The organism is Kitasatospora sp. NPDC048662 (genome assembly GCF_055587065.1).
On sequence record NZ_JBVJHA010000014.1, the window covers coordinates 111,093 to 166,807 of the forward strand.

Annotated in this window: 38 protein-coding genes (1 of these 38 only partly in view); 9 read left to right on the plus strand and 29 right to left on the minus strand. The window is 72.7% G+C overall.

Going from position 1 to position 55,715, the window contains the following annotated elements:
- Positions 1-559, plus strand: the 3' end of a protein-coding gene (locus tag ACZ6R9_RS29175; RefSeq protein ID WP_465541424.1) for a hypothetical protein. It extends 3,989 nt beyond the left edge of the window; only the last 559 of its 4,548 coding nucleotides appear in the window; its start codon lies beyond the left edge, outside the window; it ends in the stop codon at positions 557-559.
- A gap of 180 nt (positions 560-739) precedes the next feature.
- Here the strand turns inward: ACZ6R9_RS29175 and ACZ6R9_RS29180 are convergent, their stop codons facing one another.
- The 4 genes from ACZ6R9_RS29180 to ACZ6R9_RS29195 all read right to left on the minus strand — a co-directional run bounded on the left by ACZ6R9_RS29180 (position 740) and on the right by ACZ6R9_RS29195 (position 6,618).
- Entirely contained in the window at positions 740-1,342 is a 603-nt protein-coding gene (locus ACZ6R9_RS29180) for a hypothetical protein (protein WP_465541426.1), read from the minus strand.
- Between the two features lie 101 nt (positions 1,343-1,443).
- Positions 1,444-4,275 (minus strand): acyltransferase family protein, encoded by a 2,832-nt coding sequence (locus tag ACZ6R9_RS29185; RefSeq protein ID WP_465541428.1) that lies wholly within the window; start codon positions 4,273-4,275, stop codon positions 1,444-1,446.
- Positions 4,276-4,289: 14 nt separating this feature from the next.
- Positions 4,290-5,954, minus strand: coding sequence for a glycosyltransferase family 2 protein (locus ACZ6R9_RS29190; RefSeq protein WP_465541430.1), 1,665 nt, complete (start codon positions 5,952-5,954; stop codon positions 4,290-4,292).
- Positions 5,955-6,255: 301 nt separating this feature from the next.
- Positions 6,256-6,618: an ArsR/SmtB family transcription factor gene (locus ACZ6R9_RS29195; RefSeq protein WP_380484912.1), complete on the minus strand. Its 363-nt coding sequence runs from the start codon at positions 6,616-6,618 to the stop codon at positions 6,256-6,258.
- A 108-nt stretch (positions 6,619-6,726) separates the two neighbouring features.
- Between ACZ6R9_RS29195 and ACZ6R9_RS29200 the strand changes: the two genes are divergently transcribed.
- Positions 6,727-7,821, plus strand: a complete 1,095-nt coding sequence (locus ACZ6R9_RS29200; RefSeq protein ID WP_380484910.1) for an NADH:flavin oxidoreductase/NADH oxidase — start codon at positions 6,727-6,729, stop codon at positions 7,819-7,821.
- Positions 7,822-8,514: 693 nt separating this feature from the next.
- Here ACZ6R9_RS29200 and ACZ6R9_RS29205 read toward each other — a convergent pair.
- Entirely contained in the window at positions 8,515-9,213 is a 699-nt protein-coding gene (locus ACZ6R9_RS29205) for a FadR/GntR family transcriptional regulator (RefSeq protein ID WP_380484907.1), read from the minus strand.
- A gap of 182 nt (positions 9,214-9,395) precedes the next feature.
- On the opposite strand from ACZ6R9_RS29205, the gene ACZ6R9_RS29210 reads away from it, so the two are divergent.
- The gene (locus tag ACZ6R9_RS29210; RefSeq protein ID WP_380484905.1) at positions 9,396-9,920 is read left to right on the plus strand and encodes a gluconokinase; all 525 of its coding nucleotides are present in this window, start codon (positions 9,396-9,398) and stop codon (positions 9,918-9,920) included.
- Between the two features lie 64 nt (positions 9,921-9,984).
- The gene (locus ACZ6R9_RS29215) at positions 9,985-11,385 is read left to right on the plus strand and encodes a GntT/GntP/DsdX family permease (RefSeq protein ID WP_465541434.1); all 1,401 of its coding nucleotides are present in this window, start codon (positions 9,985-9,987) and stop codon (positions 11,383-11,385) included.
- Between the two features lie 78 nt (positions 11,386-11,463).
- Here ACZ6R9_RS29215 and ACZ6R9_RS29220 read toward each other — a convergent pair whose 3' ends face one another.
- The 8 genes from ACZ6R9_RS29220 to ACZ6R9_RS29255 all read right to left on the minus strand — a co-directional run bounded on the left by ACZ6R9_RS29220 (position 11,464) and on the right by ACZ6R9_RS29255 (position 20,455).
- On the minus strand, positions 11,464-13,047 hold the full coding sequence (locus ACZ6R9_RS29220) for a glycerol-3-phosphate dehydrogenase/oxidase (RefSeq protein WP_380484901.1): 1,584 nt from the start codon (positions 13,045-13,047) through the stop codon (positions 11,464-11,466).
- Positions 13,048-13,152: 105 nt separating this feature from the next.
- Positions 13,153-14,676 carry a glycerol kinase GlpK gene (gene glpK, locus ACZ6R9_RS29225; RefSeq protein ID WP_465541436.1) on the minus strand — a complete coding sequence of 508 codons (1,524 nt, stop codon included), beginning with the start codon at positions 14,674-14,676 and terminating at the stop codon, positions 13,153-13,155.
- A gap of 253 nt (positions 14,677-14,929) precedes the next feature.
- On the minus strand, positions 14,930-15,694 hold the full coding sequence (locus ACZ6R9_RS29230; RefSeq protein ID WP_189277139.1) for an IclR family transcriptional regulator: 765 nt from the start codon (positions 15,692-15,694) through the stop codon (positions 14,930-14,932).
- A gap of 265 nt (positions 15,695-15,959) precedes the next feature.
- Positions 15,960-17,132 (minus strand): serpin family protein, encoded by a 1,173-nt coding sequence (locus ACZ6R9_RS29235; RefSeq protein WP_465541438.1) that lies wholly within the window; start codon positions 17,130-17,132, stop codon positions 15,960-15,962.
- Positions 17,133-17,254: 122 nt separating this feature from the next.
- Positions 17,255-18,016, minus strand: coding sequence for a hypothetical protein (locus tag ACZ6R9_RS29240; RefSeq protein WP_465541439.1), 762 nt, complete (start codon positions 18,014-18,016; stop codon positions 17,255-17,257).
- Positions 18,016-18,642 carry an RNA polymerase sigma factor gene (locus tag ACZ6R9_RS29245; RefSeq protein ID WP_380484892.1) on the minus strand — a complete coding sequence of 209 codons (627 nt, stop codon included), beginning with the start codon at positions 18,640-18,642 and terminating at the stop codon, positions 18,016-18,018. The genes ACZ6R9_RS29240 and ACZ6R9_RS29245 overlap by 1 nt, the downstream gene beginning before the upstream one ends.
- Positions 18,643-18,941: 299 nt before the next feature.
- Positions 18,942-19,901 carry a homocysteine S-methyltransferase gene (gene mmuM / locus ACZ6R9_RS29250; RefSeq protein ID WP_465541440.1) on the minus strand — a complete coding sequence of 320 codons (960 nt, stop codon included), beginning with the start codon at positions 19,899-19,901 and terminating at the stop codon, positions 18,942-18,944.
- A 53-nt stretch (positions 19,902-19,954) separates the two neighbouring features.
- Positions 19,955-20,455 (minus strand): carboxymuconolactone decarboxylase family protein, encoded by a 501-nt coding sequence (locus tag ACZ6R9_RS29255; RefSeq protein ID WP_465541441.1) that lies wholly within the window; start codon positions 20,453-20,455, stop codon positions 19,955-19,957.
- Positions 20,456-20,798: 343 nt separating this feature from the next.
- On the opposite strand from ACZ6R9_RS29255, the gene ACZ6R9_RS29260 reads away from it, so the two are divergent.
- Complete coding sequence (locus ACZ6R9_RS29260; protein ID WP_380484887.1) at positions 20,799-21,338, plus strand: EF-hand domain-containing protein; 540 nt, start codon at positions 20,799-20,801, stop codon at positions 21,336-21,338.
- Between the two features lie 107 nt (positions 21,339-21,445).
- Here the strand turns inward: ACZ6R9_RS29260 and ACZ6R9_RS29265 are convergent, their stop codons facing one another.
- The 6 genes from ACZ6R9_RS29265 to ACZ6R9_RS29290 form a co-directional block, all read right to left on the minus strand.
- The gene (locus tag ACZ6R9_RS29265) at positions 21,446-21,898 is read right to left on the minus strand and encodes a DUF6917 domain-containing protein (protein ID WP_465541445.1); all 453 of its coding nucleotides are present in this window, start codon (positions 21,896-21,898) and stop codon (positions 21,446-21,448) included.
- Entirely contained in the window at positions 21,895-22,833 is a 939-nt protein-coding gene (locus ACZ6R9_RS29270; protein ID WP_465541447.1) for a Gfo/Idh/MocA family protein, read from the minus strand. The genes ACZ6R9_RS29265 and ACZ6R9_RS29270 overlap by 4 nt, the downstream gene beginning before the upstream one ends.
- Positions 22,830-23,975, minus strand: a complete 1,146-nt coding sequence (locus ACZ6R9_RS29275) for an Ldh family oxidoreductase (protein WP_465541449.1) — start codon at positions 23,973-23,975, stop codon at positions 22,830-22,832. Before ACZ6R9_RS29275 ends, ACZ6R9_RS29270 begins: the two co-directional genes overlap by 4 nt.
- A 171-nt stretch (positions 23,976-24,146) precedes the next feature.
- Positions 24,147-25,577: a M20/M25/M40 family metallo-hydrolase gene (locus ACZ6R9_RS29280; protein ID WP_465541451.1), complete on the minus strand. Its 1,431-nt coding sequence runs from the start codon at positions 25,575-25,577 to the stop codon at positions 24,147-24,149.
- On the minus strand, positions 25,567-26,577 hold the full coding sequence (locus tag ACZ6R9_RS29285) for a sugar phosphate isomerase/epimerase family protein (RefSeq protein ID WP_465541453.1): 1,011 nt from the start codon (positions 26,575-26,577) through the stop codon (positions 25,567-25,569). Before ACZ6R9_RS29285 ends, ACZ6R9_RS29280 begins: the two co-directional genes overlap by 11 nt.
- The gene (locus tag ACZ6R9_RS29290) at positions 26,574-27,662 is read right to left on the minus strand and encodes a Gfo/Idh/MocA family oxidoreductase (RefSeq protein ID WP_465541456.1); all 1,089 of its coding nucleotides are present in this window, start codon (positions 27,660-27,662) and stop codon (positions 26,574-26,576) included. The genes ACZ6R9_RS29285 and ACZ6R9_RS29290 overlap by 4 nt, the downstream gene beginning before the upstream one ends.
- 454 nt (positions 27,663-28,116) lie before the next feature.
- Between ACZ6R9_RS29290 and ACZ6R9_RS29295 the strand changes: the two genes are divergently transcribed.
- A complete protein-coding gene (locus tag ACZ6R9_RS29295) occupies positions 28,117-29,289 on the plus strand; it encodes a DegT/DnrJ/EryC1/StrS family aminotransferase (protein WP_465541458.1) in 1,173 nt (390 codons plus the stop codon).
- Positions 29,286-30,437 (plus strand): DegT/DnrJ/EryC1/StrS family aminotransferase, encoded by a 1,152-nt coding sequence (locus ACZ6R9_RS29300; RefSeq protein ID WP_465541460.1) that lies wholly within the window; start codon positions 29,286-29,288, stop codon positions 30,435-30,437. Before ACZ6R9_RS29295 ends, ACZ6R9_RS29300 begins: the two co-directional genes overlap by 4 nt.
- Before the next feature lie 136 nt (positions 30,438-30,573).
- On the opposite strand, the gene ACZ6R9_RS29305 is transcribed toward ACZ6R9_RS29300, so the two are convergent.
- The 7 genes from ACZ6R9_RS29305 to ACZ6R9_RS29335 all read right to left on the minus strand — a co-directional run bounded on the left by ACZ6R9_RS29305 (position 30,574) and on the right by ACZ6R9_RS29335 (position 47,480).
- Positions 30,574-32,223: a class I adenylate-forming enzyme family protein gene (locus tag ACZ6R9_RS29305; RefSeq protein ID WP_465541462.1), complete on the minus strand. Its 1,650-nt coding sequence runs from the start codon at positions 32,221-32,223 to the stop codon at positions 30,574-30,576.
- 7,401 nt (positions 32,224-39,624) lie between these two features.
- Positions 39,625-41,130, minus strand: a complete 1,506-nt coding sequence (locus tag ACZ6R9_RS29310) for a CoA transferase (RefSeq protein ID WP_465541464.1) — start codon at positions 41,128-41,130, stop codon at positions 39,625-39,627.
- Between the two features lie 228 nt (positions 41,131-41,358).
- Positions 41,359-42,165: a methyltransferase gene (locus ACZ6R9_RS29315; RefSeq protein ID WP_465541466.1), complete on the minus strand. Its 807-nt coding sequence runs from the start codon at positions 42,163-42,165 to the stop codon at positions 41,359-41,361.
- 11 nt (positions 42,166-42,176) lie between these two features.
- Positions 42,177-43,838: a protoporphyrinogen/coproporphyrinogen oxidase gene (locus ACZ6R9_RS29320; RefSeq protein ID WP_465541468.1), complete on the minus strand. Its 1,662-nt coding sequence runs from the start codon at positions 43,836-43,838 to the stop codon at positions 42,177-42,179.
- Positions 43,839-44,155: 317 nt separating this feature from the next.
- Positions 44,156-45,892: a class I adenylate-forming enzyme family protein gene (locus ACZ6R9_RS29325; RefSeq protein WP_465541471.1), complete on the minus strand. Its 1,737-nt coding sequence runs from the start codon at positions 45,890-45,892 to the stop codon at positions 44,156-44,158.
- Positions 45,889-46,920: a UbiA family prenyltransferase gene (locus ACZ6R9_RS29330; RefSeq protein ID WP_465541473.1), complete on the minus strand. Its 1,032-nt coding sequence runs from the start codon at positions 46,918-46,920 to the stop codon at positions 45,889-45,891. The genes ACZ6R9_RS29325 and ACZ6R9_RS29330 overlap by 4 nt, the downstream gene beginning before the upstream one ends.
- A 248-nt stretch (positions 46,921-47,168) precedes the next feature.
- The gene (locus ACZ6R9_RS29335; RefSeq protein WP_465541475.1) at positions 47,169-47,480 is read right to left on the minus strand and encodes a hypothetical protein; all 312 of its coding nucleotides are present in this window, start codon (positions 47,478-47,480) and stop codon (positions 47,169-47,171) included.
- 250 nt (positions 47,481-47,730) lie between these two features.
- On the opposite strand from ACZ6R9_RS29335, the gene ACZ6R9_RS29340 reads away from it, so the two are divergent.
- Entirely contained in the window at positions 47,731-48,282 is a 552-nt protein-coding gene (locus ACZ6R9_RS29340; protein ID WP_380484856.1) for an NUDIX domain-containing protein, read from the plus strand.
- 374 nt (positions 48,283-48,656) lie between these two features.
- On the opposite strand, the gene ACZ6R9_RS29345 is transcribed toward ACZ6R9_RS29340, so the two are convergent.
- Entirely contained in the window at positions 48,657-50,438 is a 1,782-nt protein-coding gene (locus tag ACZ6R9_RS29345; RefSeq protein WP_465541477.1) for a phytoene desaturase family protein, read from the minus strand.
- 403 nt (positions 50,439-50,841) lie between these two features.
- Here ACZ6R9_RS29345 and ACZ6R9_RS29350 point away from each other — a divergent pair, with 403 nt between their 5' ends.
- A complete protein-coding gene (locus ACZ6R9_RS29350) occupies positions 50,842-52,929 on the plus strand; it encodes an acetoacetate--CoA ligase (RefSeq protein WP_465541479.1) in 2,088 nt (695 codons plus the stop codon).
- 108 nt (positions 52,930-53,037) lie between these two features.
- Here the strand turns inward: ACZ6R9_RS29350 and ptsP are convergent, their stop codons facing one another.
- Both ptsP and ACZ6R9_RS29360 read right to left on the minus strand, forming a co-directional pair.
- Positions 53,038-54,708 carry a phosphoenolpyruvate--protein phosphotransferase gene (gene ptsP, locus ACZ6R9_RS29355; protein ID WP_465541481.1) on the minus strand — a complete coding sequence of 557 codons (1,671 nt, stop codon included), beginning with the start codon at positions 54,706-54,708 and terminating at the stop codon, positions 53,038-53,040.
- A 28-nt stretch (positions 54,709-54,736) separates the two neighbouring features.
- Positions 54,737-55,186 (minus strand): PTS sugar transporter subunit IIA, encoded by a 450-nt coding sequence (locus ACZ6R9_RS29360; RefSeq protein WP_380484850.1) that lies wholly within the window; start codon positions 55,184-55,186, stop codon positions 54,737-54,739.
- Between the last annotated feature and the right edge of the window lie 529 nt (positions 55,187-55,715).

Here is a 55,715-nt window from a genome sequence, read left to right on the forward strand (position 1 = left end):
CAAGAAGAACTCCGACCTGCGCCGCGACGGCATGTCCCTGCTGCTGCGCGGCGTCGCCGCCGCGATCGGCCCCAAGGGCGTCTCGGTCGAAATCCTCAAGCCGGACGCGGTCCTCCGCGCCGAACGGGTCTCCGTCGGCCAGATGTCGGACGTCTTCTCCGGCGGCCAGCTGCTCACCGCCGCCATCGCCCTGTACTGCACGATGGCCGCCCTCCGCGCCAACGACCGCGGCCAGTCCCAGCTCCGCCACGCCGGCACGCTCTTCCTCGACAACCCGATCGGCCGCGCCAACGCGACCTATCTCCTGGAACTCCAGCGCGCCGTCGCCGACGCGCTCGGCGTCCAACTCATCTACACCACCGGCCTGTTCGACACCACGGCCCTCGCGGAGTTCCCCCTCGTCATCCGCCTGCGCAACGACGCGGACCTCCGGGCCGGCCTCAAGTACATCTCGGTGGAAGAACACCTCCGCCCAGGCCTCCCGGCCCCGCAGGACCCGGACGGCCCGACGATTCACGGGGAGATCACGGCGACCAGGATGTTCCGCAAGCCCGAATAGAGCACGCGGGCGCGAAGCCAGGGGCGCGGGGAACTGCGCGAAGGGGAACGCACCACGTCCGCAAGATCGCGACGCAGGCAATGACTTGCCATTGATCGCGACCTTGCGGACTGGTTGGCGCTTGTCGCGCAGTTCCCCGCGCCCCTGGGGTTGCTCTCCCTGGGCTTGCGCCTCCTGCCCTTACGCGTCTTGCACCGGTTGGCCGGCCTTGAGGGTGACCGGGATGCGGCCGGCAACGGCCGCGAGTGCGGATTGGAGGGCGGGCGACTTCTCGGAGGTCTCGTCGGTCTCGACCAGCAGGCCGGTCGCGTGCGGGGCCATGGACGCGCTGAAGATCTTCGCGGGGAGCTTCGCCGTCATGACGGCTTCCATCGCCCGGTCGATCTCCGCCTTCGTGAACGGGCAGTCCTCCACCCGGACCCGTGCGGGGTCGATGTCCGGATGGGCCCGCTTCGCGGCGTCGACCAGCGCCCGGCCCCGCGCCACGTCCGTCACGTACAGCGCGACAGTGTTCTTCTCGTTCTCCAACTCCAGTGACCCGTAAAGGTCCTGGAACGTGCCGCGGCCCTGTTCGCCGAGCGCCGACGCGAGATCCGACAGCCCGGGCCGCGACATTGGCGTGCCGCTCGGTTCGGGCGAGGGTGAGGCGGGCGCCGGCGCGATCGGCGCGACCGGCGCCACGCCGATCGCGGACTGCCGTGTGGAGCCGCAGGCCGTGATCGCGAGCAGCCCGGCCGCCGCAAGGGCGAGTCCGAGTCCCCGTCGATTCCGTGCAGTTGTCATCGGTGCCCCTCGGTTCGACGGGCGCGAGCACTTCTCGCGCCCCACTGGAAATCCCCCGATCCGACGCACGCGGACCGGGGGAGGTTCCAGTGAACGGACCGTCAGTTCCGGGTGGAGGCGGTGACCGAGGCGACCTTCATCGGGTGGCCGGGTTCGGTCGCCGAGGTTGGCGAACTGCCGTGTGCGGCGGGCAGGTTGCCGCCGATGGCGACGTTCAGGATCAGGAAGATCCCGTGGTGCACGGCCTGGTCCCAGGCGGCCGGGGCGACCTGGTCGGAGGTGACGGCGAAGTACTCCTGGCCGTCGCGCAGCCAGCGCACCTTCTCGGTGGCGGCCGTCCGGTCCACCTCCACCGTCCAGGTGTGGAACGCGCCCCAGCAGTCCGCGCAGGACTGTTCGCCGGAGCCGAGGCCGTTGGGCTCCTTGCAGGGGCCGCCGGGTGTGGTGCCGCAGTGGAGTGTGCCGAACACCCCTCGCCCGCCGACGGATTCGAGGACGTCGAGTTCGCCGACGCCCGGCCAGCCGGTGTACCCGTCACGGAGTTTCCCGCCGAGTGCCCAGAACGCGGGCCAATACCCGGACGCGGCAGGCCCCTTGACGTCCGGCAGGGCCAACTTGGCTTCCACGCGCAGGACTCCGCCCGCAGGTGCGGTGAAGTCCGCGCGCCTGGACTCGATCCGGCCCGAGGACCAGTGGCCGGTGGCGTCCCGGGTGGGAACGATCTCCAGTGCGCCGTGGCCGTCCAGCCGGACATTCGCGGTGGAGTCGGTCGTGGTTTCGATCTCGCCGGTGCCCCACTGGACGGCGGGGCAGCCGGGGTAGCAGGTGCCCAGGTCGTACTGCCAGTTCGCGGGGTCGGGCTTCGCGCCGGCCGGGCCGTCGAACTCCTCGTGCAGCAGGGTGGTCCAGCCGGTGCCGAACACGCCCGCGTCGGTGAGGAGTTGGTCGAGCCGGGAGGTGAGGACGACGGCCGCCGCGTTGGTCAGGTGGGAGTCGTCGCGGTACAGCAGGACGTGCTCCAGGACGGCGGGGCACATCCGCCCCTCGCCGGGGCAGAGCACCGAGTTGACGCCGATGGTGCGGACGCCGGGGACGCGGCCGGCGGCGATCTCCTCGGCCAGCGGGTCGGCCCACAGGCCGTCGCTGCGGGCGAAGTCGCAGGCGGAGGTGGTGTCGGGGTGCCCGGAGACGCAGGCGGGGACGTCGCGGCCGGGGCTCGGGGTGTCCTGCAGGTAGACGATCGGGACGCCCAACTCCCGTAGCGGGGTGAGGGTCTGCTCCCAGCCGCGCAGCAGCGTCTCCCGGTCGGAGGTGTAGCGGTTCAGCGTGGAGACGATGATCAGCTTGGGTTTCGGCCCGTCCTTGAGCCGGCTCAGCGCGTTCGCCCGCCAGGTGTCGCACTCGTGGTAGGTGCGCCCCAACTGCGGGTTGGTGACGGTGAGTTCGGGCAGTGGGCAGCCCTGCTTGACGAGCTCCTCGACGGACATGTGGTGCTGGGCGGCGATGCCGAGCAGCGCGGAGAACCACTGGCCGGCGTGCGAGTCGCCGAGCAGCACGATCCGGTCGTCGGCGGTGCCGAAGCGGCAGGGTGGGCTGGTGGTGTCGGCCGGGTTGACCTCGCAGGCGCCGTCCGGCGGGAAGTCCTGCCGGGCCTGGACGGGGTTGGGCACCGTCGGGGCGTGCGCGGGCGGGGCGGCGGCGAGCAGGGTGCGGCCGTCGCGGGCGCCCGGGGGCAGGCCGGACGGGTCCGGGGGAGTGGCGGGGCCGAGCATCCGGATCGTTCCGGTGCCGACGATCAGCGCCAGCACCACCGGCAGCACCACCGCGGTGAGGCCCAACGACAGTCCGCGGCGCGGGATTTCACCGAGCACCCGGCTGCGGCGCAGTGGCTGCTCCAGCCAGTTGAGGGCGGCGAGCGCGGGCAGCGCGGCGGCCGCGGTGAGGGCGAGCTTGACGCCCCAGTGCAGGGTGCCCCACTGGGCTTCGGCGAGCACCAGCACCGGCCAGTGCCACAGGTACAGGTTGTAGGAGAGCCGGCCGATCGCGCGCGGCGCGCCGAGCGACAGCAGCCGTCCCACCAGGTGCGGCCCGGTGCCGGCCAGGACGATCGCGGAAGTGCCGATGGTGGGCACCAGCGCGGCCCAGCCGGGGTAGGGGGTGCGGGCGTCGAAGAGCAGCACGGCGGCGAGTACCGCGGCCATGCCGCCCAGGCCCAGCAACTCCCGTACCGGGCGCGGTATTCGGCGGATCGGCAGCAGTGCGAGGACCGCGCCGGCCGCGAACTGCCAGGCCCGGGTGGGCGTGGAGAGGTACGCGCCGGCGCTCCAGTGCAGGGAGAGCCAGAACGAGCCGGCGCCGAGCAGCAGCGTCAGGCCGAGCAACGTGCGCCGCTTCCAGACCCGGCGGGCGGCGAGGGCCATCAGCGGGGCCCACAGCAGGTAGAACTGCTCCTCGACGGCGAGCGACCAGAAGTGCAGCAGCACGCTCGGGTCGCGGCCGGCCGCCAGGTAGTCGGTCTGTTCGGCGATGAAGCGCCAGTTGGCGACGGACAGCGCGGAGGCGAGGACGTCGCGCTCCAGGTCGGCGCGGCGCAGCGGCGCGGTGAGCAGGGCGCCGAGGACGGCGACCACGGCGAGCACCACGGCGGCGGAGGGCAGCAGGCGGCGGGCGCGCCGGGAGTAGAACTCGGCGAGCCGGACCTTGCCGGTGGCGGCGCTCTCGCCGCGCAGCAGGCCGGTGATGAGGTAGCCGGAGATGACGAAGAACACGTCGACGCCGACGAAGCCGCCGGCCAGGCCGGGGACGGCCGCGTGGAAGGCGAGCACGGCGAGCACGGCGACGGCCCGCAGTCCTTCGATGTCGGGTCTGAACTTCGGCCGCTCGACGGGGGGTTGCCCGAGAACGACGGTGAGCGGGGCGGTGCTGGTGGACACGGGAGGTGGACCTTTCAGCCCAGCCAGGGCAGCATCGGCGCCACCCAGCCGGAGGCGAGCAGGGCGATCAGGGCGAGCGTGCTCGTGACGGCGAGGGCCTCGGGCCAGCGCCGGGGCCGCATCGCCGGGCGGGCCCCGGATTCGGTGTTCTCGGTGGGGTGCGGCCGCAGCTCGGCGTACAGGTCGCGCACCAGCGGGAGGCCGGCGTGCAGCTGTACGGCGAGGTAGAGGCCCAGGCCCCAGGTGTAGTGCCAGCCGTACCTGGCGGTGGCGAGGCTCACGCCGACGGCGGTGGCGATCAGGGTGCCGGCCGTCCACAGCAGGGAGACCAGCAGGACCTTGCGGGCCATGCCGCCGGAGCCGCCGGGCCTGGCCACGCCGGTGGGCACCCAGGCGGCGCTGCGGCCGCGCAGGGTGTGCCAGTAGGCGGTGGCGGCGGCGAAGCTCATCAGGACGTTGGCGCGCAGCACCTCGGTGCGCCAGCGGGTGCGGCTGACCCGGGGCAGCAGCACGTGCCACAGCCACAGCAGGGAGAGCATCGGCAGCACGTACCAGGCGCGGACCTCGCCGGGGAAGGCGAACAGCATGATCAGCGGCGGCAGCGGCGCGGTGAGCACGTTCACGGCGGCGGCCAGGTAGCCGACGATGCCCTCGTCGAAGCAGCGGCGCATCCGCCAGGTCATGGCCTTGCGGGCGGGCCGGTCGCCGATCAGGTGCAGGTTGCCCATCGCCCAGCGGTACTGCTGGTTGACGAAGCTGGTGGTGGACTCGGGCGAGGTGCCCTTGGCGACCAGCACCGGCACGTACCGGGTGGTGAATCCCTGCTGGTGCAGGGCGAGTCCGGTGTACATGTCCTCGCTGTGGTCGAGGCGGGCGAAGCCGCCGGCGGCGTCGATCGCGGAGCGCCGGTAGACGGCGTTGGAGCCGCAGCAGATCGCCGCGTCGGAGGCGTCCCGGCTGGGCTGCACCCAGCGGAAGAACCACTCCTGGGCCGCTCCGGCGGCGCGCTGCACCCAGCCCATCTCGGCGTCGGTGTCGAAGCACTGCGGGCTCTGCACGATGCCGACCGCCGGATCGCCGAAGTACGGCAGCAGGTGTTGCAGCAGGTCGGCGCGCGGCGCGAAGTCGGCGTCCAGGATGGCGATGTACTCGCCGCTGCTGAGGGTGAGCGCGTGGTTGAGGTTGCCGGCCTTCTTGAACTCGCCGCGGTTCGGCCGGACCACGTAGTGGTAGCCGAACTTGGCTGCCAGCGAGGCGACTTCGGGCCGGTCGGCGTCGTCCAGCACCCAGACGTCGAGGGTGCCGGGGTGGTTCATCCGGGCGACCGCGCGGTAGGCATTGGCGAGGATGTCGAGCGGCTCGCCGCAGGTCGGCAGGTACAGGTCTACGGTCGGCGGGTCGGCGGGCTGCCAGGCGGCGACCAGCAGTTCGTGGCCGGCCCGGGTGAAGCGGCGGCGGCGGAGCCCGTTGAGACAGGTCAGGGCGAGAGCCACCAGGTTGATGCCGAGCACGGCCAGGAACGGCCAGAGCACGGGATTGCGGAGCGAGAAGCTGAACATCGTGGCCGCGCTGAACACGAAGGCGAGCGCGGAGAGCAGCGGGACCCAGCGGCGCTGAGGTCCGAAATACCAGTAGAGCTCCTGATCGGAGGGTGGTGACGGAAGGTGATTGACAGTCATAAGGCCCCCCACGGCCGGTCATTGACACCTGTCGTCGGTCAGATTACCTGATTGGTATAGACCAAATGACCACGTGGGATGAACGCTGGAGCAACTCTGGTGAAGCCCGTGTGACCAGGCATGACCGTGTCAGAAAATGCCCCGGGCCGCCCGGCGGGCGGGGCTTCCGAGGCGGTTGACGGGCAGGGTGACGGGACGGTTCCGGGTGAAAGGTGGCGAAGGGGCGCCAGGGCTCAGGGCGAGGACTCGCCAGGGAAATTGACGGACCGTCAGGCTCGTGGCCGGCGATGCGCGCGAACGGTCAGTGGGCGGTCGGCTTCGAGATGGTGAGGCAGGGCTCGGCGGCGGCCAGCACCGCGTCCAGCAGACCGGGGAAGCGCTCGCCGAGATCGGCGGTGCGCAAGGTGTTCATCTTGGAAGTGCCGCGCCGGTGCTGACGAATCAGTCCGGCTTCGCGCAGGACGCGGAAGTGGTGCGTCAGCGTCGACTTGGTGACCGGCAGCTCGAAGGCCAGGCAGTTCAGCTCGTCGCCGCCCGCCCCCGCGAGCTCGGCGACGATCCGCAGCCGGGTCGGGTCGGCGAGCGCGTGCAGCACGGCCTCCAGCCGCAGCTCGGCGACGGTCGGCTCGGGCAGCAGCCCCGGACAGTCCTGGTCGATGGTCACCCTGCCATAGTACGAGAACTCTCGTAGTTTGACAGATCTCGTAGTACGGCAGCTATCGTACGAAGCGAGAGACCGTCGCTGTCGGGACCACAGGAAGGACGGGCCGTCGTGAGCGCCCTGTTCGAGCCGATCACCCTCCGTTCGCTGACCATCCCCAACCGGATCTGGCTCAGCCCGATGTGCATGTACTCGGCCGCCGCCGAAGGCCCCGAGGCCGGCGTCGCCACCGACTTCCACCTCGCCCACCTCGGCTCCCGCGCCGCCGGCGGCGCCGGCCTCGTCATGGTCGAGGCCACCGGCGTCCGCCCCGACGCCCGGATCTCCCCGTGGGACCTCGGCCTGTGGAACGACCGCCAGCAGGACGCCCTCGCCCGGATCACCGCCCTGATCCGCGCACACGGCTCGGTACCCGCGATCCAGCTGGCCCACGCCGGCCGCAAGGCCTCCACCGCGAAGGCCGGCGCGGGCGGCGGCCCGCTCGCCGTCGAGGACGGCGGCTTCCCGGTCGTCGGCGCCTCGCCGATCCCGTTCGACGACGGTTACCCCGCACCCGCCGAGCTGACGGAGGCCCAGATCGCCGAACTGATCGAGGACTTCGCGTCCGCCGCCCGCCGCGCCCTGGCCGCCGGCTTCCAGGTGGTCGAGGTGCACGGCGCCCACGGCTACCTGATCCACCAGTTCCTCTCCCCGCTCACCAACCACCGCACCGACGGCTACGGCGGCGACTTCGCCGGCCGCACCCGCCTCGCCCGCGAAATCGCCACCGCGGTGCGGGCCGTGTGGCCCGCGGACCTGCCCGTGCTGTTCCGCGTCTCCGCGACGGACTGGGTCACCGACGAGCCGAGCTGGACGGTCGAGGAGAGCGCCCTGCTCGCCAAGGAACTCCAGGCCATCGGCATCGACCTGATCGACGTCTCCTCCGGCGGCCTCGTTCCGAACGCGAAGATCGTCGTCGGGCCCGGCTACCAGGTGCCGTTCGCCGCGCAGATCCGCGAGCAGGCCGGCGTTCCGGTCAGCGCGGTCGGGATGATCTCGGAGCCTGCCCAGGCCGAAACCGTCCTGGCGGACGGCAGCGCGGACGTGGTCATGCTCGGCCGCGAGCTGCTCCGCGACCCGTACTGGCCGCTGCACGCGGCGAAGGCGCTGGGCGCGCAGCGCAACTGGCCGGCGCAGTACGGCTACGCCGTGGGCTCCAGGGGCTGAGACCGCGGAGGGCGCGAACCCGGGGGCGCGTGGGGGGGACCTCCCGGCCCGCCAGGGCTGGGGGAGAACGGCGCGGCCAGCCGAGCACGGTCGGCCAGATCGCGATGCAGGACGATGACTTGCACTGTCTTGCGATCCGGCGGCCGGGTGCCTTCCGCTGCGCGCAGTTCCCCGAGCCCCCAACTCACCATCCTGCGCGGCGATCTGGCTGCTGGTGCATGGCTGGCCGCGCAGTTCCTCGCGCCCCTGGGTTCCCTCCTGCGCGTGAACCCGTCATCGGGCCGGCCGAGTTGGGTGTGCGGCGGCGGCTTGCCGCAACCTGGCGGGAGACCACGATGTCTATCAGGCACCAGGCCAGGACGAAGACGCCCATTGCCATCGTCGCCAGCGCGGGCACGATGAGGGCGGTGTGCGACCAGGACGCCAGGACGGCGACTATCACCGTCACCACAGTGAACGCGAATGCCAGGCCCGCCCGGACCGCGGCCGCCCGCACCTCGTCCGGCAGCCGATTGCGCCGACGACGCGCCATCGCCACCCCCTGTCGGATGCGCACCCGTCCGGTGCTCCCCAGACTGCCCCAATAAGGGTGAAGGTATGCCGCCACTCGGCTGATTTCCACTCAATCCGGGCGTGTCGCGCCGACGGACCGTCAACCCCCTGTCGGGAATCGTATTCAGGCCCGCAAGAGGGTCAGTCCGGCAGGGTCGCGTCCAGTTCCTCCAGCGCGCCGACCACGATGGTGCGCATCGCGCGTTCGGCCAGTTCCGGCTCGCCCGCGCAGATCGCCTCCGCGACCTCCCGGTGCAGTTGCACCGCGTACTCGCGCGGCCGGTGCGGCATCAGCCGGTGTTCGGTGCGGCCGGTCAGCACCGCGCCGACGGTGTCCTTCAGGTGTGCGAACATCTCGTTCCCGGAGGCCCGCAGCACCGCCGCGTGGAAGGCGATGTCGTGCGCGAGGAAGGACTCCAGGTCCGCCGCCCGGGCGGTGACGGTCAGTTCGACGGCCAGTGCGCTGAGTTCGCGCCGGTCGTCGTCGCTGGCGTGGCGGGCCGCCAGCGACGCCGCGGCCGGCTCCACCGCGACCCGCAGTGAGCCGAGCGAGCGCAGCTGCGCGGAGCGGCCCGCGCCGGCCAGGCGCCAGCGGATGACCAGCGGGTCGAACACGTCCCAGTCGGCCTGCGGCCGCACCGTGATCCCGACCCGGCGGCGCGGCTCGACCAGCCGCATCGACTCCAGGACGCGCACCGCCTCCCGCACCACCGTGCGGGACACCCCGTGCTGCTCCTCCAGTTCCTCGGTGCGCAGCACGGTGCCGGCGGGCAGCTCGCCGGAGGCGATCGCCGGACCGAGGTGGGCAAGCAGACGGCCGGGCAGGCCCTGGATCTCCATCGGGCCAGCCTATCGGCGAGATCACGGCCGACCCGGGGGTGGGGGAGTGCCGAACGGCTCCCACCTGCGGCGATGCCTAGAGGCGATGCATATACGTATGACGATTGGGTTTCGGTGGCTTGAATAAGTCATACCTTTGGGCTTACCTTGCCGGGGACCAGGCAAGGACAGGAGCACCACCCATGGCTCTCAGCGTCGAGAACCAGCAGCCGCCCGTCATCGTGGTGATGGGCGTCTCCGGAGTCGGGAAGACCACCGTCGCCCGACTGCTCGCCCACCGCCTCGGCCTCCCGTACGCCGAGGCCGACGACTTCCACCCCGCCGCCAACATCGCCAAGATGAGCGCCGGGATCCCGCTGGACGACCAGGACCGGCAGCCCTGGCTGCGCGCTCTCGGCGCCTGGCTCGGCGAGCGGGCCGAGGCCGGCACCGGCGGCGTCGTCACCTGCTCCGCCCTCAAGCGCAGCTACCGCGACACCCTGCGGGCCGCCTGCCCCGAGGCGTTCTTCCTGCACCTGACCGGCAGCCACGAGCTGGTCGGCGACCGACTGGCCCACCGCACCGGCCACTTCATGCCGACCTCGCTGCTGGACTCCCAGTACGCCACCCTCGAACCGCTCCAGGCGGACGAGAACGGCACCGTGCTGGACGTCGACGCCGACCCCGACACCCTCGTCGAACGCGCCGTCGCCACCCTGCCGAACTGATCCCCGCCAGACCCGTCACACCCCGCCGCCGCCCACCGGACCCCCGGGCGGTGCCGGCCCGTCAATGGAGACTCGCGTGACCCCCACCCTGCTGGCCGCCGCCGCGCCGGCGCTCCCCCACACGTCCAGCAACGGCCAGTTGCTGCTCGCGGTGCTGCTCAGCATCGGCGCCATCGTGCTGCTGATCACCAAGTTCAAGCTGCACCCGTTCCTGGCGCTCACCCTCGGCTCGGGCCTGCTCGCCGCCGTCGCCGGCGCGCCGTTCGACAAGCTGCTGAGCAGCTTCTCCACCGGATTCGGCTCCACCGTCGCCTCGGTCGGCCTCCTGATCGGCCTCGGCGCGATGCTCGGCAAACTGCTCGCCGACTCCGGCGGCGCCAACATCATCGCCGACACGGTGCTCGCCCGGACCGGCCCGAAGATGCTGCCCTGGGCGATGGCGCTGATCGCCGCCGTGCTCGGCCTGCCGCTGTTCTTCGAGGTCGGCGTCGTCCTGCTGATCCCGATCGTGCTGCTGGTCGCCCGCCGCGGCAACGTCCCGCTGATGCGGATCGGCATCCCCGCGCTGGCCGGCCTGTCCGTGCTGCACGGCCTGGTCCCCCCGCACCCGGGCCCGCTGGTCGCCGTTGACGCCCTCAAGGCCGACCTCGGCGTCACCCTCGCGCTCGGCCTGCTGATCGCCGTCCCCACCCTGATCGTGGCCGGCCCGCTGTTCTCCCGGTTCGCCCAGCGCTGGGTCGGCCCGCTGGAGATCCCGGCCGACACCACGCCCGCCGAGACCGTCAAGCACGAGAAGACCCCGCGGTTCGGTGCCGTCCTCGCCACCATCCTGCTGCCGGTCGCGCTGATGCTCGGCAAGGCCCTCGCCGACGTGGTGATCGACGACCCGAAGAACACCGCTCAGCGGTTCTTCGACTTCATCGGCTCCCCGCTGATCGCGCTGCTCGCCGCCACCCTGCTCGCCATGGTCACCCTCGGCAGGGCCGCCGGGTTCGACAAGGCCCGGATCTCCGAGACGGTCGGCAGCTCGCTCGGCCCGATCGCCGGCATCGTGTTCATCGTCGGCGCGGGCGGCGGCTTCAAGCAGACCCTGATCGATGTCGGCGTCGGCCAGGCGGTCAGCGAGTGGTCCGGCAAGTGGCACATCTCCGCGCTGCTGCTCGGCTGGCTGATCGCCGTGCTGATCCGCCTCGCCACCGGCTCCGCCACGGTCGCCACCATCACCGCCGCCGGCATCGTGGGCCCACTGGCCGCCGACATGTCGACCACCCACGCCGCGCTCATGGTGCTCGCCATCGGCGCCGGGTCGCTGTTCCTGTCGCACGTCAACGACGCCGGCTTCTGGCTGGTGAAGGAGTACTTCGGGATGAGCGTCGGCCAGACGCTGAAGTCCTGGTCGGTGATGGAGACGGTGATCTCGGTGGTCGCGATCGCCCTGATCCTGCCGCTCAGCCTCGTCATCTAGCGCGCAGCACCCCACAGACCGCGACGCCCTCCGGATCCCGCTTCTCTCCCGGAGGGCGTCGTCGCGTTCCGGCGCGTACTACCGCGCCAGCAGCTCCGCCGTGCGCTTGCGGACCTCCTCGGTGTCCAGCCCGCGCACCGTCAGCGTGGTACGCCGCCGAAGCGCGTCGTCCACCGTGTACGCCCACTCCTGCTCGGCGGCGTACACCACCTGCGCCCACACGTCCGGCCCGTCCGGGTGCACCCGCTCGCCCAGTTCGGGGCGTTCGGCGATCAGCCGGGCGATCTCGAACGACAGCGTGCCGTAGTGGGTGGCCAGGTGGCGGGCCACCAGCGGGTCCATCCGGGAGCCAGGCTCGCGGTCCATCAGCAGCCGGTGCGCGACCGCCTGCGGGGCGCCGATGCCCGGCAGCGGCACCGTGGCGGGGAACGGCGAGATGTCCTCGGCCAGGCCCACGCCCCGGGAGTTCTTCAGCTTCTCCAGCACCACCCGGCCGATGTGCCGGTAGGTGGTCCACTTGCCGCCCGCCACCGACAGCATCCCGCCCCGGCCCTCGGTGACCACCGTCTCCCGCTTGGCCGCCGCCGTCGCCCCCGGACCGCCCGGCAGCACCCGCAGGCCCGCGAAGGCGTACGTGATGTCCTCGCGCCGCAGGTGCTCCTCGCGCACCGCGTGCCCCGCCTCGGACAGGATCTGGTCGATGTCCGCGTCGGTGGCCCGCACATCCAGCGGGTCGCCGGTGTACTCCTCGTCGGTGGTGCCCAGCAGGACGTGGTCCTCCCACGGGATGGCGAAGGACACCCGGTACTGGTCGATCGGAATGGTCAGCGCGGCCCGCCACGGCGCCTGCCGGCGCAGCACCACGTGCGCGCCCTTCGACAACCGGATCGACGGCTCGGCGCCCGGGAACTCCATCCGCCGCAGGTGGTCCACCCACGGGCCGGTGGCGTTCAGCACCAGGCGCGCGTCGATGCCGAACTCGGTGCCGTCGAGGCGGTCGCGGACCTCCGCGCCGCTCACCCGGCCGCGGGTGAAGCGCAGACCCGTCACCTCGGCGTGGTTGAGCACCACCGCACCCGCGTCCACCGCCGCCCGCACCGTCATCACGGCCATCCGGGCATCGTTCATCTGGTGGTCGCCGTACACCGCGACCCGCCGCAGGCCCTCGGTGCGCAGCCCCGGCACCGCGCGGGCCGCCGCCTTCGGCGAGACCACCCGGCCCAGGCCGTCGCGGAACGCGGACAGCGCCGAGTACAGGAACACACCCGCGCCCAGCTTGGGCGCCGAGTGCGGGCCGCCCTCGTAGACCGGGACGAAGAAGGTCAGCGGGTTGACCAGGTGCGGGGCCACGTCGGTGGCCAGCGCCCGGCGCTCCTTGTGGTTCTCCGCGACCAGCTTGACCGCGCCGGTCTGCAGGTAGCGCAGCCCGCCGTGGACCAGCTTCGAGGACGCGGAGGACGTGGCGTTCGCGAAGTCCCCGGCGTCCACCATGGCCACCTTCAGCCCGGCCTGGGCGGCCGTCCAGGCGGTGGCGGTGCCGAGGATGCCGCCGCCGATGACCAGCAGGTCGTAGCGGGCCCGGCCGAGCAGCTCGCGGGTGGCGGCGCGGGAGGCGACGCGGCCGGCGGCGCGCTCGGCGCCCAGGGTCGGGATGCTTGCCATGGTGTGTGCGGCGGGCCCGGTTCGCGGCCGGTTCCGCGTCTCCTTCCGATCGGGAACGGTGGCTCTGACACGGGTCAGAGTGGCGGGCTGTGGCGGGCGGTGGCGTCAGAGCTGCGGCTGCTCCTCGTCCTGCTCGATCCAGCCCATGGTGCGCTCCACCGCCTTCAGCCAGTTGCGGTGCTCGCGCTCGCGGGTCGCGTCGTCCATCCGGGGCGTCCACTCGGCGGCCCGGTGCCAGTTGGCGCGCAGCGTGTCCAGCCCGTCCCAGAAGCCGACCGCCAGGCCGGCCGCGTAGGCCGCGCCGAGCGCGGTGGTCTCGGCGACGTACGGGCGCTCCACCGGGACGTTCAGCACGTCCGCGATGTTCTGCATCAACAGGTTGTTGGACGTCATGCCGCCGTCCACCTTCAGCGCGGTCAGCGTGACACCGGAGTCCTTCTCCATGGCGTCCACCACCTCGCGGGTCTGCCAGGCGGTCGCCTCCAGCACCGCCCGCGCCAGGTGGCCCTTGGTGACGTACCTGGTCAGGCCGGTGATCACACCGCGCGCGTCGGAACGCCAGTAAGGGGCGAACAGGCCGGAGAACGCGGGCACGAAGTACGCGCCGCCGTTGTCCTCGACGGTGCCCGCCAGGGTCTCGATCTCGGCCGCCGTGGAGATGATGCCGAGCTGGTCGCGCAGCCACTGCACCAGCGAACCGGTGACCGCGATCGATCCCTCCAGGGCGTACACCGGCGGCTGGTCGCCGATCCGGTAGCCGACCGTGGTGAGCAGCCCGTGGTAGGAGTTGACGATCCGCTCGCCGGTGTTCAGCAGCAGGAACGTTCCGGTGCCGTACGTGGACTTCGCCTCGCCCACGTCGAAACAGGTCTGGCCGAACAGCGCGGCCTGCTGGTCGCCGAGCGCCGCCGCCACCGGCACACCCGCCAACACCCCGACCGCCTCGCCGTACACCTCGGCGGAGGAACGGATCTGCGGCAGCATCGCCATCGGCACGCCGATCGACTCGGCGATCCGCTCGTCCCACTCCAGCGTGTGCAGGTTCATCAGCAGGGTGCGGGAGGCGTTGGTGACATCCGTGACGTGCCGGCCGCCGTTGACGCCGCCGGTCAGGTTCCAGATCACCCAGGTGTCCATGGTGCCGAACAGGATGTCGCCGGCCTCGGCGCGCTCGCGCAGCCCCTCCACGTTGTCCAGCAGCCAGCGGATCTTCGGCCCCGCGAAGTAGCTGGCCAGCGGCAGGCCCGTCTCCCGGCGGAACCGGTCCTGCCCGACATTGCGGCCCAACTCCCGGCAGAGCGCCTCGGTGCGGGTGTCCTGCCAGACGATCGCGTGGTGCACCGGCTCACCGGTGTGCCGGTCCCACAGCACCGTGGTCTCACGCTGGTTGGTGATGCCGACCGCCCGGATGTCTTTCCGGGTCAGCCCCGCCTTCTCCAGCGCGCCCCGCACCACCGCCTGCACCCGCGTCCAGATCTCCGCCGCGTCGTGCTCCACCCAGCCCGGCTGCGGGAACAACTGCGCGTGCTCCTGCTGCTCGACGGCGACGATCCGGCCGTCCGCCCCGAACAGGATGCACCGGCTGGACGTGGTGCCCTGGTCGATCGCGGCGATGTAGCTGGCAGTCATGCGGTTCCTCGGCTCGGCTCAGGGACGTCAACGGGGGACGGGGCTGACCCTTCGTCAGTCCCCGTGCGCGCGGGTCCGGCAAACCACGCGGGCGGCGCGGAACGCCCGGACCCTCCAGCCGTCGTTCGACAATGTCGACCGACGTTTGGAAGCCAACAGCAGCCGGACGCCCGACGTCAAGGCGTGGTGACCCGCGACGCCCCGACGGCCACGCACCGCCGCCGGACGATCACCCGCTGCCCACCGGACACCCTCAGAACCGGTGCGCCCCGAGGTCACGGGAGATCGCCCGCGCCGCCGTCCGCACCGACGCCACCAGCGACGGGCGCACCGCCCCGCCCTCGCACACCGTCTCCACCGCGCCGCTCACGCACACCGCGCCCACCGGGTTGCGCCGCCGGTCCTGGATCAGCGCCGCCACCGAGGCCACGCCCTCCCAGGTCTCCTCCACCGCGTCCGCCCAGCCCCGCTCCCGCACCAGCGCGCACTGCGCGTCCAGCGCCGCCGGCTCGGTCACCGTCCGCGGCGTGAACGCCTCCCACGGCCCGTCGCCCAACTCGCCGCGCGCCACCGGGTCGTACGCCAGCAACACCTTGCCCAGCGCCGTCGCGTGCAGCGGCTGCATCGAACCGACCTCCAGCACCTGCCGCGAATCGTCCGGCCGGAACACGTGATGCACCACCAGCACCCCCCGCTGGTGCAGCACCCCCAGGTACACCGTCTCGCCCGCCGCCCGCGCCAGATCGTCCGCCCACACCAGCGCCCGGGCCCGCAACTCGTGCACGTCCAGGTAGCTCTGGCCGAGCCGCAACAGCTCCGCCCCCAACTGGTACTTGCCGCTGTCCGGGTCCTGCTCGACGAACCCCTCCTGCTGCAGCGTCCGTAGAATGCCGTGCGCCGTCCCCTTCGCCAGCCCGAGCCCCGTCGCCACCTCCGACAGCCCGAGCCGCCGCTCCCCGCCCGCCAACAGGCGCAGGATCGCGGCCGCCCGCGACAGCGACTGGATCGCACCGGACACCGGCCCACCTCCACTGACCACCGGTCGGCAATGCCGACCCCACCTACCGTGCTCCGACGGTACTACCCCGGCGACCCCGGCAGCTCACACCGGTGCGGTACGGCTGGTGCGTTACGGCTGGTGTGGTGCGGCGCGGGCGGCTCGGGTGCGGGCTGTGCGGTGGGGTGCTGCGCGGGCGGTGTGGTGCGGTGCGGTGCGGGCGGTGCGGGTGCGGTGCTGCACGGTGCTGCACGGTGCTGCACGGTGCGGTGCGGGCGGTGCGGGCTCAGGCCTTCGTGGCGGGATCCGCCACCCAGCCCGCCATCAGCACCAGGCCCGACGCGCGGTGCACCGCCAGGAACGCGAACGGCCGGTCGAAACGCGCCACCGCACGCCGCACCCGGAACCGGCGGGAGACCAGCGCGGCGGCCCTGGTCATCGCCAGTGCCGTCACCGCTCCCGCCTCGAAGCCCTCCGCCGAGAACTCCGCCATCGCCACCTGCCGGGCCTGCGACACCTTCAAGGCAATACTCCGGCTGATTCCCCGGAACCAGTCGCCGTCCCGGGCGGCCGTTCGCAGCCCGAACACCTCCGCACTCGCCAGCAGGTCGTGCTCGGCCCGCACCGAGAACGCCACCGTGGTCAACGTGCCGAGGTTGTGCGGCGACGTCGAGTCGACCATCGTCAACTTCAGCCCCGGCCACGGTTCCCCGTCCGACAGGCCGTCCATCGGCATCCGCCGCGACGCGCCCGACACCAGCTCGAACCCGGCCGCCACCACCGCCCCCGGCGCCGCGCCCTCCCCGCCGAGCACCAGGTGGACGTCCACCTCGCCGTCCCCGACCACCCGGACCTCCGTCACCGGTCCGGTCGAGGTCTCCGCCACCGCGATCCGCTCGTACAGCTCGGCGCCGGAGGCCTCCAGCCCCACCAACTCCCGCTGCGCCCAAGGGCCTTCGGTCAAGCGCTGCCGAACCGTCCGGAACGGCGCCGCCCACTTGGTCCGCACCGTCACCGCCGACGCCAGCAGCAGCTCCACTCCCGCGACGTCCACCGGCATCCGCTGCAACAGGCCGCCGGTCTGCTCCGCCGCCCACCGGTCCAGCGCGGCCCGATCACCGTCCGGGCTGCCCGTCAACCGGCCCCACAGCGACGCGCCCACCTGCTTCACCCAGGCGGGCTCCACCTCGACGCCGTCCGCCGTCCACACCCCGAGTGCCGCCGCGCAGCCCAGCACCCGTCGCACCAGCTCCAGCAACTCCGACGCCGCCGCCGGGGCCTGCTCGGCCGGCACCCCCAAAGCCTCCGCCAGCTCCTCGCGCACCGGCTCGCCCGCCCCGGCCGCCAGCGCCGCGAGCAGCGGCCACACCCCCACCGCCGTCCACACCTGCCCGGAGCCGAACGCCAACTCACGCCCCCAGCGCGCCCCGAGACCGTTCACCACACCGACCGCCCGCACCGCGACCCCTCTCCGTCCGTGGACCACCCGACCCATCCTCCCCGTCCCCGGGCCGGTCCGTCGCGCGGAAACACGGCGGGGGAGACAGCGGACAGCCGCTGCCTCCCCCGACCGCGTGACGGTTACTGCGGGTTGTTGTCCGCGATGGAGTCGGCCGGCAGGGCGGGCGCGCAGTCCGGGCCCGGGATGTCGGTCAGGCCGCCCATGATGACGCTGGCGCCGTGGGACGGGTCGGTCTTCGCCAGCGGGAAGACGATCTGCACCTGCTTGTCCGCGGGGATCCGAGCGGGGTTGAGGATCAGGACGAGCTTGCCGTTCTCCCGGCCGAGGGTCCAGCTCTGGTCACTGGCCTCGGGCGCGGGGTTCGCGGAGAAGGACGGGGCGATCGCGGAGGGGGACGGGGCGCCCGCGGAGGCGGACGGCGAGCTCGAGGGCGCAGAGCTGGCCGAAGTGGACGGCAGAGGCGCCGGGGCCTGGCAGTTGGGGTCGCCGGCGTAGACGCGGGCGCGGATGCCGAGCCGATCGAGCTCGCGCTGCACCTTGGCGAGGTCGAGCTTCCCCGCCGGGTTGACGACGGTGAGCTTCACGGTGCCGTTGTCGGCGGACTGCAGGGTGTACGCCGCCGCGCTCTGGGTCGGCAGCGCGGTCAGGACGACACCGGTCGCGGCGGCGACCAGGGCGGCCGGCAGCGCGATCCGCACGCCGAGACGCCGACGCTTCACGTTCAGGTCCTGCTGCTCGTTGTCGCGGCGGGACATGTTCAGCAAGCTGTTCATCAGGTGTTCCTCACGCTGGTGTTCGCGGCCGGCGGGAAAGTCGCGTTCGGCGGGCGCCGGCAGCATCCGACGCAGCGTCTGCAGGTCGTCGTCCTGGTACCCGGTCATCACGCGTTCCCCTTCTTCGGCCCGACCGCTTCGGTGCGGTCATCTGTTACCTGCCGTCCTGTGGCCGCAGGTTCCACCCGCAGGCCAAGATTTTTTTGTGCGAGCCGGTCCAAGCGGCGGCGGGCCCGGGACAGCCGGGAACGGACCGTGCCGACCGGCACCCCCAGCGCGTGCGCGGCCGCCGCATAGTCCAGCCCCGCCCACACGCACAGCGCCAGCACCTCCCGGTCGGTGCGGGAGAGATGTTCGAGAACCTCCCGCACCGCGGCGATGCGCTCCTGGTCCTCCAGCCGCCCGACCAACTCGTCGGCGAAGTCGGGCAACAGCTCCGGCTCGGGCATCCGCTCCATCAACGCACGGTGCCGGCGCGCCACCCTGCGACGGCGGTGCACCACGAACGTCGCGATTCCCAGCAGCCACGGCAGCAGACTCCCGCCGGTCGGCTCGGCCTTCTCCCGCAGCCGCCACGCCTCGAGGAACACCAGCGAGGCGCAGTCCTCCGCCCCCGACCAGTCGCCGGTCAGCCGAAAGCAGTGGTTGTACACCGCCTTGCCGTGCTCACGGAACAGCACCCCGAAGGCGCCCTCGTCACCTGCCCGTATCCGGGCTCGAAATCCTGGATCCATACCCTTCTCCGCCGCCCACGGGCACACGAGTTCCACGTGAGCTGCACCACACCGGGGCCGGGCGTTGCATACTGTCGGGGCCCCGCGCCAACTGGCCTCCGATCAACCGCAGTTGTCACCGGCGGCCGCCACCTCCACGATCCGGCCGGGCGCGTTGGCCGGCGGCGCGAGCGCCTCGGCCGGTGGCTCGCCACCCCTGGTCGGGTCGTGTGCGGAGTCTGTCAGAAGATCCGGCACGCTCTCCCGCGAGCCGCCCCTTGCGTGCCTGGGGGTGGAATTCGGAGCGCCCGCGCAGTGTGTCAGCCGGCGGTCTGCTCGGCGATCGCGGCCGCCATCTCCGCGATCCGGTCCGCGCCCACCCGGCAGCAGCCGCCGACGAGTCGGGCGCCCGCCGCGACCCAGCCCGGTGCGTCGGCGGGATCGAACGAGGCCGGGCCCGCCCAGTCGTGGGCCGTCGCGTTCCAGCCCTCGCCGCTGTTCGGGTACGCGACCGCCGGTCGGCCCGTCAGTTCCACCGCCAGCCGCACCGCTGACGAAACCTCTTGCGGCGCACAGCAGTTGACGCCCACCGCCACCACCTCCGGCACGTCCGCCAGCAACGCGAACGGCTCCGCGAGCGGCTCGCCGCCCCGGGTCAGGCCGTCCGCCGCACCGAACGAGAACCACGCGGGAAGCCCCAACTCCCGGACGCATTCCGCGAGTACGCGCGCCTCCAGCAGGTCCGGCACCGTCTCCACCGCCAGCGCGTCCGGCCCGGCCGCCGCCAGTACCTCCAGGCGCGGACGGTGGAAGGCGGTCAACTCCGCAGCGGACAGGCCGTAGTGGCCCCGGTACTCGGAGCCGTCCGCCAGCACCGCCCCGTACGGGCCCACCGACGCCGCCACCCAGCGCGGCCGTCCGTCACCCAGCTCCGCCGACGCCTCCTCGGCCGCCTGCCGCGCCAACTCCACGCTCAACGCCAGCAGTCGGTCCGCCTTCGCCGTGCTCACGCCGCGCGCCGCGAAACCCGCCCGGCTCGCCTGGTAGCTCGCCGTGGTGGCGACCTGCGCCCCAGCCTCGAAGAACGCCCGGTGCGCCGCCACCAACTGCCGCGGATCGTCCAGCAGCAACCGCGCCGACCACAGCGCGTCCGACAAATCGCAGCCCTGCGACGCGAGTTGGGCGGACAGCCCGCCGTCCAGCACCACCGGCCCGGCCGCCAGTGCCGCGGCGAACCCGCCGTCGGCCGTCGCGCCGGGGCCGTTGCGCACCGCTGTCATCCCTCCAGCCTGCCGCACCACTCGCCAAGGGGCGAACCCGCGGCAGCGAGGCCTCAGCCCTCGGCTGCCGGAATCGGCCGGGAGGTGACCGCGATCCGGTTGTACGCGTTCACCACCGTGGCCGCCCAGGCCACGAACGCCGCCTCGGGGTCGGACAGCACGTTGCGCGCCGCGCGTTGCGCCCGTGCGCCCGCCGTGTGGTCGGGAAGCAGGGTGACCGCCTCCGCAAGGGCCAGCGCAGCGCGCTCACGGGGTGTGAACAGCGGGCCGGACTCCCGCCAGGCCGCCAGCAGGCCGAGCCGCTCCTCCGATTCGCCGGCCTTCCGGGCGGCCGTGGTGTGCAGGTCCACGCAGTACGTGCAGCCGTTCAGCTGCGAGCAGCGCAGCCGCACCAGTTCGAGCAGCAGCGGCTCCAGCCCGGCCGCCGCCGCGGCCTGCTCGACGGCGCCGTGCAGCGCGTGCACGGCGGCGAAGGCCTGCGGGGCGAGTTCGATCAGCGGGAGCGGCGGGAGCGTCCCGGTCGCGGCGGTCCTTGTCGCGGAGGTGTCGGTCACGGAGCGAGACTACGGCCCCCGCGCGGGCCCGCCGCCGCCGAATCGGGCCTCGATCACCCGCCCGGGAGACGAGCCTTGAAACCGTTGACCGCGTCCCCAAATCGTGGCGGAGGCCATGGAGTTCCACGCCATGCGGCCTGACGGTCAGTCAACATGTGCGACATGTCACCCGGTTGGCGGTGTGACGGCGAAGCGGAGCGCAGCGCGCCGGTAGTGTGACATTCCGTGGCCGACCGCACCGATTGTGTGATGGCCGCTCCTTCGAAACCCAGCGGGCGACACCCGTCGGCCCTGTCCCTGGACCGGCCGCCGCCGCCCGCACCAGACTCACGTGGAGACACCGATGACCACCTCCGTGCAGCTCGACCGTGCCCAGAAGCGCTTCGACCTCTGGGACGTGAACGGCGACGGCCAGATCGACCGCTCCGACTGGGACGCCGAGGCCCAGCGCATCCTGCAGGCCTTCGGCGAGGTCCCGACCTCCCCGGCGGGCCGCCAGCTGACCGAGGCCTACCTCGGCATGTGGAGCTTCTTCGCCGACAAGGCCGGCATCGACGAGCAGGCCGGTGCGCTCACCCCCGAGCAGTTCAACCACATCGCCGAGGAGCACATCCTGGAGAACGGCGGCGCCGGCTTCGGCCGCGTCGTCAAGCCGACCATCCAGGCCATGGTCGAGCTGGTCGACGTGGATGGCGACGGCCAGGTCAACCCGGCCGAGTTCAAGACCTGGCTGGACGCCATCGGTGTCGAGAACATCGAGCCGGCCGAGGCGTTCCGCCAGATCGACGCCAACGGCGACGGCCAGCTGTCCGTGGAGGAGCTGGTCCAGGCCGTCCGCGCCTACCACATGGGCGAGTTGGACGTTCCGCTGCTGGGCCGCTGAGCCCCACCGCGCGGCCGGCGACGGCCTGACGCACTCGGGCCCGGAACGGGGAGGCGCCCCCCGGTCCGGGCCTTCGGCATGCCGCAAGACAGTCCCTGTTCGCCTGCTCAGGACTCCGTGGCCGCCGGGACGAACCGCACCGGCAACTCCGGCCGCAGATCCAGCTTCTCGCCGGTCAGCAGGTGATCGGCCGCGATCAGCACGTTGTAGTGGTTGGGAAAGTGGCAGGCGTCGAAGCCCAGCACCGTCCCCACCCGGTGTGCCCCGACGAACACCTCGTCGCCCCGGTCCAGCACCCCCGCCGCCGCGATCTCCGCGAAGCCGAGGAACCCGACCCGGTCGATCCGCGCACCCGCCGCCGTGTCCCGCTGATCGGTCGTCACCAACTCGTGCACCTCGCCGACCCGCACGCACCGGCTGGCGAACGGCTCCAGGCTCATCCCGCGATCCGTCCGACTGTGCAGCAGCACCTTCACCAGCGTGCCCGTCACCGTCCGCTTCGGCCCGTTCTCCAGTACTGCGGACGCCAGTTGGGCCCGATCGTCGCGCTGCCGGATCACCTGCGCGCCCCCGCCCGCTCGGCCCGGTACGCCGCCTCGACCACGCGCAGCGCGTCCACCCCGTCCGGCCCCCGGAAGCCGGTGCCGCGTGCGTCGCCGTCGTCCGTCAGGAGTCTCTTGAACGCGGTGACGATGCCGACGTATTCGTGCCACAGCGACTGCTTGAACCCGTCGTGCCCGGCCAGCAGGTCCGCCCGCAGCACCGAACCGTCCGCCAACTCCACGGTGACGTCCTTCAGTTCACCCGGGTACGACCAGTCCAGCTCGATCCGGCCGCGCACCCCGCGCGCACCCGCCAGCTCCAGCAGCGCGTACCGGTCCACCCCGCCCTCGTCCCGCACCACCTCCGCGGCCTCCACCCGCATCGGCCCGGCCAGCAGCCGCAGCAGGTCGTACGCGTTCGGGCCGTTGTCGGCGACGCAGCCGCCGCCGCAGCGCTCCGGGTCCAAGTACCAGCGGTCCCGGCCGACATGCTCCTCGATCCGCTCGAAGTACCGCGCCGTCACCGACCGCACCGGCGCCGCACCCTCCAGCGTCCGGCACAGCTCCCGCACCGCCGCGTTGTACCGCCGGTGGAACGCCGTGAACAGCGGCACCCGGCGCTCGACCGCCAGCGAGGCCAAGTCCGCACCCTCCGTGGCCCGCAGCGCCAACGGCTTCTCCACGCACACCGGCAGACCCGCCCTCAGCGCATCCCGGCAGATCGTCAGGTGCAGGTCGTTCGGGACGGTCACCACCACGGCGTCCAGCCCGCCTGCGGCCAGCAGCGCCCGGTGGTCCGTGAAACACCCCACCCGGCCCTCGAACTCGCGCAGCAGCTCCGCGTCCCGGTCGCACACCGCTGCCAGCCGCACGCCCGGGACCTGCTCCAGCGCGGCCAGATAGAACCGCGAGATCACCCCGAGACCGATCACGCCCACCCGCAGGCCGCTCACTCCGCCACCTCCACGGTCACGTCCACCGGGCGCACGCCGAACTGGGCTGCCACAGCGGCGAGTTCGACCAGCAGCGGGGCTGCCAGCGGCACGCCGTCGCGGTGTGCGGCAGCGGTCCGCCGGGCCTCGTGCCAGCCCGGATAGACGACCGGACCGGCCTGGCCGGCGGCGGGCGGACAGGCCAGCACCGTGGAGAACAAGGTCCGTGCGTCCGAGGCCACTTGCTCCGGATCGCGGAGCGCCGCCGGGGCGATCGCCAGCGCGAACAGGCCGATGTCGTCGTCCCGGCCGGTCGGACCGCCGTCCCCGTCCAGCGCCGTCGGCTCCGGGCCGAGACCCGCGCCGGGCAGCATCGCCGCCAGCACCTCCACCATCAGCCCCAGCCCGAACCCCTTGAACTCGGCACCCGAACCCGACCCCAGCCACAGCAGATGCGCCTCGCCCCGGTCGAACGCAGCCGGGTCCGTCACCGGACGCCCGTCCTCGTCGGCCAGCCACCCCTCCGGGATCGCCCGCCCGGCCCGCGCCGCTGCCCGTACCCGTCCCGTCGGAACCGCCGTCGTACTCATGTCCAACACGTACGGCGGAAGTTCACCCGCCGGTGCGGCCACACTCCACGGATTGGTGCCGAGCAGGGCGACCGCGCCACCCGGCGGACGGGCGATCCGCTGCCGCCCGCAGTTCGACGCCAGCAGCCCGATCATGCCGCGCCCGGTCACCCGCGCCGCATGGTGCCCCGCACACCCGAAGTGCGTCGCCCGCCGCACCGAGACCAGCCCGATGCCGAGCCGCTCCGCCCGGTCCGCCGCCAACTCCATTGCCGCGCCCGCCTGCCAGAGCCCGAGCGCGTTCCTCGCATCCACCAGCACCGCCGCCCCCCGGTCGGCCACCACCTCCGGCTCGGCCAGCGGATCGGCCCGCCCCTCCGCCAGCAACGGCAGATACAGCCGGGACAGATTCACCAGCCCGTGCGAGTCCATCCCCGCCACGTCCCCGTAGCACAGCGCCTCCGCTGCCAACCTGGCGCGTGCGGGCGGCAGTTGGTTGGCGAGGAAGACGTCGGTGGTGAACCGGAGCAGCTCGGCGTACGGGACGCGGACGGTACGGGCGGCGGAAGTCGGCGAGGACGCCACGGTGGTCATGGGCAACAGCCTCCGGACAGACGGTGAGGGTGAAGTCGTGGATGGGGGAGTGGAGTTGGTGGCCTCGACTGGCCTGCTTGAGCGCGGGTCGGTCGGTGGTCGGAGGTCGGTGGTCGGTGGTCAGCGGTTCGGTGGTCGGTGGTCGGTGGTCAGCGGTTCGGCGGTCGGCGGTCAGCGGTCGGCGTGGGGTCGGCGGAGTGGTCGGTGGCGGGCGAAGGCCACCAGCAGGCGGGCCACCGCCGAAGCGAAGCCGTCGAGCTGGGCGAGGTCGGCGAACTCGCCCGTCGCGTGCGCCCGATTGGCGCCGAGGTCGCCGGGGCCGAGCACCACGGTGAACGCGTCCGGCAGGCCCGCCGTCCAGATCGCGTCGCAGGTGAACGCCGGTTCACCGTCCGGGAATCGGGGGATTCCGGCCTGCCGCGTCAGCAGGTCCTCGAATGCGGGATGCCGGTTGTCCAGGACGGGCAGGCCGCGTTTGAGCCAGTCCAGTCGGGTGATCCGCGCGCAGTCGGCGGCGGTCCGGGCGAACTCCGGGAGTCCGGCGAACTCCCGTCCGAATGCGGCCAGTCCGGCATCGACCGCCGCCCGCACGGCCGTCTCCGCCCGGCGTCCCGAACCGGCGTCCCGGTAGGGGAGGTTGAGCAGCAGCTCGCCGGTTCCGTACACCCGGTTGTGCAGCGGACCGGTGCTCAGCCCGGCCACACACACCGGGTCGCGCGGAGCGGCCACGGCGCCCAACTCCCGCGCCAGGTACTGCGCGAGGAAACCGAGCAGTACGCTCGCATTGTGGCCCTCGCCCGGGCAGTCGTCGATCGCGTCCTCGCCACCTACCCGCAACCGGGCGGTGGCGGCGGCCGTGGCCCGGGGCAGATACCGCAGGCCGGTCGGTTCGCAGAACACGTTCAGCGCGCCCACGTACCCGGCCTCCACCAGCGGACGGGTGCCGAACACGCCCATCGCGCCGCCCTCTTCGCCCGACACGGCCTGTACCAGCACCCCGACCGAACTGCCCAGCCGGGGCTCCGTCGCGACCGCCGCCCGAATCCCCGCCAGCAACGCCACCGCCGGACCCTTGGCGTCGATCGCGCCCCGCCCCGTGAACCGGCGCCCGTCGAACCCGACCGGCTCCAGTCCGGCCACCGTGTCCAGGTGCACGTTGAACATCACCGTCGCCGCCCGGGGCAACTCCGGTCCGAGCCGCAGGACGAGGCTCGGCTGGGACGCCAAGAAACCCTCGTCGCCCGCTCGTTGGCGCACGGTCAGCGGCACGTCCGGACGGTCGAGGTCCGCCGCGCGTGGCGCGCCGCGATACACCTCGGCCAGGCCGACCGCCCCCGCCGCCCGGGCGTACACCGTGAGCGCCTCGGGGAGCAGCGGGCGCGGTGCGCCGGGGCCGGTCTCCAGCGGGCCGGCGGTCGGCAGGCGGAGAAGGTCGAGCAGCAACTCCCGGTCGTCGGCGTCGAGTCGGGCGCCCGTCTTTGCTGTGCCGGTGCCGGTGCCGGTGCCGGTGCCGGTGCTGGTGCTGGTGCCGGTGCCGGTGCCGGTGCTGGTGTCGGAGTCGGAGTCGGTGTCGGTGGTGCGGGCTGCGGTGTCACCGCTCACGCGACACCGCCGCGGTGTGCTCCAGCCCGCCGGGCACCAGGCGCCAGCCGACCGCGGACGGCAGGACCTCGCGTTCCACCAGCGTACTCAACGCCCGCCCGGCCGCGACGAATCCGCTTACGGCGGTGCCGTCCGCCGCCAGGCCCTGGTGCGGGCGGGTGGCGAGATGCGGCTCCAGCGACCATCCGCCGCTCCAGCCCCGGTCCACCAGGAAGCGCAGGCTCTCCGCGAGCCGCGCCGCCCCGTCGCCCGGCAGCACGTACTCGGCGCTGTCGCCGCCGCCCACCGCGTCCTTGATGTGCACGTGCGCGACGTGGTCGGTGATCTGACGGAGCATCAGGTATCCGTCGTAGCCGTGCGCGACTCCGTTGCCGGCATCGAACAGCAGGCGCAGCGCCGGGCTGTCCACAGCGGCCACCAGGTCGATTTGGCGTTCGGCGGAGGTGCCAGCCCAGCCGCTGCAGTTCTCGTGCAGCAGGGTCAGGCCTTCCTGGCCCGCCAGTTCGGCCAGGCAGGTCAGTCGCTCCAGCACCAGCCGGCGCCAATCAGCGTCCGGCAGGCCCGCGTTGGGGTAGGACATGACCCGGATCCGGTCGGTGCCCAGCAGTGCGGCGCGGGCGGCGAGTGCGGCGAGTTCCGCCAGGTCGCGGCCGAAGTCGTCGGTGATCCGGCAGCTCCAGTTGCCGATCCGGGAGGCCAGGCCGGTCACCCGGACGCCCCGGGCGGCGAGCGTCTCGGCGATCCGGCCGACCCGGTCGAGCGGCAACTCGGCGATCCAACTGCCGTCCATGGTCCGCAACTCGAGGTCGTGCCACCCGAGTTCGTCCAGCGCGTCGAGCTGGCCGGGCAGGTCGGGGGCGGCCTCGTCGCCGATGCCGCCGAAGCTGATCGTGGGGGCGGCGACCGGACGGGGCAGCGACCGGCCGAGCGACGCGCCGGACGTGGTGGTGGTGTCGGCGGCGGTGTCGGTGTCGGCGGTGCGCGGTGCGGCGGCAGTCATCGGGCGGCCGCCGCGCGGTGCTGCGCGTCAGGCGTTTGAGCGTCAGGCGTCTGCGCGTCACGGATCTGTGCCTCGCGCGCCTGCGCGGCGATCGTCTTGGCCTGGTCGAGCAGCCGCACCACCTGGGAGTTGACCGCCAGGTCGGGGTGCGGGTGGCGGGCGCCGCCGGCCGCGCCGCCCGCCGCGAAGTAGGCGTAGACGTGGTGCAGGAAGGTGCTCAGCGAGTCGTCGTGGAGCAGTTCGGTGCTCTCGCCGTCGTGGTCGATGACGGTCAGCCGGGCGTAGGCGTCGGCCTCGCTGCCGGGGAAGTGGCCGATCAGGGTGCCGTGGGCGAGTTCCAGGGTGACTCGGCGCTCCCGGACGGGGGAGGTCAGGTCGGAGCGGATCCGGGTCCACGCTCCGCTCTCGTGCTGGAGGTTGAGCCAGGCGGTGCCGAGCCGGGGCAGTACCCGCCCGCCGACCACCATGTCGGTGCCGCCCGCACCGGTGACCCGGCCCGGCCCGGCCAGTGAGAGGCAGAGGCCGAGCGAGTGCGGCAGTTCGATGTCGAACGCGGTGGGGTGGCCGTCGCCGGCCAGCGAGCGGGAGAAGCGCGGCTTGCGCTGTACCACGTGGATGGTCCGCAGCGGGCCGTACGCCCCGCTCGCCAGGGCGGCGCGCAGCCGGTCGGTCAGTCGGCTGCCCAGCCACTGGGCGACCACCACCAGGTCCAGCCCGTGGCGCTCGCGCAGCGCGAGCAGTTCGTCCAGCCCGGCCGCGTCGGCGGCGAACGGCTTCTCCAGCAGGATGCGCCGGTAGCCGAGGCGGCCCAGGGTGTCCAGCGCGGCGACCCGTTCGGTCGGCGGGGTGCAGAGGTGGACGACGGTGTCGGCGGGGTCGGCCAGCCGGGGCGCCTCCGCGAGGCTGACGGGTCGCAGGTCGGCCGCTGCCCCGGGGCGGCGGTGCGGGTCCACCGCGAGTATCGGTGCGGGGGCGAACAGGGGCGCGGATTCGGCGGCGGTACGCAACCGGCGCAGCACCGGCAGATGGAGTCCGCTGCCCGCCCGCCCCATTCCGACCAGTAAGGTCCCGAGTCCGTTCGACATGGCGGAGCCGTCCTTCCGTCCGATTCGCGGGGATCGCGTCGCCGGGTATTCAACCAGTCACTTCCTGCCGGGCCCGAGTGACCGTCAACTCGCCTAGCTAGCAGGCCATTCGAACGAGTGAAGACGCCGTTCCCGCGCGGTGGACGGCGGTGGGGACGGCATAGATTCAGCGGGGTGCATCCGGCTGCCGTGCGGGTGAGTCGCCTTTGCTCGAAAGCCGGTTCCGAAAACCAACCGGAAAACGCTTTCCCGTTCCCTGTGGCGGTGTTCGGAAAGCGTTTTCCGGTTGCGTCCGGCCTGTCCGAAGTCGGCACCTGGACCGCCTTGCCGCGGCGCCGTACCCGTTATCGCCCGACCAGCCCGACCAGCCCAGCCCGCCCGGCCAGCCCGCCCGGCCAGCCCGCCACCTACCACCCCACCCGTCCGTCACCGCCCCACAACCGATGAGAGTTCCATGGGTGCCTCCTCCGGCGTCTCCTTCTTCCAGCAGGCCGAGACCTTCGAATCCCTCTGGCCCACCACCCGGCGCCACCTCGACGAACTGATGGACCGCGGCAAGTACTCGCACGGCCCCAAGGTCGCCGAACTCGAAACCGCCCTCGCCGCCTGGACCGGCGCCCGCCACGTCGTCGGCGTCAACAGCGGCACCGACGCGCTGGTCCTGCTGCTGCGTGCGGCCGGCCTGCAGCCGGGCGACGAGGTGATCGTCCCGACGTACAGCTTCGTCGCCTCCGCCAGCGCCGTGGTGCTGGCCGGCGGCCGCCCCGTCTTCGCCGACATCGACCCGCACAGCTACAGCCTCGATCCGGCCAGTGCGGAAGCCGTCCGCACCGAGCGCACCCGCATGATCATGCCGGTCCACCTGTTCCACCAACTCGCCGACCTGAGCGGCCTGCTGGACTTCGCCGACCGCCACCGACTGACCCTGGTCGAGGACAGCGCCGAGGCCTTCGGCATGCGCTGGAACGGCGTCCACGCCGGGCTGCACGGCACCGGCGGCGTGCTGTCGTTCTTCCCCACCAAAACCCTCGGCGCGATCGGCGACGCGGGGGCCGTCCTCACCGACGACCCCGCCATCGCCGACGCCGTCGCCGCGATGCGCCACCACGGCCGCACCGGCCACACCGTGGACGACTTCCCCACCATCAACCGGCCCACCGAACTCCTCGGCACCAACAGCAAGATGGACGACATCCAGGCGGCGGTTCTGCTCGCCAAGCTCAGCCGCGCCGACCAGGACATCGCTCGCCGCGCCGACCTCGCCGCCCGCTACACCGAGCGCCTGGCCGGCACCCCCGGCCTGACCCTGCCCACCATCGTCCCGCGCGAGGCCGCCACCAACCTCGTCTGGTACGTCTACCTGATCGAGTCCGACCACCGCGACGAACTCGCCGCCCACCTTGCCCAGCACGGCGTCCAGACCGAGACGTACTACCCGACGCCGCTGCACCTGCAACCCTGCTTCGCCGAACTCGGCCACCGGCGCGGCGAGTTCCCGCACGCCGAGGCCGCCTGCGAACGCGCCCTCGCGCTGCCGCTCTACCCCGACCTCGCCGACCACGACCTGGACCTGGTCAGCGACCTGGTCCGCGGCTTCCAGCACCGAAGGCACGGAACCCCCCGATGACCACCACCGCACCCCCGCCGATCCCGTTCTTCCCGCCCGACCTCTTCGAGGACGACCGCGACCTCCTGCTGGACGTCGTCCACGAGGTCGCCACCGACCCCGCCCAGCGCTTCATCCTCGGCGAACGCACAGCCCGCTTCGAGGAGTTGCTGCGTGCCGACCTTGGCGTCGCCGACGTCATCGCCTGCGGCAGCGGCACCACCGCGCTCACCCTCATCCTGCGTGCCATGGGCATCGCCGCCGGTGACGAGGTGATCGTCCCCGCATTCGGCTGCGCCCCGCTCGCCAACACCGTCCTCGGCGTCGGCGCCACCCCCGTGTTCGCCGACATCGACCCGCACACCCTGGTCATCGACCCGGACGCCGCCGAGGCCCTGATCGCCACCCGCACCAAGGCGTTGATGCCCGCCCACATGTTCTCCGTGATGGCCGACATGCCGCGCCTGCGCGCCCTCGCCGACCGGCACGGCCTCCGCCTGATCGAGGACTCCGCCGTCGCCCAGGGGGCGGTCCTGGACGGCCGACCCGCCGGCACCTGGGGCGACGCCGGCCTGTTCTCCTTCGTCCAGGTGAAGTCCTTCGGCGGCCCCGGCGAGGGCGGCGTCGTGATCACCGACGACCCTCAACTCGCCCGCGTCGCAAGGATGCTGCGCAACCACGGCCAGGACGGCGTGCACCGCTTCCGCCACCACCTGATCGGCATGAACAGCCGATTCGACGAAGTCCTCGCCGCGTTCCAACTGCGCCGCCACCCCGGCCTGGCCCGCCGCCTGGCCCGCCGCGCCGAGATCGCCGCCCACTACCACGAACAGTTCACCCCACTCGCCGAGCACGGCATCACCCCGCCGCCACCCGGTACCAACGGCCGCTGCTACTACGTCTATTCACTGCTCGCCGAGCACCGTGACCAGCTCAAGAAGCACCTCGCCACCCACGGCATCGACAGCCACATCTACTACCCGAGCCCACTGCCCCATCAGCCCGCGTTCGCCTCCGCCGCCCCCGCCGGCGGCCACTGGCCGAACGCCGAACGCGCCGCCCGCCAGTGCCTGTCCATCCCGGTCCACCCCCACCTGACGGACGCCCAGGTGGACCGGATCACGGCCGCCGTGCTGTCCTTCGCCGACGCGCCCGCACCCGTCGCCTGAACCGCACCGCAAGCGCCGGGGACGGATCACGGCCGCCGTGCTGTCCTTCACCGGCGCGCCCGCACCCGTCGCCTGAGCCGCACCGCAAGCGCCGGGGCCCACCACGCCACCGTGGTGGGCCCCGGCCGCATTCGTCTCAGCTCACCGCAACTACCGCCCCCTGGCCCCGAGTTGCCTCGGCCGCCAACTCCGTGAGCGCCAAGCGGTCCGGCTTCCCGGACGCACCCAACGGCAACTTGTCCAGCAGGACCAGCCGCTCCGGCCACTTGTACTTCTCCAGCCCGCACAACTGGCCCAGATAGTCCGTCAGTTCAACCAGTGCCAACCCGCCCGCCGGCTCGCGCGGCACCGCGCAGACGCACATCCGCTCGCCGAGATCCGGATCAGGCACCGGCACGCACACCGCCTCCAGCAGCCCGGGGTGGCCCTCCAGCAGGCGCTCCACCTCCGACAGGCCGATCGACACCCCGCCCCGGTTCACCATCTGCTTGGTCCGCGCCACCACCCGCAGCGACCCGTCCGCCTCCAGCACCCCCAGGTCGCCGGACCGCACCCACCCGCCGTCCACCCGCAGCCGGGCGTCCAACTCCGGTTCCCCGACGTGGCACAGCGGACTCATCGGCCCCCGCGCCTGCACCTCGCCCGCCACCCCCGCCGGCACCGGCCGCCCGTCCGGCCCGCACACCCGGAACTCCGCCACCGCCGGATCCGGACGTCCCACCCGGAGCACATCGACGTCCGAACTCGTCCATCGGGTATGGCAGTTCATCCCGTCACTGGCGCCGTACACGTTCACCACCGGGCACCCGAACCGCCGCAACGCCGCCCCCAACACAGCCGACGACAGCATCGCCGAACTCGACACCACCGCCTGCAAGGAGGACAAGTCCTCACCCCCCACCGGAAGTTGATCCGCCAGGCGACGAAGCATCGTCGGCACTGCCGCCAGGTGCGTCGGCCGCCAACGCCCCACCGCCGCCAGCGCATCCGCCGGATCGAATCGCTCCCGCAACACCACCGTCGCCCCGCACCGCACCAAGGACACCACCGCCAACGAGCCGTACGCCGTCGCCGGATGCACCAACAGCAACACCCGCGGCGGCGCCCCGTCCACCGTCTCCAACACCCGCTCCACATACCGACCGCGGCCCCCCGCCAGCGCATTGTGCGAGTACGCGATCAACTTCGGCGCGGCCTCCGACCCCGACGACACCAGAATCCGGGCCGGCGCCTCCGCATCCACGCCCACCGGCTCCCACTCCGCCTGCTCCGGCCACGGCTCCGCAACCAGCACCACCACCTCGTGCAGGCACGGCAGTTCGGGCCGCAACCCGTCCACCAGCGCCTTCCACTCCGGCACCGTCACCACCGCATCCGCCCGCGACGTCCCCAACAACGCCAGCAGATCCCGCCGCCCATGCCCCGGCACACACGGCAACACCACCGCCCCCAACGCCGCCACCGCCAGATCCACCGCCACCGCCCGCCAATCCGCCGGCACCTTCGTCGCCACCACCGACCCCGGCCCCACCCCCCTCGCAGCCAACCCCGCCGCCAACCCCCGCACCCGCCCCGCCAGTTCGGCGAACGTCACCTCACCCCCGTCATCCACCACAGCCACCCGCCCCCCATCAACCCCCACCCGCTCCACAAACAGCTCATACAACCCCCGCCCCGGACACCACCCCCGAGCCACCCACTCCTCCCGCAACCCCCGCCCCACCTGATCCGGAAACTCCACCCCAGCCACCGACACCCACATACCGCCCACAACCACCACTCCCATCACTGATCGATCCCACACTGAAAACCCTCCCTCCACCCAGCAGCCCACCCGGCAGCCCACCCGGCAGCCCACCCCGCGCCATGCCCGCGCGCCGCCCACCACGGGAGCACCGCTCCGGCCGCCGGAACCACGCGACCGGATCCCGTCCCGCCGACCCTCTTCGCCCGAGCGAGCACCGCCGACCGACGGGACGTGAGCAGCTCCGCAGCCCCAGTCGTGCCGGCCGGTCACCTGTGCTCGCAGTGCCCGGCGCGCAGGCTCTGTCGTGGCCGGATGCGCGGCATGCAGCGTCACTGGTTGGCCAGGATGCGGACGACGCTGAGGCGTCGCGCTGCCCACGGCCACCCTGCGACGGCCTGGCCGGTACAGGCGGTCCCGACATGCGGGGGTGAGCCTGCACCTGCCGACCCGTCCCACCGGAACAACGGCCTCCACCCACCAGGCCTGCCGCATCGCCGCGACGCCGCCCAACCGCGTTCCTTGAACCGCCGCGCCATCCCTCCACGTCAGCAAACAGACCCCGGCACCCCGGCGAGCACCTTCGCCTGTCGGCCGCCCGGCGCCGACGTCCGTATGGCCGATTGCCAAGTCCACGCGACCGGATCCCGTGCTGCCGGCCCACTTCGCCCGGGTAGGTGTCGCGTCCGACTCTTGGAGCCTGGCCTGCACCGCAGCCCCGGCCGCGTCCACCCGTCACCGAGGCCTTCGCGCCGCTGTGCCGCCCGGCTGCGGTGCCGGGCGGCAAGTTCCGCCCCGTCGGCCGTGGCCGGATTTCGCTACGCGCAGCGCCAACGACCTGCCAGCGCACGGGGGTTGGCGATGTGCCGCGCCGCCCGCATCCGCCTTGCGGCAGCCCGGCCGGTGCGGACGCTCCTGGCGCGCCGGGGCGAGCCCGCAGCTGCCAATCCGTCCCGCCGAGACGACGACCTCCCCCTGCCGGGCCGGCCGAATCGCCGCAACTGCACCCGACCACGCTCCTCGGCACGCCGCGCCGTCCCTCCACGTCACCACGGCCAGGGCACCACCTCTCTGAGCGCCCCCGCCCGCCGTCGGCCGGTCGGCGCGGGCTCGATACCTGTCCGCAGTCAGGTGCTTGTGTCCCGGGCCTGCAACGTCGGTCCACTTCCTCTGAACAGGCCCTGCCGAGTGCCGGAGCCTCCGCAGCTCCGCAATCCCGCCCACGCCCGCCTGTCACCGAGATACTCGCTGTCTCGGACCACTCTGGTGCGGTGCCGGGCAGACAACCGCAGCGTGTCGGCCGCGACCGAACTGCGCGGCGTGCAACGCCACCGGCCCTCCAGCGCAAGGGTGTTGGCAACCTGCCGCGCCGCCCACAGACGCCCTGCGGCAGCCCGGCTGGTCCAGGCGCTCCCGCAACACCGGGGCGAGCCCGCAACCACCGACCCGTCCCGCCGAGACAACGGTTTCCACCCGCCGAGCCCGCTGCATCGCCGCAATGCCGACCAGCCACGCTCGCCGGATCGCCGCGCCATCCCTTCACGTCAGCACACCGATGCCGACACTTCGGCTCGCGCTCCCGCCTGTCGTCGGCCGCTCTGTGTTGGGCAGTTGGTCGGCATCGCGCGCGTCGATCGCCCGGTCCACATGACTCGATCCCGTTCCGTCTGCCGACTCCTGGGGCTTGGGTAGCTCGCGGTCCCCAGTCGCGCCTGCCGGTCACCAACGCGTTCGTGTCATCGCGTTGCTCGGCTGCGGTGCCGGGTACTGCGCTCCGGCGCTCTGGTCGTGGCCGATGTGCACGGCGCTCAGCTCCACCGGCCTTACCGGGAAGAGGCGTTGGTGACATCTGGTACCACCCGGCCGGTGCAGGCGTTCCGGGCGCGCCGGGGCGAGCCCGCAGTCGCCGACCCGTTCCGTCGAGACACCGGCATCCACCCACCGAGTCAGCCGCATCGCCGCAACGCCGTCCGCGCACACGTGTCGGAAGGCCGCGCCGTCCCTTCACGTCAGCACGCAGAGAACGGAATCTGCGCGAGCGCCCCCACCCGTCATCTGCCGCCCGGCGCCGAGCCGTTGCGGGGCAGCGTGTGTGTGGTCGGCTGCCAGGTGCGCGCGACCGTGACCTGCAACGTCGGACCGTTCCACCTGTTTGGACCTGGCCGGCTTCCGGGGCGTTCACAGCTCCGTGGCCCCCATCCTGCCTGCCTGCCACCGAGGCGTTCGCGGCATCACGCGGCCCAGCCGCGGTGCCGGGTACACATGCACGAGGTGAAGCGCCACCAGCTGTACGGTGCACGGGCGTTGGTGACGCACCGCGCCGCCCCCAGGCGCCCTGCGGAGTTCCGGCCGGTGCAGGTGCTCTCAGCGTGCGGGCGTGAATCCGCAAGCGTCGACCCACCCCACGCAGACAGCGGCGTCCACCGACCGGGCCAGCCGCATCACCGCACTGCCATCCGGCCATGCCCGTCGAGACGCCGTGCTGGCCCTTCGCGTCAGCAGGCAGGGCGTGGCACCTTCGCGAGCACCCCGGCCTGTCGTCAGCTGCCCGGCGCTGGGTCGCTGGTCGGCAGCGCGCGAGCGACCGACCGCCGGGCCCATACGACCGGATCCCGTTCCGCAGGCTCACTTCGCCTTCATGGCCACGGCTACCCGCTAGCGCGTTCGCAGTACCGAAGCCCTGGTCGCGCCTGCCTTCCACCGCGACGTTCGCCGTGGGCCGCCGCCCGCAGGCACCCGGCGGCGGCCCGATCGGTGCAGATGCTCCCGTCGTGCGGGCGTGAATCCGCAACTGCCGACCCACCCCACGCAGACAACGGCGTCCACCGACCGAGCCAGCCGCATCACCGCACCGCCGTCCGACCACGCCCGTCGAGACACCCTGGCGCCCCTTCACGTCAGCCAGCAGCGCGTAGCACCTTCGCGAGCACCCCCACCTGCCGTCAGCATCCCGCCGCCGGACCGTCGCTGGGCAGCGCGCGAGCGACCGACCGCCGGGCCCACACGACCGGATCCTGTTCCGCAGGCCCACTTCGCCTTCATGGCTGCCGCGACCACCTGCGGGGGCGTTTGCAGTACCGAAGCCCCAGTCGCGCCTGCCTCCCGCCGAGGCGCTCTCCGTGTTACGCCACCCAGTGGCGGTGTCGTGCGCGCATGCGCGGCGTGCCGGTCGAGGCCGTAGTGCGCGATGTGAAGTGCCACCAGCTCTCCAGCGCACGGACGTTGGTAACGCGCCGCGCAACCCACAGGCATCCAGTGACGGCTCGCTCAGTGCAGATGCTTTCGACGTGCGGGCGTGAATCCGCAACTGCCGACCCATCCCACGCAGACAGCGGCGTCCACCGACCGGGCCAGCCGCATTGCCGCACCGCCGTCCGACCATGCCCGTCGAGACACCCTGCCGCCCCTTCGCGTCAGCAGGCAGGGCGTGGCACCTTCGCGAGCACCCCCACCTGCCGTCAGCATCCCGCCGCCGGACCGTCGCTGGGCAGCGCGCGAGCGACCGACCGCCGGGCCCACACGACCGGATCCCGATCCGTCGGCCCACTTCGCTTGATCGCACCCGGCCACCTGCTAGCGCGTTTGCAGTACCGAAGCCCTGGTCGCGCCTGCCTCCCACCAAGGGGCTCGCCGTGTTACGCAGCCCCGCTGCGCTGTTGGGCGCGCATGCGCGGCCCGTCGGTCGTGGCCGAGGTGCGCGACACGAAGCGCCACCAGCCCTCCAGCGCAAGGGTGTTGGTTGCGCGCCGCGCAGCCCACGGGCATCCAGTCGCGGCCCGCTCGGTGCAAATGCTCTCGGCACGCGGGCGTGAATCCGCGACTGCCGACCCATTCCACCCAGACAGCGGCGTCCACTGACCGAGCCAGTCGCATCACCGCACCACCATCCGGTCAGGCCCGTTGAGCCACCGTGCTGGCCCTTCATGCCAGCCAGCAGGGCGTGGCACCTTCGCGAGTACCCCCACCTGCCGTCGTCCGTCCAGCGCTGGGCTGCTGGTCGGCAGCGCGCGCGGGGTCGATCGCCGGGCCCACATGACCGAATCCCGTTCCGCAGGCCCACTTCGCGTTCATGGCCACGACCATCTGCGGGGGCGTTCGCAACGCTGGCACCCCAGCCGTGTCCGCCTGTCACAGAGGTATCCGCCGTGTTAGGCCATCCGGCGGCGCGGCCTGTCGGTCGTGGCCGGGGTGCGCGAGGCGAAGCGCCGCCGGCCGTCCAGCGCAAGGCCGTTGGTGGCGCGCCGTGCCGCCCGCTGGCACCCTGCGGCGGCCCGATCGTTGCAGACGTTCCCGGCGCGCAGGGGTGAGCCCGCAGCTTCCGATTCGTGCGAGTCGAGCAACGGCCTCCCCTCGCTGAGCTCGCTGCATTGCCGCCAGGCGACCCGGCCACGCCCGGTGGAGTGCCGTGCCGTCCCTTCAGACCAGCAGGCAGGGCGCGGCACCTCAGCAAGCACCCCCGCCTGTCGTCGGCCGCCCGGCGCTGAGCCGTTGGCTGGCAACGGGCGGGCGACCGACCGCCGGGTCCACACGACCGGATCCCGTTCCGGAGGCCCAGTTTGCCTTCGCGGGCCGGGTCGACTACTGGGGCGTTCGCAGCTCCTAAGCCCTGGTCGCGCATGCCTGCCGCTGAGGTGATCGCGGCATCAGACGGCCCAGCTGCGGTGGCGGCCGCACATGGGCGACGTGTTCGTCGCAGCCGGGGTGTGCTGCGCGCAGCGCCATTAGGCCTCCAGCGCACGGGCGTTGGCGATGTGTCGCGTCGCCCAGGGGCGCCCTGCGGAGTTCCGGCCGGTGCAGACGCTCCCGGCGTGCAGGGGTGAGCCCGCAGCTTCCGATCCGTTCGAGCCGAGCAACGGCCTCCACTCACCGAGCCAGCCGTGCCACCGCAACACCACCCTCCCGCGCCTGGCGAAACGCTGCGTCGCCCCTTCGCGCAAACGGACAGAACGCGGCACTCGCACGAGCACGCCCACCTGTCGTCGGCCGCCCGGCGCTGAGCCGTTGGCTGGCAACGGGCGGGCGACCGACCGCCGGGTCCACACGACCGGATCCCGTTCCGCAGGCCCAGTTCGCCTTCGTGGGCCGGGTCGACTGCGGGGGCGTTCGCAGCTCCGAAGCTCCGGTCGCGCCTGCCTCCCACCGGGACGTTCGCCACGTTACGCCGTCCAGCCACGGTGCCGGGAAGGCATCCGTGCCGTGTCGGTCGCGGCCGAGATCCGCGACGTGAAGCGCCATCGAGCCTACCGGGCAAGGATGTTGGTGCTGTGTCGTGCCGCCCGGAGCCCTCCTGCGAAGTCCCGACTGGTGCAGGCGTTCGGGACGCGCCGGCGTGATCCTGCACCGGCCGACCCGTCCCACCCGAACAGCGGCGTCCAGCCACCGAGCCAGCTGCGCCACCGCCACCCCACCCTCCTTGCCCCGTCGAAGTGCCGTGCCGTCCCTTCGCGCAAACAGACAGAGCGCGGCACTCCCACGAGCGCGCCCGGCTGCCGTCGTCCGCCCGGCGCCCGGCCGTCGCTGGGCAGTGCGCGAGCAGCCAACCACCGGGTCCACATGGCCTGATCCCGTTCCGTCGGCCCACTTGGCCTGATCGGACACGGCCACCTGCGGGGGAGTTCGCAGGTCCGAAGCCCTGGTCGCGCATGCCTGCCGCCGAGGCGTTCGCGGCATCGCACGGCTCAGCTGCGGTGGCGGCCGCACATGGGGGGCGTGTCCGTTGCAGCCGGGGTGTGCAGCGCGGAGCGCCACCAGGCGTCCAGTACAAGGGCGTTGGCGAAGTGTCGCGTCGCCCGCAGGCGCCCTGCGGAGTTCCGGCCGGTGCAGACGCTCCCGGCGCGCAGGGGTGAGCCCGCAGCTCCCGACCCGCCCGACCCGAGCAACGGCCTCCACTCACTGCGCCAGCTGCATGGCAGCCATGCCACCCGACTGCCCCCGCCGAAGTGTCGCGTCGCCCGCAGGCGCCCTGCGGAGTTCCGGCCGGTGCAGACGCTCCCGGCGCGCAGGGGTGAGCCCGCAGCTTCCGACCCGCCCGACCCGAGCAACGGCCTCCACTCACTGCGCCAGCTGCATGGCAGCCATGCCACCCGACTGCCCCCGCCGAAGTGCCGCGCCGCCCCTTCGCGTCAGCAGGCAGGGCGTGGCGTCTTCGCGAGTACGTCCGCCTGCCGTCGTCCGCCCGCCGCCGGACCGTCGCCGGGCAGTGCGCGAGGGGCCAACCACCGGGTCCACATGGCCTGATCCCGTTCCGTCGGCCCACTTGGCCCGTTCGCACACGGCCACCTGCTAGCGCGTTTGCAGTACCGAAGCCCCAGTCGTGCCTGCCTCCCCCCGAGGTGTTCGCGGCGTCACGCCGCCCCGCTGCGGTTCCGGGAACGCATCTGCGGCCCGTCGCTCGTGGCCGGAGTGCCCGATGTGAAGCGCCACCGGCCCTCCAGCGCACACCGCGTCGCCCACAGACGCCCCGCGGGGTCCCGGCCGGTGCAGACGCTCCCGGCGCGCGGGCGTGAACCCGCAACTGCCGACCCGCCCCACCCGAACAACGGCCCCCACTCCCCGAGCCGGCCGCGCCACCGCACCGCCACCCTCCCACGCCCGTCGAAGCGCCGCGCCGCCTCGTCACGTCAACACGTAGAGCGCGGCACCTCCACGACCGCCCCCATCCGCCGCCAGCCTCCCGTCGCCGGACCGCCGCCGGGCAGCGGCCGCGCCGCCGATCGCCAGGCGTACGTGACCAGGCGCCGCAGCATCGGACCGCTCCGCCACCACCAACCGTCGCCGCGTGCCCAACTCCGCAGCCCCGACGCCCCCTGCCCGCCATCAACGCACTCCTGGCGCCGCGCCACCCCGTCCCCGCCTTGGGGGCCGCCGCACGACACACCCGCCGCCGAGTCCCACCACAGGCAGCGCGGCCACCCCACCCAGAACCCCCCGTCGCCGATGCAGCAGACCGCCCGCACCCGGTGCGCCGTGGACCGGCGGATACCCGCATCCCCGCCGGCCCGTGACGAACGCCCCCGTGCCGCCCCACCCCAGCCGGGCGCACACCGGCCCCCGGCGCCGACGCCCGGTCACCCGCTCGCCGATGCCGACCCGTCGCGCGGGCCCACGATTCGCCCGCCTCCCCGGGCCCCGGCACAGCACCCGGCCGCCCATGCCCACCAGCCGTCCCCCCAGCCGGCGCCCCCGGCCACACATCGCTGCCCCCCTCCCGGCGCCTGCACCCACCCGGAACGCACCCACACCCGTCCCGGCCCCCGCACCCGCACCCACCCGGAACGCACCCGCACCCGTCGGAAACGCCCCCGGCCGGAGGACAGCACCGCCCCCACCCCCCATACGCGCACCGCCTCCGCCCCCGGCCGGCGAGGCCCCTGCGGTGCGACGTCCGCCGCCCCGAGCGTCCGCACAGCGGTCGAGGGCGCCGCCTCCGCCACCGCCACCCGCTCACGTCCGGAACTCCCAGGGCGCACGGACGACGGCACACCCCGAACCCTCCAGCGCTCCGGCGAACCGCGGATCACCGGCCAGCACCGACAGATCCGTGCACACCTCGGCCCCGTCACCCGGGTGGTCGGGCGCGCTCGCGGCGCCGCACAGCAACCTTGCCGCCGACACCAGCGACGACTCCACCCGCTGCGCCCGCCCCGTCCGCGCCTGGGCCACCAGCCCGGCGACGGCCGCCGCCGCGCAGACCAGCCCACCCAGCACGTCGCAGACCGTCAGCAGCGTCGGTTGCGGAGGGTGCGGGGGCTGCGGGGGTTGCGGTGGCAGCCCGGGCGGGACCAGGAGCGCGGCGAGACCGGAGTACGCCTGCACGGGGTAGTCGGTGTCCACCCCGGGCGCACCACCGGACGCCTGCGCGTAGACCAGCCCGGGGCGGACGGCGTCCAGCGTCTCCGCGTCCAGGCCCAGGCCGACCACCTTCGACGGCGCGAGACTGTGCAGCAGCACATCCGCGCCCCGCACCAACTCTCGTACGGAAGAACGACCTTCGGCCGACCTGAGGTCCGCCTCCAGTATTTCCTTGCCGCGGTTGAGCGCAGCGAACCGCGCCGACACCGGCTCCCCGCCGACCTCGGTCATCGGTGGTACGCCCCGCAACGGGTCCCCGCCGGGCGGCTCGACCCGCACCACTCGCGCACCCAACAGGCTCAACACCCGCCCAGCCATGGGCCCTTGTACGCGCCGCGCCACCTCGACGACCGTCACGCCGTTCAGCGGGCCGAGCCCACCGGCCGGAGCCTCGCACGTCGGCGCCCCCGCCGGCCCCTCCCGCAACCGCCACGGCATCCCGCCCACCACCAGGGGCGCCGCCGCCACCGGCGTGACGGCGACGCCGCACTGCTCCGCCGACGCGACCACCTCCCGGAATGTCAATCGGCGGGCCGCGTCGAACAGTTCGGCGGGCAGCGGACACGTCGCCGTCCCGTACCGCGTCTGGAACGGAAGCCACGAACGGCCCACCACCCGCCGCTCGACGCCGAGTTCGGTCCAGAACCGCAACCAGCCGTCGGGCGCAAGCGTCTCCAGCTCGAACCGGACACCGTCCGATGACCGGAACGGCGGACCACCCACCCCGACCGGCTCCGCACACGGCTCCTCCGCCGTCGCCGCCGCCAGGTACTGCGCCAGGCCGAACAGCGCGGCCTGCGCCACCGAGACCTCCACCTCCCGATACGGCACGCCCAACTCCCGCGCCCGCAAAGCCGCGAGAGTGCCACCGGCAGCCAGGACCCCGGCCGCAACCGATGCGAAGTCCACGCCCAGCAGGCGCGGGCCACCGTACCTGCGCCCATGGACGTGCATCACCCCGCACGCCGCCTGTACGTCCGCCTCGCTCCGCAACGGGAGCTTCACCGGCCCCGCCCAGGTCAACCGGCAGACCAGGGCCCCATCAGCCTCCAGCACGCCACCCGCAGCCTCCGCCACCTCCACCCCGGCCGCCCGCATCAGATCGGCTGCTACCCGGGAAGCGACCAGCGGCAGAGAACCCCGGACCCCTCCTTCCAACTCCCGTGCACCACGCCACAGTTGCTCGGCTGTCACTCGAACCTCCCAGACCCGTCACGGGCCAGCCGCACCACCCCGCCCCGCCTCACCGAGAGGCCGCCACGTCACATCCGACCGAAACCCCCGCCCGGCCCGACCGGGGGGCGGGAACCGGCACCTCCACCACCGTCACGGCTTGCGGCCGTGCACCGCGTACACCACGTTCGAGCAGGCCCGGAACAGCGGATCGGCGAACAAGGCCCGCAGCTCGGCGAGTTCGTCATCCGTCAGGCCCTCGCGCAGCAGGGCTTCCCGCAGGTGCCAGGTGTTGTGCACCTGCATCTCCAACTGCGGCGTGCCGGGTGCGAGCGTGTCGAGGTACGGCGACGCCTCCACGCCGACGAAACCGGCGCGCACCATGGCGGCGGCACACTTCCGTCCCCACCCCTGATCCGAGCCGCGTGCCCGGAAGGCCCGCAACTTCGCCTGCTGGTAACGCTCGTAGAGATCACGGGCCCGCTCGCCGGGGGCGGTCAGCACCGGCGCGTACTCGGCGTCGAACTCCAACAGGTGCAGCACACCACCCGGCCGCAGCGCCGCGAACAGGCGTGCCAACACGGCGTCCCGCTCCGGCAGATGGGAAAGCACCAGCCGCACTTGCACCAGATCGAACGCCGCCTCCGGCAACGCGTCCCGCACCACATCGTGCCGACGCACCGTCAACACGGGCCGGTCCGCCATCGGCAGCGGTGCCACATCCGTGGCCAACACCGTGCCCTCCGGCCCGACTTGATCCGCAAGCCAGACGGCAATACTTCCCGCCCCGGCCCCCACATCCAGGCAACTCATCCCGGGCCGCACCCCGACCCGGCTCAGCTCCCCAATACTGATCCGGTCCAACCACCCCGCCAGACACCGATGTTGCCCACCGGCATGCGCACTGGCGTTGTCGAACAGGTACGAACTGCCACCACCCCCGAACGCCAACTCCCGCACCACCCTGACCATCAGGCCGCCCCAGCCGTCTCGCCGGCCTGCCCACCCGGCCCGCGATCCGCTACTACAGCCCCGGACGCGACCCCATCCGACTGCGCCCCCTCCGACTGCACTTCACTCAACTGCACCTCACCCGAACGTACTTCACCCAACTGCACCTCATCCGCCTTCGCCGCATCCGCCTTCGCCGCATCCGGCTCGGGGCCGCGCGGCGCCGGCACGGGAACCGCTGCCGCCCCGGACGCCCCTACCATCCCCACCGCCCCCACCGCCCGGGACCGCTCCGATGCGAAGGCAAGCACCCGCTCGGCCGCCAACTTGCCCGAACGGACGGCACCTTCACTGCTCGGCCGGAGCATCACCCAGTCGCCCGCGTACTCCACCGCCCGGGCCGACCGGGCCAGGAACGCGGCCCGTTCCCGCACCGCCGCCGGCGAACCCTGCGGCAGCCCGAGCCGGAAACGGTGCACCAAGGTGCGGACGGTGGCGTCCCGCAGGCCCGGCAGGAAGCGTTCGGCCTCCGCGCAGACCGTCTCCACCACCTGCTCGTCGGGCTCGTCCATCAGCTGTGGGGAGATCCACGGCGACGCGAACACACTCGCCAGCCCCCGCCCCTCGGGGGTCCGGCCCTCCGCTTTCAGGTGGTCGAGGATCAGGCCGGTGCACACCCGGCTCTCACTCTCCGGTACCGACATCGCGTAGCTGGGGGAGCGGGTGGGACTCGGCAGCGGACGGTCCAGCAGACACGCAACCTTGAGCATCGGCGTGTACGTACTCGCGGCCAAGTACGGCTGTGCGTCCTCGGCGGCGCTGCCGTGCAGCTCCAGGGCCAGCGGCGCGGGCACCGCCAGCACCACCTGCCGGGCCACCACCTCCGCACCGTCGGCGAACTCCAGCCGCACGCCGGCCCCACCGGGCTGCTCCCGGACCGCCACCACCCGCGAGTCCAACTCCACCCGGAGGTGCTCCGCCAGTCGTCGGGCCAGGGTGTCCATACCGTCCCGGTAGGTCATCCAGCGGGCACCGGCCCCGCCGACCGACATCAGCGTCGCCACCATCGGCGCCACCGCGGAACTCTCCGGCCGCCAGCCGAAACAGTGACTGGACAGTGGCTGCAGCATCGCCGCCAGCAACTCCTCCCGCCCGGCCGAACCGGCACAGAACTCGCTGAGCGTCAGGTCCCGGCTGGGCGCATTCTCCGGCCGGTCGGGGTCGAACCCGCGCCAGGACATGGACAGCTCCATCGCGAACCGCAGCCACGCCGCCCGGCCCCGCCAGGACAACCCGGCACCCGTCAACAGGCCCTTCGGGTGGCCCAGATGAGCATGCGCCCGACCGCCCCGCCACAGCGCGAAGCCCGGCTCGATCACGGGGACCTCCGACTCCGGAATGCCGACCGCGCGAATCAACTCCCAGGTCGCCTCGTACCCGGCGCCCGCGATGGTCTCCGCGCCCTCGTCGAGCAACCAGCCGTCCACCCGGGTGGACGCCATCCGCCCACCAACCCGCCCCGCACCCTCGAACACCCGCACCTCACGCCCGGCGGCCACCAGGTGGTGCGCTGCGGACAACCCCGCAATCCCCGCACCCACCACCGCAACATTGAGCTCGTCCACGCCCAGCTCCTCCATCCGTTCCCACATCCGCCCGCAGACCCGCTGCAGCCCCGCCACGACACCAACCCGGCCCGACCGGTGCCTTCGACGGTCATTTAGTCCCTGCGTAGACAATCTCCGGGGCGTGATCACTGCTGTCCAAAAACGATCAGCGCCCTCTGGGCGAGTTGATCTCCGCGTAGACAATCTCCGTCGCGTGACCACTCGCCCAGAACTGTCAGCCCTCTCGACAGCCGGTCAGTCCCTGCGCGGACAATCGCCAACCCCGAGCCCGTCCGCCGCGAGCCACCGCATCCGGCCGCTCGACCTGGCTCCACTCACCGTCCACCGGCCCGCCTCCACCAGCCCGCGCTCACCGGCCACCCGCCATCGCCTCACGTCCATCGCCCGGTCCCGATCGGCGAACTCCCCGCCAACACCTGCTCGCGCAGCTCGTGTCGCCGCACCTTCCCGGTGGCCGTGCGCGGCACCGCGTCCCAGGGGACGATCAACGGCTCGGCCAGCGGCGGCAGATCACGCACCGCGTCCTGCCAACGCTGGGGGTCGAGTTCGCCGGCCGCGGTGACCAGCACCGGCTGCGGATGGCCGTCCGCCACCGAGAGCAGCACGGCCTCTTCGACGTCCGGCAGGCGCTCGTGCAGCACGTCCTCGATCTCGACGCAGCTCAGCCCGGGAACCATGTCCACCTCCCGGTCCAGCACGAAGACCCGACCGTCCCGGGTGTGCATCCCGAGGTCGCCGGTGTTGAACCACAAGCCGTCGACCTTCTGTGCCCACCGCTCCGGTTCGCCGAGGTAGCCGAGGCACAGCGCCCCGGTGCGGGCGTACAGCATGCCCGTCTCGCCGCGCCGCACCGACCGCCCGGGCCGCTCCGGATCGGCCACCTTCACGCGCACCCACCCGGGCACCGGACGCCCCAGATCACGCGTGGTCGGATGCCGTCCAGCAGGCCCGGAAAGCGTTTTCCGAGTCAGGAACCGGAAGCTCAACGGACCGGTCTCGCTCTGCCCCCAACCCTGCATCCACAACGGCCGACGCCGCCGACTCGCCTGCAGGAAGGCCCGCACTGTCGGCGGATGCATCGCATCGAAGGTCGAGATGAACAGTCGCACGTCCCGAAACGGATTCGCCCCGGCAGGCCCAGCAGACCCATCAGACCGAACAGGCCCAGCAGACCCGCCCGCCGTACCAGACTCCCCAGCACCCCCGTCCCCGCCAGCAGCCAGTTGCTGCCACCGCACATAGTTCGACGGCATCGCCTCCAGTACGGTCGGCGGGTGGCTGCGCAGCAGCGCAGCGGCCGTCGACACGTCGGAGTCCGGCAGCAGTGCGACAGTTCGCGGGGCGCGCCAGAAGGCGCTGACGGTCCAGGTCAGGGCCCGGCCGTGGGCGAACGAGATGGCGCTGGCGACGGTGTCGTCGCCGCGCACCGAAAGCACCGGCCAGGGCCGCGCCTCGAACGCGGACAGCCGCCGGATCAACGTCCGGGTGGAGTGCACCACCAGCTTGGGCACCCCGGTGGTGCCCGAGGTGTGAATGATCGCCAGCGGCTCGTCCTCCCCGCGCGAGTGCACCGGCGGAACCGCCCCGCCGCGCAGGGCGTCCGGCGTCAACGCGCCCTCCACGGGCCCGTCCAGGCACACCGTCCGGATCGCCAGCTGGTCCAGGTCGTGCCCGGCCGCGCGGGCGCCCGCCATGACGTTCCGTTGGGTGACCAGCACGTCCGGGCGCAGCCGGTGCAGCAGCGCGACCAGCCCGTCCGGCGCGATCCGGTCGGAGAGCAGCGCCGGCACCGCCCCGAGCCGCGCCGCCGCGCACGCGAGCAGGACGTAGTCCCAGTGGTTGTGCTTCACGATCGCCACCGACGACCCCGGACGCGCACCCGCCGCCGCCAGCCACGCCGCGGTCTCCCGCACCAACTCGGCCAGCCCGGCGGTGTCCCAGCAGGTGCCGCCGTCCGGCACCAGGTCCAGCGGACGCCCCAACCGGACGTCCACCGAAGGGCGTTGCTCGGCCAGCGTGTCGAAGAGCGGGCCCAGGTCCAACGGCAGCCGCCGCACCACGGACGCGAGGCCGCCGCCGCGCCGGGTCGCCCGGCCCGGCCCCGTCACAGCCCGCCGCCGAGCACCGCCACCGCCAGGTCCACGCCCACCAGCAGCGCACAGCACAGGCGGTGCAGGTGGATGCCCAGCCGGCGCGCCACCAGAACGTCACCCCGGACGAACCCCAGCACCCACTGCCGGGCCCGCAGTGCCATCACGGGAGCCATCACCAGCGGGAACCACCACGGCGCGATCCCGGCGACCGCCGAACCCACCAGCAGCGCCGCCTCCAGCGCCGAACACCCGGCCACGAAAGCGGCGTTGCCGCGCGGTGACACCAGCACCGCGACCGTCTTGCGGCCCACCGCCCGGTCGCCCGGGATGTCATTGGTGTTTGAGTAGACGCCGAACAGCAGTGGACCCAGGCCGAACACCAGCGCCTGCACCGCGACGAAGCCGTCGAACCGGCCGGTCAGCAGCCCGTACAGGGGCAGCACGAAGAGCCAACCGAGTGCCGCGAGGAAGAACTCCTGGAAGCCGTTGTAGCTGATCCGCAGCCACCACGAGTACTGGAAGCCGCACACCGCCAGCGCGACCACCCCGGCCACCGCCCACCCCGGCCGGGCAGGGGCCAGCACGACCGCGGCAAGCCAGCACAGCACGCAGGCCGCCACCGTCGCCCAGCCGAACCGGATCGCCTGCGGTTCCGTCAACGTGCCTGCCACCAAAGGCTTTCGGGCCAGCCGACGGGCCGGCGCGTCCGGCCCGTAGTTGACCGCGTCACTGCCGTCCCGGTACCCGGTCACGTCGTCGAAGGTGCACATCGCCGCGCTCATCGCGACCTCGCCGCCGAGGAACAGCACCAGCACCGCCAGCATGCCGCCGACACTCGCCCCGACCCCCGCATTCGACCCGGTCGCCACCACCATCGCGGCCACCAGCGGGACGCTCAAGTAGTAGTCGTAGATGTCGAGTTTGGCCAGCCTGGCGTACGCCCGCCAGGCGACCGGAGCCGCCCCTCGGGCGGCGCCCGCCGCCCCCGGGACAGCAACAGCCGCCCCCGGGACGGAGACCGCCGGCTCTGGGGCAGCGGACACAGTGACGTGCTCCACGGAAACGCAGTCCTCTCAATGGCGGCCGCAAACCCGGGGATGCCAGTGCGCCGGGGGGCCTCAGACAACGAGCCGACCGCACTGATGGTGCGCCAATTCGCCATGGCGGGCGAGAAGTCGGCCATCGCCATGATGACACAGCGCCACCGATTGGATGCATTTCTGTGATAAGCGTAAAAGGCGAGTGGACCGCCAATTCGCCACCGTTCCGCCCGAATTCCCGACCCGCAGGGTCAGGCGGAAAAGCTTCCCGCGCCACCCGGCACGTGCGTTCCATGCCCAGGCTTCACCGTCACCGACGGACCGAGGCAGAGCGGGTTGCCGTACACCTGTACGGGGCTGTCCGTCTGGTTGTTCAACACGTGTGCAGTGGCGGGAAGTTGCTGGCACCCGGACGGGTTGGTGTAGATGTCCAGCGGCTGCAGCTCGGTGGAGAACACCACGACCTGGCCGTTTGCCGACCGCGTCGCCGCAGGCGCGGGTGCCGCCAGTCCGAGCGCCGAGGCTGCGGCCACCATGGAAACCAGAATTGCTCGCACAATCATCCTTAATCACATTCAACGCCCATGTCGGTCACGGGCCGACCCATCGCTATCGCGCGCGCACCCCCGAATTCCAACGGCGAACTCCGCATTCACCCACCCGGCCGGTCCTCGAAGCCCTTCATCCGCCCCACCGCACCACTGTGCGCCCCTGGCCAGTGACATCAGCGGCGTTCCGTCCGGCATCACCGGCCCGCGCTCCGGCTTCCCGCTTCCCGCCCTGCCCATCACCCGATCGAACTACCATCCATCCATGACGACCCAGCCGTCCGCCCGCCCCACCCTCTTCGGCCCGAACACGCACTGCCACTGGTGCGGAACGCCGTACCCGGCCGGCACCGTGACTTGGCCGCGCAGTTGCCCCGGTTGCCGCGAGATCAGCTACCGCAACCCGCTCCCGGTCACCGTCGCCCTGCTCCCCGTCCACCACCCCGACGGGGACACCCGGCTCACCGTCATCCGCCGCACCATCGAACCCGGCTACGGCGAACTCGCCCTCCCCGGCGGCTACATCGACTACGGTGAGAGCTGGGAGCAGGCCGCCGTCCGCGAACTGCGCGAGGAGACCGGCATCCTGGCGGACCCCGCTGATGCCCGCCTGGTCTCCACCGACTCCGACACCCGCGGCGGCTTCCTCTGCCTGTTCGCCCTTTTCCCCGCCCGCAACCTCGCCGACCTCCCCCCGTCCGTCCCCACCGACGAGACCGAAGGCTGGCAACTCGCCACCGCCGGAACTCCGTTGGCCTTCCCCTTCCACACCCGCGTCGCCCACTCCTGGTTCAACGGCGAGTTCACCCGCCACTGACGCCGCGGCACCGGGGGCAGCCTGGGCAGGGTGCCGGAAGGCGCTTACCGCACACCAATCGGGCAACCACCCAAGCCAACCGGTAAGCGCTTTCCGTCACCATGCGCCAACGCCCAACGGCCCATACCCTCGCCACCGGCTGACAGCCGACGGCCCGAAGTCGGTAAGCGCTTTCCGGTTGCCTCGCCCGGGCCGCGCCACGCAACCGGCAAGCGCTTTCCCGCGCGCCTGCGTCAACATGTCGCTGGCCCATACCCTCGCCACCGGCTGACAGCCGACGGCCCGAAGTCGGTAAGCGCTTTCCGGTTGCCTCGCCCGGGCCGCGCCACGCAATCGGTAAACGCTTTCCGCAACCGCAACCCCCGCTACGCCCCCTACCTCCGCAGCACTGCCATCGCCGCGTTGTGCCCCGGAATCCCGCTGACCCCGCCACCCCGTACCGCCCCGGCCCCGCACAGCAGGACTCGCGCCTCAGCAGTCTCCACACCCCACCGACCGGAGTCCGCCACCGGAACCCCCGCGCCCCTGCCCCCGCCCCCGACGCTGCCTTCCTCCCGGAACGGGAACGCCAGGTCCCGGTGGAAGATGTTGCCGCCCGGCAGCCGAAGATCGGCCTCCAGGTCCAGCGGGCTTCGCACCTCCAGGCAGGGCCGACCGTCCCCGTCGACCGCCAGGCATTCCGCGAGTGGTTCCGCCAGCACCCCGTCGAGCGCGGCCAGGACGCCCGCCAGCGCGGCCTGCCGCAACCCCTCCGGATCCCCTGGCCCGGCGAACAGCCGTGCCGGCAGTTGCAGACCGAACAACGTGAGCGTGTGCCAGCCGGCCGGCACGCCGGGGCCCAGGATCGAGCGATCCGCCAGCGAGTGGCAGTAGATCTCGGACGGCGCGGGGGAGGGGATCCGACCTGCCGCAGCTGCCCGGTAAGCGTTTTCCAACTCCCGGTAAGACTCCGCGACATGGAACGTCCCCCCGAACGCATCCCGCACGTCCACCGCCTCGTCCCGCAGCTGAGGAAGCCGACGAAGCAACATGTTGACTTTCAACTGCGCCCCCTCCGGCGCCCCCTCGCCAACCCCCGCCTTGCCGACCCCCGCCCTACCGGCCCCCGCCCCAGTACCGGCCCAGGCCCCCGCCCCACCGACCCCCGCCTCGGCGCCGCCCGCCAACCCACCCGCCCCAGTACCGGCCCAGGCCCCGGCCCCACCCGCCCCGGCACCCGACGCCCCCACCCCGCCGCTCGCCCCGCCGCTCGCCCCCAGCAGCCGCGCCAGCTCCACCGGCGCGGCGTTGCACAGCACCCACCGCGCCCCGACCCGCCGCTCCACCCCGTCCGCGTCCAGGTACCCGACCTCGGCCGGCCGCCCTCGCCCGCCCGGATCCACCGCGACGACCTCGCACCCCGTCCGGAACTCCGCACCACCCACCCTGGCCGCCTCCGCCAGTGCACCCGTCACCGCACCCATGCCGCCCACCGGCACGTCCCAGTCACCCGTCCCGCCGCCGATCACGTGGTAGAGGAAGCACCGGTTCTGCCGCAGCGAGGGGTCGTGCGCATGCGTGAACGTTCCGATCAGTGCATCCGTCAGCACGACACCCCGCACCACATCGTCCGCGAACCGCCGTTCCAACGCCTCACCCAGCGGCCGCTCGAACAACTCCGCCCAGGCCACTGGATCGTCCACCAGCGCCCGCAGCTCGGCCCGCGAAGGCAGCGGCTCCGTCAACGAGGGGAACAACCGCCGCGCCACCCGCCCGGTCATCCCGTAGAACTCCCGCCAGGCCGTGAACTCACGCTCCCCACCCGTGAGTTCACGGAACGACTCGGCCGTCCGCCGCTCCTCCGAGGCATCCACCAGCAGCCCGCCCGTCCGCCCGTCCCGCTCCCACGGCGTGTACGAGGAGATCCGCCGACGCCGCAACTCCACCCGCACGCCCAAATCCGCGAGGATCCGTCGCGGCAGCAGGCTCACCAGGTACGAGTAGCGCGACAGCCGCGCATCCACCCCGGGGAACGCCCGCTCCGAGACCGCCGCACCACCTACGTGCCCGAGCCGCTCCAGCACCAGCACCCGAAACCCGGCACGTCCCAAATACCCGGCCGCCACCAGCCCGTTGTGCCCGCCACCCACGATCACCACGTCATAAGCCACCGTCATCCCGCCGTCCTACCACCCCCCGCCACCCCCGACCACCCACCGCGCGCCACCAATCGCGCACCCCCGCCACCCCCGACCACCCACCGCGCGCCACCAATCGCGCACCCCCGCCACCACCCCCCACCCATCGCCCCCCCACCCACCGTGCACCCCACCCACCGTGCACCCCACCCACCGTGCACCCCACCCCCGGCCACCCCCGACCACCCACCGCGCACCACCCCCACCAGGACCACCAGGACCACCCCCACCCACCACCACCCGCCACCCCACCCCCGCACCGTCCACCACCAGGACGAACCCTGGACCCCCGGACGATCACGTGGCATGGTCAGCACCGTCAGCACCCACGGACGGCCTGCCACAAGCCCACCCGTCCCCACCACGGCCTGGAGACCACCACGTGAGCACCCCTCCGACCCCCCAGGACCAGCAGGACCAGCAGGACCAGCAGGACCAGCAGGACCCGCACCCCGAGCCGCTCTGGCGCCCGGACCCCACCCGCGCCGCCGCCAGCCGCCTGGTCGCCTTCCAGCGCTGGGCCGCCGACCACCACGGCGCCCCGGCCGCCCCGCTCGCACCCGTCACCACCGACACCGAGGCCGCCACCCGCTACGCGGACCTCCACCGCTGGTCCACCGAGGACCTCCCGCGCTTCTGGACCGCCGTCACCGAGTACTTCGACGTGCGCTTCCACACCCCGCCCACCGCCGTCCTCACCGAGCCGGTCACCATGCCGGGCGCGAGCTGGTTCCCGGGCGCCACCCTCAACTACGCCGAGCACGCCCTGCGCGCCGCCGAGGACCCGGCCAACGCCGATCGCCCGGCGATCCTCCACCTCGACGAGCGCACGGCCGAGCCAGTTGCCACCAGCTGGTCCGAACTGCGCCGCCAGGTCGGCTCATTGGCCGCCGCGCTGCGCGCCAACGGCGTCCGCCCGGGCGACCGGGTAAGCGCTTACCTGCCGAACATCCCGCAGGCCGCGGTCGCCCTCCTCGCCACCGCCACCGTCGGCGCGATCTGGACCAGCTGCGCCCCCGACTTCGGCGCCCGCAGCGTTCTCGACCGCCTCCAGCAGATCGAGCCGACCGTCCTGTTCGCCGTTGACGGCTACCACTACGGCGGCAAGAACCACGACCGCACCGAGGTGGTCGCCGAGCTCCGCCGCGAACTCCCCACCCTCCGCACGGTCATCCACGTCCCGCTGCTCGACACCCCCGCCCCCGAGGGCGCCCTGCACTACGACGACCTGGTCGCCGCCACCGAGGCATCGAACGGGGGCGAACCGATCTTCGAGCCCGTCCCCTTCGACCACCCGCTCTGGGTGCTCTACTCCTCCGGCACCACCGGCCTCCCCAAGGCCATCGTGCAGAGCCACGGCGGCATCCTCGTCGAGCACCTCAAGCAGGCCGCCCTCCACCTCGACCTCGGCCCGGACGACCGCTTCCTCTGGTACACCTCCACCGGCTGGATGATGTGGAACTTCCTGCTGGCCGGCCTGCTCACCGGAACCACGATCGTCACCTACGACGGCAGCCCGGGACACCCCGACACCGGCGCCCTCTGGTCGGTCGCCGCCCGCACCCGCGCCACCGTCCTCGGCACCTCCGCCGCCTACGTGATCGCCAGCCGCAAGGCCGAGCTGCACCCCGGACGCGACCTCGACCTGTCCGCCGTCCGCTGCCTCGGCACCACCGGCTCCCCGCTCCCGCCCGACGGCTTCCAGTGGATCTACGACGAGGTCAAGCCCGACGTCTGGCTCGCCTCCATCAGTGGCGGCACCGACGTCTGCTCCTGCTTCGTCGGCGGCGTCCCCACCCTCCCCGTGTACCTCGGCGAGATCCAGGCCCCCTGCCTCGGCGCCGCCGTCGAATCCTGGGACCCCACCGGCCACCCGCTCACCGACGCGGTCGGCGAACTCGTCGTCACCAAGCCGCTCCCGTCCATGCCCACCGGCTTCTGGAACGACCCGGACGGCAGCCGCTACCACGACAGCTACTTCGACACCTACCCCGGCATCTGGCGACACGGCGACTGGATCACCGCCACCGGCCGCGGCACCGTCGTCATCCACGGCCGCTCCGACTCCACCCTCAACCGCCAGGGCGTCCGCATGGGATCCGCCGACATCTACGAGGTCGTCGAACGCCTCCCCGAGATCGCCGAATCCCTGGTCATCGGCCTGGAAGAGCCCGACGGCGGCTACTGGATGCCGCTGTTCGTGGTCCTCGCCCCCGGCGCCAAGCTGGACGACGACCTCATCGGCCGGATCCGCACCTCGCTGCGCACCGAACTCTCCCCGCGCCACGTCCCCGACGAGGTGATCACCGTCCAGGGCCTGCCGCACACCCTCACCGGCAAACGCCTCGAAGTCCCCGTCAAGCGCCTGCTGGCCGGCACCCCCCTCACCAAGGCGGTCAACCCCGGCTCCGTCGACAACCTCGACCACCTGCGCTTCTTCGAGCAGCTCGCCACCACCCGCAAGCACTGACCGACCCACCCGACCGACCCACACCCGCAAGCGCTCCCAAAGGCCCCGAGGGGTCGCCGCCAACCCCCACGGTGGCAGCGACCCCTCGGGAGTCGAAGGTCCGGACGCCTACGCCCCGGACAACACCTGCTGCGCCGCCGCCCGGGCATCCGCCGCGGACTCCGCCGCCCGCGCCGCCTCGGCGGCCTGCTGACACTGCGCCAGCGTCGCCTGCGCCAACGCCGACCGCACGTACGGGATCGCGGCCGCCCCCATCGACAGACTGGTCACCCCGAGGCCGGTCAGCACGCACGCCAGCAGTGGATCCGACGCCGCCTCCCCACACACCCCGCAGCTCTTCCCGGCCGCCTTCGCCGCCCCTGCGGCCGACGCGATCAGATCCAGCAGCGCCGGCTGCCACGGATCCTGCAACCGGGCCAGCGAACCCACCTGCCGGTCCGCCGCGAACGCGTACTGCGCCAGATCGTTCGTCCCCAACGACAGGAACTCCACCTCACGCAGCAACGCCCCGGCCCGCAGCGCAGCCGACGGAATCTCCACCATCGCCCCGTACTTGGCGTCCAGCCCCGCCCCCCGGCAGGCCTCCGCGAACGCCCGCGCATCCTCACGGTCCGCCACCATCGGAGCCATCACCTCGAGCCGCGCCGACAGCCCCTCGGCCGCCCGCGCCAATGCCCGCAACTGCGAACGCAACACCTCCGGGTGCTCCAGCAACGACCGCAGCCCCCGCACCCCGAGCGCCGGATTCGGCTCGTCCGCGGGCGTCAGGAAGTCCAACGGCTTGTCCGCCCCGGCGTCCAGCACCCGCACCACCACCCGGCCGTCCGGGAACGCCTCCAACACCTCCCGGTACGCCAGGACCTGCTTCTCCTCACTCGGCGCCTTCGCCGAGTCGTCCAGGAACAGGAACTCCGTCCGGAACAACCCGACGCCCTCCGCCCCGTGCTCCAACGCCGCCGGCAGATCCGCCGGACCGCCCACATTCGCCAGCAACGGCACCATGAACCCGTCCGAGGTCCGCCCCGGCCCCGAGGACGCCGCCAGCGCCGCCTGCTGCTCCGCCGCCAGCCGCCGCAACTCCTCCTGCCGCTCCACCGACGGTTCCACCAGCACCTCACCGGTCGTCCCGTCGACCGCGACCACCACCCTCTCCGCCACCTCCGTCGCCCGCGGCAGCGCCACCACCGCCGGCACCCCCATCGCGCGCGCCAGAATCGCACTGTGCGACGTCGGCCCGCCCTCCTCGGTCACGAACCCCAGCACCAGCGACGGATCCAGCAACGCCGTGTCCGCCGGAGCCAAGTCCCGCGCCAACAGCACGTACGGCTCGTCGCTGTCCGGCACTCCCGGCATCGGCATCCCCAACAGCCGCGCCACGATCCGGTTCCGCACGTCGTCCAGGTCCGCGACCCGCCCCGCCAAGTACTCACCCGCCGCAGCCAGCAGCGCCCGGTACGCCGCGAACGCCTCGTACACCCCACGCTCCGCGCTGTCGCCCTCCGAGATCCGCCGGTTCACGTCCGCCAGCAGCTCCGGGTCCTGCGCCATCAACGCCTGGGCCTCCAGCACCGCCTGCGCCTCACCCCCGGCCAGGTTCCCGCGCGCGATCAGATCCGCCGCCACCGCCTCCACCGCGGCCTGCGCCCGGGCCTGTTCACGCGGTGCTTCCTCCGCCGAGATCCGGGTGGACGGCGGCTCCAGCACCGCGGTCCCCATGTGCCGCACCGGCCCGATGGCCACCCCGTGACTCACGCCAACACCGCGCAGCGTCCGCTCCATGGTCCGACCCCTTCGCCCGTCGTCGCCGTCAGTTCCAGACGAACAGCTCGCCGCCGGCCGCGACCTCACCGGACTCCGCAACCTCACTCAGTTGCTCCGCCGAAGCCTCCAGCGCCACGATCGGCGAAATCGGCGACTTCCCCGCCGCCTCCACCGCCGCCGGGTTCCACTTGATCACCGGTTGCCCCCGCTTCACCCGGTCCCCTTTATGTACAAGCAGCTCGAACCCCTCCCCATTGAGCTGCACGGTGTCGATCCCCAGGTGCGTCAGTACCCCACGCCCGTTCTCGTCCATCACCACAAACGCGTGCGGGTGCATCGACACCACCTGCCCGTCCACCGGCGACACCGCCTCATTCGGCTCCCGCACCGGATCGATCGCCGTCCCCGGCCCGACCATCGCTCCCGCGAACACCGGGTCGGGCACATTGGCAAGGCCGACGGCACGCCCGGCGAGCGGCGAGGTGACAGTGGTCATGGTGGAGCCTCCCAGGTACGGAGTACATCGCGTGCGGCCGCAAAGCAGCGACCCGTTGATCGGCTGGACCCAAATTACGCCAACTCGGACATTTCGTGACGTAACGTCCGCGAGTCGCCCGAGCGGAGATCGATCCCGACGTCCACCCCGCAGCGCACGAACCGGCCTTCGTGCACCCTCTCCTCCGGGCCAGCCACCTTCAAGTGGTCTAGTCCTCTTGGCCAACGCGCCGCACTCTACGGCATCCCGCCACACCCTTCCTGGCCCCGCCTGCACGGGCCGAACGCGGCCGTCCGAGTGATCCCCCCGACCTCGATTAGGAGCTCGGCCGCCGACCCGCTATCGTTGCTCGGGTCGCCGTGCAACGGCGGTAAATAGAGCAAGTCGAGAACGTAAATCCCCGGTCAACGCCGCGGAAACGGTCTGATAAGCTCGAAACACGAAAGAACGAAGCGCCCGGAGAGTTCGCAGGAATGCGGCTCGAAGGAAGTGTCCGTTCCTTGAGAACTCAACAGCGTGCCAAAAGTCA

Coding starts and splice junctions, on each gene's coding strand:
- ACZ6R9_RS29260 (WP_380484887.1), top strand. CDS start 20,799: ATGACCACCTCCGTGCAGCTCGACCGTGCCCAGAAGCGCTTCGACCTC.
- ACZ6R9_RS29220 (WP_380484901.1), bottom strand. CDS start 13,047: ATGGCAAGCATCCCGACCCTGGGCGCCGAGCGCGCCGCCGGCCGCGTC.
- ACZ6R9_RS29240 (WP_465541439.1), bottom strand. CDS start 18,016: ATGACCGGGTACCAGGACGACGACCTGCAGACGCTGCGTCGGATGCTG.
- ACZ6R9_RS29340 (WP_380484856.1), top strand. CDS start 47,731: ATGACGACCCAGCCGTCCGCCCGCCCCACCCTCTTCGGCCCGAACACG.
- ACZ6R9_RS29305 (WP_465541462.1), bottom strand. CDS start 32,223: ATGGGAGTGGTGGTTGTGGGCGGTATGTGGGTGTCGGTGGCTGGGGTG.
- mmuM (WP_465541440.1), bottom strand. CDS start 19,901: ATGACAGCGGTGCGCAACGGCCCCGGCGCGACGGCCGACGGCGGGTTC.
- ACZ6R9_RS29310 (WP_465541464.1), bottom strand. CDS start 41,130: ATGCGGGCGGCCGGGGTGGAGGTGGCGGAGGCTGCGGGTGGCGTGCTG.
- ACZ6R9_RS29180 (WP_465541426.1), bottom strand. CDS start 1,342: ATGACAACTGCACGGAATCGACGGGGACTCGGACTCGCCCTTGCGGCG.
- ACZ6R9_RS29205 (WP_380484907.1), bottom strand. CDS start 9,213: ATGGAGATCCAGGGCCTGCCCGGCCGTCTGCTTGCCCACCTCGGTCCG.
- ACZ6R9_RS29245 (WP_380484892.1), bottom strand. CDS start 18,642: ATGGATCCAGGATTTCGAGCCCGGATACGGGCAGGTGACGAGGGCGCC.
- ACZ6R9_RS29335 (WP_465541475.1), bottom strand. CDS start 47,480: ATGATTGTGCGAGCAATTCTGGTTTCCATGGTGGCCGCAGCCTCGGCG.
- ACZ6R9_RS29210 (WP_380484905.1), top strand. CDS start 9,396: ATGGCTCTCAGCGTCGAGAACCAGCAGCCGCCCGTCATCGTGGTGATG.
- ACZ6R9_RS29190 (WP_465541430.1), bottom strand. CDS start 5,954: ATGACTGTCAATCACCTTCCGTCACCACCCTCCGATCAGGAGCTCTAC.
- ptsP (WP_465541481.1), bottom strand. CDS start 54,708: ATGGAGCGGACGCTGCGCGGTGTTGGCGTGAGTCACGGGGTGGCCATC.
- glpK (WP_465541436.1), bottom strand. CDS start 14,676: ATGACTGCCAGCTACATCGCCGCGATCGACCAGGGCACCACGTCCAGC.
- ACZ6R9_RS29295 (WP_465541458.1), top strand. CDS start 28,117: ATGGGTGCCTCCTCCGGCGTCTCCTTCTTCCAGCAGGCCGAGACCTTC.
- ACZ6R9_RS29275 (WP_465541449.1), bottom strand. CDS start 23,975: ATGACCACCGTGGCGTCCTCGCCGACTTCCGCCGCCCGTACCGTCCGC.
- ACZ6R9_RS29290 (WP_465541456.1), bottom strand. CDS start 27,662: ATGTCGAACGGACTCGGGACCTTACTGGTCGGAATGGGGCGGGCGGGC.
- ACZ6R9_RS29285 (WP_465541453.1), bottom strand. CDS start 26,577: ATGACTGCCGCCGCACCGCGCACCGCCGACACCGACACCGCCGCCGAC.
- ACZ6R9_RS29345 (WP_465541477.1), bottom strand. CDS start 50,438: ATGACGGTGGCTTATGACGTGGTGATCGTGGGTGGCGGGCACAACGGG.
- ACZ6R9_RS29215 (WP_465541434.1), top strand. CDS start 9,985: ATGGAGACTCGCGTGACCCCCACCCTGCTGGCCGCCGCCGCGCCGGCG.
- ACZ6R9_RS29300 (WP_465541460.1), top strand. CDS start 29,286: ATGACCACCACCGCACCCCCGCCGATCCCGTTCTTCCCGCCCGACCTC.
- ACZ6R9_RS29360 (WP_380484850.1), bottom strand. CDS start 55,186: ATGACCACTGTCACCTCGCCGCTCGCCGGGCGTGCCGTCGGCCTTGCC.